Source organism: Marinomonas sp. 63XJN7_9_ISO-PGPR-S23-217 (assembly GCF_056173515.1).
This window is the reverse complement of the sequence record NZ_CM149678.1, coordinates 4,832,501-4,890,171: the sequence shown is the minus strand read 5'-3', so window position 1 is coordinate 4,890,171 and position 57,671 is coordinate 4,832,501. Positions and strand designations below refer to the sequence as shown.

50 protein-coding genes (2 of these 50 running past the window's edge) are annotated in these 57,671 nt (G+C 46.0%); 27 read left to right on the top strand and 23 right to left on the bottom strand.

The genetic code is table 11. The features are described from left to right. The 8 genes from thiL to greA form a co-directional block, all read left to right on the top strand. Nucleotides 1-648, top strand: partial view of a thiamine-phosphate kinase gene (gene thiL, locus AC0VYI_RS22690; protein WP_475445768.1) — the 3' portion only. It extends 303 nt beyond the left edge of the window; 648 of the gene's 951 nt are visible here — the last part of the coding sequence; its start codon lies off the left edge, out of view; the stop codon is at nt 646-648. Between the two features lie 62 nt (nt 649-710). Next, a complete protein-coding gene (locus tag AC0VYI_RS22685) occupies nt 711-1,193 on the top strand; it encodes a phosphatidylglycerophosphatase A family protein (protein WP_475445767.1) in 483 nt (160 codons plus the stop codon). Between the two features lie 127 nt (nt 1,194-1,320). Next, the gene (locus tag AC0VYI_RS22680; RefSeq protein WP_475445766.1) at nt 1,321-2,136 is read left to right on the top strand and encodes a hypothetical protein; all 816 of its coding nucleotides are present in this window, start codon (nt 1,321-1,323) and stop codon (nt 2,134-2,136) included. A 35-nt stretch (nt 2,137-2,171) separates the two neighbouring features. Beyond that, nucleotides 2,172-2,666, top strand: a complete 495-nt coding sequence (locus AC0VYI_RS22675) for a GNAT family N-acetyltransferase (protein WP_475445765.1) — start codon at nt 2,172-2,174, stop codon at nt 2,664-2,666. A 17-nt stretch (nt 2,667-2,683) separates the two neighbouring features. Further along, the gene (locus tag AC0VYI_RS22670) at nt 2,684-3,235 is read left to right on the top strand and encodes a DJ-1 family glyoxalase III (protein WP_199476336.1); all 552 of its coding nucleotides are present in this window, start codon (nt 2,684-2,686) and stop codon (nt 3,233-3,235) included. A gap of 264 nt (nt 3,236-3,499) precedes the next feature. After that, nucleotides 3,500-4,630 (top strand): glutamine-hydrolyzing carbamoyl-phosphate synthase small subunit, encoded by a 1,131-nt coding sequence (carA, locus tag AC0VYI_RS22665; RefSeq protein ID WP_475445763.1) that lies wholly within the window; start codon nt 3,500-3,502, stop codon nt 4,628-4,630. A 15-nt stretch (nt 4,631-4,645) separates the two neighbouring features. After that, the gene (gene carB, locus AC0VYI_RS22660) at nt 4,646-7,861 is read left to right on the top strand and encodes a carbamoyl-phosphate synthase large subunit (protein ID WP_475445761.1); all 3,216 of its coding nucleotides are present in this window, start codon (nt 4,646-4,648) and stop codon (nt 7,859-7,861) included. Then, nucleotides 7,861-8,337, top strand: a complete 477-nt coding sequence (gene greA / locus AC0VYI_RS22655) for a transcription elongation factor GreA (protein ID WP_199476339.1) — start codon at nt 7,861-7,863, stop codon at nt 8,335-8,337. Before carB ends, greA begins: the two co-directional genes overlap by 1 nt. 83 nt (nt 8,338-8,420) lie before the next feature. Here greA and AC0VYI_RS22650 read toward each other — a convergent pair whose 3' ends face one another. The 6 genes from AC0VYI_RS22650 to AC0VYI_RS22625 all read right to left on the bottom strand — a co-directional run bounded on the left by AC0VYI_RS22650 (nt 8,421) and on the right by AC0VYI_RS22625 (nt 15,716). Continuing rightward, complete coding sequence (locus tag AC0VYI_RS22650) at nt 8,421-10,028, bottom strand: GMC family oxidoreductase (RefSeq protein ID WP_475445760.1); 1,608 nt, start codon at nt 10,026-10,028, stop codon at nt 8,421-8,423. A 62-nt stretch (nt 10,029-10,090) separates the two neighbouring features. Beyond that, nucleotides 10,091-10,798 carry an ABC transporter ATP-binding protein gene (locus AC0VYI_RS22645; protein WP_475445758.1) on the bottom strand — a complete coding sequence of 236 codons (708 nt, stop codon included), beginning with the start codon at nt 10,796-10,798 and terminating at the stop codon, nt 10,091-10,093. Continuing rightward, nucleotides 10,798-12,498, bottom strand: coding sequence for a branched-chain amino acid ABC transporter ATP-binding protein/permease (locus AC0VYI_RS22640; protein WP_475445756.1), 1,701 nt, complete (start codon nt 12,496-12,498; stop codon nt 10,798-10,800). The genes AC0VYI_RS22645 and AC0VYI_RS22640 overlap by 1 nt, the downstream gene beginning before the upstream one ends. Continuing rightward, complete coding sequence (locus tag AC0VYI_RS22635) at nt 12,482-13,348, bottom strand: branched-chain amino acid ABC transporter permease (protein ID WP_199476343.1); 867 nt, start codon at nt 13,346-13,348, stop codon at nt 12,482-12,484. The genes AC0VYI_RS22640 and AC0VYI_RS22635 overlap by 17 nt, the downstream gene beginning before the upstream one ends. Before the next feature lie 38 nt (nt 13,349-13,386). Continuing rightward, nucleotides 13,387-14,553 carry an ABC transporter substrate-binding protein gene (locus AC0VYI_RS22630; RefSeq protein WP_199476344.1) on the bottom strand — a complete coding sequence of 389 codons (1,167 nt, stop codon included), beginning with the start codon at nt 14,551-14,553 and terminating at the stop codon, nt 13,387-13,389. Nucleotides 14,554-14,954: 401 nt separating this feature from the next. Beyond that, the gene (locus AC0VYI_RS22625; protein ID WP_475445753.1) at nt 14,955-15,716 is read right to left on the bottom strand and encodes an IclR family transcriptional regulator; all 762 of its coding nucleotides are present in this window, start codon (nt 15,714-15,716) and stop codon (nt 14,955-14,957) included. A 442-nt stretch (nt 15,717-16,158) separates the two neighbouring features. Between AC0VYI_RS22625 and AC0VYI_RS22620 the strand changes: the two genes are divergently transcribed. The 12 genes from AC0VYI_RS22620 (at nt 16,159) to AC0VYI_RS22565 (ending at nt 29,129) form a co-directional block, all read left to right on the top strand. After that, the gene (locus AC0VYI_RS22620; protein WP_475445751.1) at nt 16,159-17,571 is read left to right on the top strand and encodes an aldehyde dehydrogenase family protein; all 1,413 of its coding nucleotides are present in this window, start codon (nt 16,159-16,161) and stop codon (nt 17,569-17,571) included. A gap of 265 nt (nt 17,572-17,836) precedes the next feature. Continuing rightward, a complete protein-coding gene (locus tag AC0VYI_RS22615; protein ID WP_475445749.1) occupies nt 17,837-19,378 on the top strand; it encodes an acetolactate synthase large subunit in 1,542 nt (513 codons plus the stop codon). A gap of 8 nt (nt 19,379-19,386) precedes the next feature. Further along, nucleotides 19,387-20,880, top strand: a complete 1,494-nt coding sequence (locus AC0VYI_RS22610; RefSeq protein WP_475445747.1) for an aldehyde dehydrogenase family protein — start codon at nt 19,387-19,389, stop codon at nt 20,878-20,880. A 21-nt stretch (nt 20,881-20,901) separates the two neighbouring features. Then, complete coding sequence (locus AC0VYI_RS22605; protein WP_199476349.1) at nt 20,902-21,696, top strand: SDR family NAD(P)-dependent oxidoreductase; 795 nt, start codon at nt 20,902-20,904, stop codon at nt 21,694-21,696. An 8-nt stretch (nt 21,697-21,704) separates the two neighbouring features. Next, nucleotides 21,705-22,739 (top strand): WD40/YVTN/BNR-like repeat-containing protein, encoded by a 1,035-nt coding sequence (locus AC0VYI_RS22600; protein WP_199476350.1) that lies wholly within the window; start codon nt 21,705-21,707, stop codon nt 22,737-22,739. A gap of 31 nt (nt 22,740-22,770) precedes the next feature. Continuing rightward, the gene (locus AC0VYI_RS22595; protein ID WP_199476351.1) at nt 22,771-23,229 is read left to right on the top strand and encodes a VOC family protein; all 459 of its coding nucleotides are present in this window, start codon (nt 22,771-22,773) and stop codon (nt 23,227-23,229) included. 63 nt (nt 23,230-23,292) lie between these two features. Next, on the top strand, nt 23,293-23,895 hold the full coding sequence (locus AC0VYI_RS22590) for an amino acid synthesis family protein (protein WP_475445744.1): 603 nt from the start codon (nt 23,293-23,295) through the stop codon (nt 23,893-23,895). A 42-nt stretch (nt 23,896-23,937) separates the two neighbouring features. Then, nucleotides 23,938-24,780: an alpha/beta fold hydrolase gene (locus tag AC0VYI_RS22585; protein ID WP_199476353.1), complete on the top strand. Its 843-nt coding sequence runs from the start codon at nt 23,938-23,940 to the stop codon at nt 24,778-24,780. Between the two features lie 12 nt (nt 24,781-24,792). Continuing rightward, nucleotides 24,793-26,406 (top strand): bifunctional 3-(3-hydroxy-phenyl)propionate/3-hydroxycinnamic acid hydroxylase, encoded by a 1,614-nt coding sequence (locus tag AC0VYI_RS22580; RefSeq protein ID WP_475445742.1) that lies wholly within the window; start codon nt 24,793-24,795, stop codon nt 26,404-26,406. Between the two features lie 33 nt (nt 26,407-26,439). Further along, nucleotides 26,440-27,201: a 2-keto-4-pentenoate hydratase gene (locus AC0VYI_RS22575; RefSeq protein WP_475445740.1), complete on the top strand. Its 762-nt coding sequence runs from the start codon at nt 26,440-26,442 to the stop codon at nt 27,199-27,201. A 15-nt stretch (nt 27,202-27,216) separates the two neighbouring features. Beyond that, nucleotides 27,217-27,615, top strand: coding sequence for a carboxymuconolactone decarboxylase family protein (locus AC0VYI_RS22570; protein WP_475429824.1), 399 nt, complete (start codon nt 27,217-27,219; stop codon nt 27,613-27,615). 83 nt (nt 27,616-27,698) lie between these two features. Then, nucleotides 27,699-29,129 (top strand): aldehyde dehydrogenase family protein, encoded by a 1,431-nt coding sequence (locus tag AC0VYI_RS22565; protein ID WP_475445738.1) that lies wholly within the window; start codon nt 27,699-27,701, stop codon nt 29,127-29,129. 206 nt (nt 29,130-29,335) lie between these two features. Here the strand turns inward: AC0VYI_RS22565 and AC0VYI_RS22560 are convergent, their stop codons facing one another. From AC0VYI_RS22560 to dksA, 14 genes are all read right to left on the bottom strand, one after another. Continuing rightward, the gene (locus AC0VYI_RS22560) at nt 29,336-30,634 is read right to left on the bottom strand and encodes an alginate export family protein (RefSeq protein ID WP_475445736.1); all 1,299 of its coding nucleotides are present in this window, start codon (nt 30,632-30,634) and stop codon (nt 29,336-29,338) included. Nucleotides 30,635-30,863: 229 nt separating this feature from the next. Then, nucleotides 30,864-31,853, bottom strand: a complete 990-nt coding sequence (locus tag AC0VYI_RS22555; RefSeq protein ID WP_475445734.1) for an RnfABCDGE type electron transport complex subunit D — start codon at nt 31,851-31,853, stop codon at nt 30,864-30,866. Between the two features lie 43 nt (nt 31,854-31,896). Further along, on the bottom strand, nt 31,897-32,439 hold the full coding sequence (locus tag AC0VYI_RS22550) for an iron transporter (protein ID WP_199476360.1): 543 nt from the start codon (nt 32,437-32,439) through the stop codon (nt 31,897-31,899). Beyond that, the gene (locus AC0VYI_RS22545; RefSeq protein WP_199476361.1) at nt 32,423-33,262 is read right to left on the bottom strand and encodes an FTR1 family iron permease; all 840 of its coding nucleotides are present in this window, start codon (nt 33,260-33,262) and stop codon (nt 32,423-32,425) included. Before AC0VYI_RS22545 ends, AC0VYI_RS22550 begins: the two co-directional genes overlap by 17 nt. 12 nt (nt 33,263-33,274) lie before the next feature. Further along, the gene (locus AC0VYI_RS22540; protein WP_199476362.1) at nt 33,275-33,607 is read right to left on the bottom strand and encodes a cupredoxin domain-containing protein; all 333 of its coding nucleotides are present in this window, start codon (nt 33,605-33,607) and stop codon (nt 33,275-33,277) included. 294 nt (nt 33,608-33,901) lie between these two features. Beyond that, nucleotides 33,902-35,890, bottom strand: coding sequence for a methyl-accepting chemotaxis protein (locus tag AC0VYI_RS22535; protein WP_475445731.1), 1,989 nt, complete (start codon nt 35,888-35,890; stop codon nt 33,902-33,904). A gap of 372 nt (nt 35,891-36,262) precedes the next feature. Then, nucleotides 36,263-37,909, bottom strand: a complete 1,647-nt coding sequence (pgi, locus tag AC0VYI_RS22530) for a glucose-6-phosphate isomerase (protein ID WP_475445729.1) — start codon at nt 37,907-37,909, stop codon at nt 36,263-36,265. 27 nt (nt 37,910-37,936) lie between these two features. After that, on the bottom strand, nt 37,937-38,788 hold the full coding sequence (panC, locus tag AC0VYI_RS22525; protein ID WP_199478713.1) for a pantoate--beta-alanine ligase: 852 nt from the start codon (nt 38,786-38,788) through the stop codon (nt 37,937-37,939). Then, entirely contained in the window at nt 38,785-39,612 is an 828-nt protein-coding gene (gene panB / locus AC0VYI_RS22520; RefSeq protein ID WP_475445727.1) for a 3-methyl-2-oxobutanoate hydroxymethyltransferase, read from the bottom strand. The genes panC and panB overlap by 4 nt, the downstream gene beginning before the upstream one ends. A 3-nt stretch (nt 39,613-39,615) precedes the next feature. Further along, nucleotides 39,616-40,104, bottom strand: a complete 489-nt coding sequence (folK, locus tag AC0VYI_RS22515) for a 2-amino-4-hydroxy-6-hydroxymethyldihydropteridine diphosphokinase (RefSeq protein ID WP_475445725.1) — start codon at nt 40,102-40,104, stop codon at nt 39,616-39,618. An 18-nt stretch (nt 40,105-40,122) separates the two neighbouring features. Further along, nucleotides 40,123-41,562 (bottom strand): polynucleotide adenylyltransferase PcnB, encoded by a 1,440-nt coding sequence (gene pcnB / locus AC0VYI_RS22510; RefSeq protein ID WP_199478710.1) that lies wholly within the window; start codon nt 41,560-41,562, stop codon nt 40,123-40,125. Nucleotides 41,563-42,115: 553 nt separating this feature from the next. Beyond that, complete coding sequence (locus tag AC0VYI_RS22505) at nt 42,116-43,564, bottom strand: sigma-54-dependent transcriptional regulator (RefSeq protein ID WP_199478709.1); 1,449 nt, start codon at nt 43,562-43,564, stop codon at nt 42,116-42,118. Nucleotides 43,565-43,680: 116 nt separating this feature from the next. Then, nucleotides 43,681-44,559, bottom strand: a complete 879-nt coding sequence (gene gluQRS, locus AC0VYI_RS22500) for a tRNA glutamyl-Q(34) synthetase GluQRS (protein ID WP_475445722.1) — start codon at nt 44,557-44,559, stop codon at nt 43,681-43,683. 4 nt (nt 44,560-44,563) lie between these two features. Continuing rightward, the gene (gene dksA, locus AC0VYI_RS22495) at nt 44,564-44,998 is read right to left on the bottom strand and encodes an RNA polymerase-binding protein DksA (protein ID WP_199478707.1); all 435 of its coding nucleotides are present in this window, start codon (nt 44,996-44,998) and stop codon (nt 44,564-44,566) included. A 162-nt stretch (nt 44,999-45,160) separates the two neighbouring features. On the opposite strand from dksA, the gene AC0VYI_RS22490 reads away from it, so the two are divergent. Beyond that, the gene (locus AC0VYI_RS22490) at nt 45,161-46,327 is read left to right on the top strand and encodes an aminotransferase class I/II-fold pyridoxal phosphate-dependent enzyme (protein ID WP_475445721.1); all 1,167 of its coding nucleotides are present in this window, start codon (nt 45,161-45,163) and stop codon (nt 46,325-46,327) included. Nucleotides 46,328-46,390: 63 nt separating this feature from the next. Here the strand turns inward: AC0VYI_RS22490 and lptG are convergent, their stop codons facing one another. Together lptG and lptF are read right to left on the bottom strand one after the other, a co-directional pair. Further along, nucleotides 46,391-47,452 (bottom strand): LPS export ABC transporter permease LptG, encoded by a 1,062-nt coding sequence (lptG, locus tag AC0VYI_RS22485; RefSeq protein ID WP_475445720.1) that lies wholly within the window; start codon nt 47,450-47,452, stop codon nt 46,391-46,393. After that, nucleotides 47,449-48,588, bottom strand: coding sequence for an LPS export ABC transporter permease LptF (lptF, locus tag AC0VYI_RS22480; RefSeq protein WP_475445718.1), 1,140 nt, complete (start codon nt 48,586-48,588; stop codon nt 47,449-47,451). Before lptF ends, lptG begins: the two co-directional genes overlap by 4 nt. Nucleotides 48,589-48,706: 118 nt before the next feature. On the opposite strand from lptF, the gene AC0VYI_RS22475 reads away from it, so the two are divergent. From AC0VYI_RS22475 to AC0VYI_RS22460, 4 genes are all read left to right on the top strand, one after another. Continuing rightward, on the top strand, nt 48,707-50,170 hold the full coding sequence (locus AC0VYI_RS22475; RefSeq protein ID WP_475445717.1) for a leucyl aminopeptidase: 1,464 nt from the start codon (nt 48,707-48,709) through the stop codon (nt 50,168-50,170). A gap of 306 nt (nt 50,171-50,476) precedes the next feature. Next, the gene (locus AC0VYI_RS22470; RefSeq protein ID WP_475445715.1) at nt 50,477-50,989 is read left to right on the top strand and encodes a hypothetical protein; all 513 of its coding nucleotides are present in this window, start codon (nt 50,477-50,479) and stop codon (nt 50,987-50,989) included. Nucleotides 50,990-51,140: 151 nt separating this feature from the next. After that, nucleotides 51,141-53,924 (top strand): valine--tRNA ligase, encoded by a 2,784-nt coding sequence (locus tag AC0VYI_RS22465; RefSeq protein WP_475445713.1) that lies wholly within the window; start codon nt 51,141-51,143, stop codon nt 53,922-53,924. Between the two features lie 132 nt (nt 53,925-54,056). Beyond that, on the top strand, nt 54,057-54,317 hold the full coding sequence (locus AC0VYI_RS22460; RefSeq protein WP_325097344.1) for a cold-shock protein: 261 nt from the start codon (nt 54,057-54,059) through the stop codon (nt 54,315-54,317). Nucleotides 54,318-54,442: 125 nt separating this feature from the next. Here AC0VYI_RS22460 and AC0VYI_RS22455 read toward each other — a convergent pair whose 3' ends face one another. Continuing rightward, complete coding sequence (locus AC0VYI_RS22455) at nt 54,443-54,868, bottom strand: CBS domain-containing protein (RefSeq protein ID WP_199478700.1); 426 nt, start codon at nt 54,866-54,868, stop codon at nt 54,443-54,445. A gap of 110 nt (nt 54,869-54,978) precedes the next feature. Here AC0VYI_RS22455 and tadA point away from each other — a divergent pair, with 110 nt between their 5' ends. Beyond that, a complete protein-coding gene (tadA, locus tag AC0VYI_RS22450) occupies nt 54,979-55,467 on the top strand; it encodes a tRNA adenosine(34) deaminase TadA (RefSeq protein ID WP_475445711.1) in 489 nt (162 codons plus the stop codon). Between the two features lie 115 nt (nt 55,468-55,582). After that, on the top strand, nt 55,583-57,671 hold the 5' portion of the coding sequence (gene purL / locus AC0VYI_RS22445; RefSeq protein ID WP_475445709.1) for a phosphoribosylformylglycinamidine synthase. The gene runs 1,811 nt beyond the window's last position; the window shows 2,089 of its 3,900 coding nt (coding positions 1-2,089); it begins with the start codon at nt 55,583-55,585; its stop codon lies beyond the right edge, outside the window.

Sequence of the window (57,671 nt, the reverse complement as noted above, 5' to 3'; positions counted from 1 at the left end):
TTAGCTGGGTTAGCCCAAGGAATGGCGGAGTTGGCCGAACCGATAGGGCTGATTTTAGTGGGTGGAGATACCACTAAAGGGCCGTTAACCCTTACTTTACAAGTGCATGGGTATGTGGAGGCCGATCAAGTGCCATTGCGCGCTAATGCTAAAGTGGGTGATGATATTTATGTGACTGGCTTATTGGGGGACGCGGCGGCGGCAGTGCCAATCGTGACGGGGGAGCTGCTTGTGTCCAGTGAGCGATTTGATTATTTTTATGAGCGCTTTTGGCGACCTAAACCTCGCTTAATTGCTGGCATGGCGCTTAAACGTGTCGTGCATGCCATGATGGATATTTCCGATGGCTTAGCACAAGATATTCAGCATATTTTAACGGCTTCCAACGTGGGAGCTCAGTTAGAAGCAAACGCTTTGCCGATTTCGTCAGAGTTAGTGGCATGGCAACCTGAGTCGGCGTTATCATTAGCCTTAACGGGTGGTGATGATTATGAGCTGTGTTTTACCGCCCCATCAAGCGCTGCCCAAGACATTCAACTGATCATTCAAACGCTACATTTACCCTGTGTGAAAGTTGGGACTATTGTTGATTCTGGCTTTACTATTAACGGGTACGATGGCGACCTTCGTGGTTGGCAGCATTTTTAATAGGGTATTGGCGCGCGCCGTAGTCGTGCAACGATCTCGACGATAATTAACGGACATTATTCATGACACATCCTGTTCCTGCGTCGATTTGGCGCAATCCTATTCATTTTCTTGCCTTCGGCTTGGGGTCGGGGGCTGCGCCCAAAGCTCCTGGGACGTTTGGTACGGCGGCAGCCATTATTCCTTTCTTTTTTATCTGGCAGTATTTGTCGGATAGTCAATATTTGCTGATGTTGGTTGCGACTTCTTTGTTGGGTATTTTTCTGTGCCATAAAACGGCGAAAGACTTAGGGGTGCATGATCATTCTGGTATTGTATGGGATGAGTTTGTTGGCTTTTGGATTACCATGTGGTTAGCGCCAACGGGCTGGCAGTATATTACTGTGGGTTTTGTGTTATTTCGCTTATTTGATATTTTGAAACCTTGGCCGATTTCTTGGTTTGATAAAAATGTTCATGGTGGCTTTGGTATCATGATCGACGATATTCTCGCTGGGGTAGCGGCGTTTGCGGTGATGCAGTTATTGGGGCACTTTGTTTGGTAAATGCTCTTTGGTCGTCGGCTGTCAGGCAAAAGCATATAGATTGTCTTCATAAGTATATTGATTTGATGAGAGCATCCTTGTTTTTGAGGTGTGATCATTGTCTTTTTCGTAACAAATAAAGGGTGTTATGACGCAGGAATTGGATCATCAACAGGCTTTTCAGGTGCATTGCTTAGCCCAAATGGGGGTGATGACTTGGTTGCCAGATAACCAGGTGGCATCGGGAACGGTCTTTTATCCCGCTAATCCTTGGCCGATGGATCAAGCGTTTGAGCCAGTTGCTAAAACTCAAGTGATTGCGGATCAGATGCAAGGCTTTGGTGTGGTTGAAACAGCGCCGAAAGTGGTGGCGCCTGAAGCGAAAGAACAATCTGTTGCGAATTTGCGTGAGCAGCTTAATGCTGGCCCCGATATTATTGTCGAAGATCTGCAGCCAATCGAAGAATATGCCGTCGACATTGATCTCCCTGTAGAGGAAGAGGTGCCTGCCAAACGCAAGGTCATGCGTCTTGAACTGCGTGCGTTTGCCCTAGCTAATCAGTTGCTTATTTTGACAGAGGTGCCAACGGCGTTCACTCAGCAGGAAGACATTGAACGTTTAGCGCTGAAAATGGGGCAAGCACTTTTAAAACAGCCGATTGAAGAGTGGTCGAGCAGTGCCTTATCTTGGCCAGGTGGTCTTAGAAATCCATACTTTGTGTCGCGTCAAGATTGGTTGCTGGGTGCGTTAGAGAGCTTTGTGCAGCGGGTTAGTAAGTCCTTCCCTTCACCGCCTAAAATGGTATTGGCTGGGGCTAGCATTGGCGAGCTATTTGATGAGCTATCAAGCGAGAGTCCATTAAACGCCTTCCCAGCCGCACGAATTGTTAGCTTACCTGAGCTATTTCGTATTCCTGAGTTGCGCAAAGAAGCATGGCAAATCATGCAGACAGCCCTTTTCTAATGGGTTATCTGTGCAACACAATTTGGAGTGTGTAAATGACCCATCCAGTTAATTCGTCGTCGCATCGCATTCGTTCTGCCTCAATAAACGACCTAGAGGCGATTGTGTCCCTTGATATGGATTCTAATCCACATCCTTGGGGGGAGAATCTGATCAAAGACGCCTTGGCGACTCGCCAAAACTGGGTCATTGAAAGTTGTGATGAGCAGGGTAGTATAAACATTTCTGCTTGGCTGACGGCGTCTGTGTTATTTGAGCAATCTGAGCTTGAGCTCATTGTGGTTGGTCGGGCTTTTCGTCGACAAGGCTTAGCAAAAAAATTGATGACGCATTGGTTCGACGCTATCAAGCTGCAAAATATTGGCAGAGAACAGCCTGTCAGTGAGTGTTTACTTGAGGTGAGGGAGTCGAATTTAGGCGCGATTGCTCTATATAAGTCGCTCGGTTTTGAATTGATGGGACGGCGTAAGAACTACTATCAAAGCGAACAGGGTAATGAAGCGGCGCTGTTGTTTAATCTAACCATTTGATATCAAGGAGAAAGACCATGAGTAACGTATTAGTCCCCATTGCCAATGGCAGTGAAGATATTGAAGCCATTACTATTATTGATGTACTACGCCGTGGTGGTGTTGAGGTGACAGTAGCCAGTATAGAAGAGGCTAAGCAAGTAACAATGGCGTTTGGTAATAAGCTAGAAGCGGACGTGCTGTTAACCGAGGTGGCGGACAAACAATACGATGCTATTGTGCTACCTGGCGGAATGCCAGGGGCAGAGCATCTACGTGACTGTAAGCTTTTGATCGATATGTTGGAAAAACACGATATTCAGGACGCACTGCTCTGTGCAATCTGTGCCTCACCAGCATTGGTATTTGGTACCCATGGTTTTGTGGTCGATAAACAGGCTACTTGCTACCCTAGTTTTGAAAAAGGTCTGACGGGGGCGGAATATATTTCTGACCAGCCTGTGGTGATGGATGGCAATATTATTACCAGCCAAGGTCCAGCAACAGCCATGGCGTTTGCCCTTGGTGTATTGGCGAATCTTGAAGGCTACGAAGCCACGCAAAAAATTGCCGATGGGTTGTTGTGCTAGCCGTAGGGTATATATTTTGAGGTTATTCTTGACCAAAAAGTCAAGAAGAAAGTTGTCTTATTTATGAGTTTTTGCCCATTTTTGGCGCTATTGAGTGGACGCCATGGGCGTATCAGAGTAGAATTGGGCAGATTTTTTGAGCGCGAGTTCTATTGATGTTTGATCAATAGATGAACGGCAAAAACGCAATTTCTTAAAAGCGAGATGAGCCGCCGGTTTGTCTCGCTTTTTTGCAACCTGATAGGCTCTAAATGGGAGGTTCCTTTGGCAACATCAGCGATTCTGGCTCTGGAAGATGGCACGATTTTTAAAGGGGTGTCGATCGGAGCAGATGGCTCCTCAACCGCCGAAGTAGTATTTAACACTTCGATGACTGGTTATCAAGAAATTCTTACTGATCCTTCCTATGCTCGACAAATGGTCACTCTGACCTATCCCCACATTGGCAACACTGGCGTTAATTCTGAAGATGAAGAATCCAAACAAGTATGGTGTGAGGGGTTAATTATCCGTGATCTGCCATTATTGGCGAGCAGTTGGCGTAAAGAGGAAGATTTAGATGCTTACCTCAAACGCAAAGGGGTTGTCGGTATCGCCGACATCGATACACGTAAACTCACGCGTATTTTGCGAGAAAAAGGCGCGCAAGCTGGGTGTATCATGGCAGGTGAGCATCTTGACGAAGAGGCGGCGATTGCTGCTGCGCGAGCTTTCCCTGGGCTAAAAGGCATGGACCTTGCGAAAGAGGTGACCTCCGAAGAGTCTTACCAATGGACAGAGTCTACTTGGGATCTGGTAAAGGGACACACTACACCAGCGTCTTTTGACTTCCATGTTGTTGCTTATGATTTTGGCGTGAAGACAAATATTTTGCGTATGTTGGTAGAACGTGGCTGCCGTTTGACGGTTGTGCCAGCGAAAACGCCAGCAAGTGATGTGCTTGCGCTTAACCCAGATGGGATTTTCCTATCCAATGGTCCGGGCGACCCTGAGCCATGTGATTATGCGATCCAAGCCATCAAAGACATCTTGGAGACTGACATTCCTGTGTTTGGCATCTGCCTTGGTCACCAGCTGTTGGCCCTTGCGAGCGGTGCGAAAACCAAGAAAATGAAGTTTGGTCACCATGGGGCTAACCACCCAGTTCAAGACATTAAGAAAGGCACTGTGATGATTACCAGCCAAAACCACGGTTTTGCGGTGGACGAAGACACGCTGCCTGCGAATCTTGAAGCGACTCACAAATCCTTGTTCGACGGTTCTTTGCAAGGTATTGCGCGAACAGATAAAAAGGCGTTTAGCTTCCAAGGTCACCCAGAAGCGAGCCCAGGGCCACACGACGTTGCGCCACTGTTCGATCAGTTTATCGAAAACATCAAAGCCACCAAAGCCTGAGCAGGAACGAATACTATGCCAAAGCGTACTGACATAAAAAGCGTCTTAATTTTAGGTGCAGGCCCTATTGTCATCGGTCAAGCCTGTGAATTTGATTACTCCGGTGCTCAAGCGTGTAAAGCGCTTCGCGAAGAAGGCTTCCGCGTTATTCTGGTGAACTCTAACCCAGCGACCATCATGACCGACCCTGTCATGGCCGATGCCACTTACATTGAGCCGATTGAGTGGCAAACCGTTGAAAAAATCATTGAGAAAGAGCGCCCAGATGCGGTGCTTCCAACCATGGGCGGGCAAACTGCTTTGAACTGTGCGTTAGATCTTGAACGCCATGGAGTGCTAGCGAAATACAATTGTGAAATGATCGGTGCCACAGCGGATGCCATCGACAAAGCCGAAGATCGTCATCGTTTCGACGAAGCAATGAAAGCGATTGGCCTAGAATGCCCTCGTGCAGGCATTGCACACAACATGGAAGAAGCTCTGAAAGTGCAAGCGGAAGTGGGCTTCCCTTGTATTATCCGTCCTTCTTTCACCATGGGCGGAAGCGGTGGCGGTATTGCTTACAACATGGAAGAGTTCGACGAAATCTGTACCCGTGGTTTGGACCTATCCCCAACCAATGAACTGCTGATCGATGAATCTTTGATCGGTTGGAAAGAGTATGAGATGGAAGTGGTTCGTGATAAGAACGACAACTGTATCATCGTTTGTGCCATCGAAAACTTCGACGCCATGGGGGTACACACAGGTGACTCGATCACCGTTGCTCCAGCGCAAACTCTGACCGACAAAGAATACCAAATCATGCGTAATGCCTCGTTGGCCGTATTGCGTGAAATTGGTGTCGAAACCGGTGGTTCCAACGTTCAGTTTGGTATGGATCCGAAGACAGGCCGTTTGGTGGTCATCGAAATGAACCCTCGAGTGTCACGTTCTTCTGCATTGGCGTCCAAAGCAACGGGTTTCCCTATTGCAAAAATTGCGGCGAAATTGGCCATCGGCTACACCTTGGATGAATTGAAAAACGACATCACAGGTGGACAAACACCAGCCAGCTTCGAGCCTGCGATTGACTACGTTGTAACGAAAATTCCGCGTTTCACGTTCGAGAAATTCCCGCAAGCGAATGACCGTTTGACGACGCAAATGAAATCAGTAGGCGAAGTGATGGCGATTGGCCGTAACTTCCAAGAGTCACTGCAAAAAGCGTTACGTGGCCTAGAAACTGGCTCGGATGGGTTTAATCCCCAGCTGGATTTCAGCGAAGAAAACAGTAAAGAAAAACTGGCGTTTGAACTGCAATCACCTGGTTCTGAGCGTATTTGGTACGTTGGCGATGCGTTCCGTTCAGGTATGACGGTGGATGAAGTCTACCAAGTTACTGGCATCGACCCTTGGTTCTTGGTGCAAATCGAAGATTTGATCAAAGAAGAAGCAGCCTTGGCTGATAAAGGTCTGGTCGACATGACCTACGATGTGTTGCGTCGTCTAAAACGCAAAGGTTTCTCTGATGCACGTCTTGCAAGCTTGCTGAGTGTGACCGAAAAGTCCATGCGTGAGCGTCGTTATTTGATGAATGTGCACCCAGTCTACAAACGTGTGGACACTTGTGCGGCAGAATTTGCGACCAATACCGCGTACATGTACTCCACTTATGAAGACGAGTGTGAAGCAGCCCCGACTGATCGTGAAAAAGTGATTATTCTAGGGGGCGGTCCAAACCGTATCGGCCAAGGTATTGAGTTTGACTACTGCTGTGTTCACGCGGCGCTAGGATTACGTGAAGACGGTTACGAAACCATCATGGTGAACTGTAACCCAGAAACGGTATCGACGGATTATGATACTTCTGATCGTTTATACTTCGAGCCAGTCACCCTAGAAGATGTACTAGAAATTGTCCGCACGGAAAAACCCACTGGGGTGATTGTGCAGTTTGGTGGACAAACGCCACTGAAAATCGCCCGTGCATTACAAAATGAAGGGGTGCCGATCATCGGTACGACGCCTGAGTCGATTGACCGTGCCGAAGACCGTGAGCGTTTCCAAAGCATGATTCAGCGCCTAGGTTACAAGCAGCCTCATAATGCGACAGTGCGAAGTGTTGAGCAAGCAGCGGCAAAAGCCGCTGACATCGGTTACCCGCTTGTGGTTCGTCCATCTTATGTATTGGGCGGTCGTGCGATGGAAATCGTCTACAACGAAAAAGAACTGATGCGCTATATGACCAGCGCAGTAAAAGTTTCTAACGACAGTCCTGTGTTGCTGGATCACTTCTTGAATGCGGCGATTGAGATCGATATCGACTGTATCTGTGATGGTCATCAAGTGGTGATCGGCGGCATTATGCAGCACATTGAGCAAGCTGGCGTCCACTCTGGTGACTCAGCTTGTTCTTTGCCTCCATACTCACTGCCAAGTGATGTTCAAGACCAAATCCGCGAGATGATCAAGAAAATGGCCCTTGAGCTAGGTGTGGTGGGTTTGATGAACACACAGCTTGCGGTTCAAGATGGCGAAATTTATGTGATCGAAGTGAACCCTCGTGCCTCACGTACCGTACCTTTCGTGTCTAAGTGTATTGGTCGTTCTTTAGCACAAGTGGCGGCTTTGGTTATGGCCGGTAAAACGTTGGAAGAGCTTGGTTTTACTGAAGAAATCATTCCCGCCTACTACAGTGTGAAAGAAGCCGTTTTCCCATTCAATAAGTTCCAAGGTGTCGATCCGATTCTTGGACCTGAAATGAAGTCAACGGGTGAAGTGATGGGCGTGGGTGATACCTTCGCCGAAGCCTTCGGCAAAGCGGCATTAGGCGGTGGTACGGTGTTACCGACGTCTGGTCGTGCCTTTATCAGTGTCCGTGATATGGACAAAGATGGGGCCGTGGAGGTGGCGCGTCGTTTGCTTGAGCAGGGCTTTAATTTAGTGGCAACAGAAGGGACGGCAAAACACTTAACCGCCCATGGCGTGCCAGTGGATAGAGTCAACAAGGTTAACGAAGGCCGTCCGCATATTGTTGATATGCTGAAAAACGGTGAAATTGATTACATTATTAATACCACTGCAGGCACACAAGCTATTGCCGACTCTTCTGTGATTCGTCGTACAGCATTACAGCGCAAGGTTTGTTACACTACGACGTTGGCCGGCGCTGAAGCGACAAGTATGGCGATCAGCTTGAAAGGTGAAACCAAAGTTAGAAGATTGCAAGATTTGCACTTGGGGAAATAATGAAAAAAGTACCAATGACGGTGGAAGGAGAGGCTCGTCTCCGTCAAGAGCTTAACCACCTTAAATCCGTAGTTCGTCCTCGCGTGATTGCTGATATTGCAGAAGCACGTGAACATGGCGACTTAAAAGAAAACGCAGAATATCACGCGGCTCGTGAAGAACAGGGCTTTACTGAAGGGCGTATTAAAGAGATCGAAGGGAAATTAGCTGACTCGCAAGTGATTGATGTCAAAACGATGCCCGCCACAGGGAAGGTGGTGTTTGGCACGACGGTGACCTTGTTCAATGTGGATACCGAAGACACTGTTACCTATCAAATTGTGGGTGATGATGAGGCAGACGTGAAATTGAAGAAAATTTCTTATGCGTCTCCGATCGCAAAAGCCATTATTGGGAAAGAAGAAGGTGACGAAGTCACTGTCAAAATTCCAAGTGGTGAAGCGGTGTATGAGATCGAGAAAGTCGAATACATTTAATCTTCGCTATTCTCTAGAACATCAAAAAAGAAATCAAAAAACCACGGTGCGTAAAAGCCCCGTGGTTTTTTTGTTAAAAAAGCTTATGTCAGATCATTTAAGATGGATTGTGTGCCTTTCTCGCCGATCATGACGGCGACTGCATTAGTGTTGCCACTGGGAATTTGAGGACAGATGGAAAGGTCAATCACGCGTAAATGTTGAATACCATGGACCTTTAGATCTTGATCCGTGACACTGTTTGTCGGGTTGTTGCCCATGCAACAGGTACCTCCAGGGTGATAAACGGTTTTGATATCCCTGCGTATAAACTCCTCTATGGCCTGGGTATCTTCCGGTTTGATGTTTTCAGGTACGATGACCTCTTTGATCAGTGATTTTAAGGCTGGTGTTGCAAACATTTTTAGGCCTAATTGTACGGCCCTGATGTGAGCGTCCACATCTTCTCGATGATCCAGAAAGTTGGTGTCGATCTCAACCATATCGTTTGGATCGCTACTCTTTAGTCTGACCTCGCCGCGAGATTTTGGTTGTAAATAGCCCACTTTTATTGTGATGCCATGCTGTTCTGCAGCGGATTTTTCACCTGGGGTATTATCAAAATTATCCAATACAGGGAGAAAGTGCATCTGAATATCGGGCCGACCTTGTCCGCAGGTATCGACAACGCCAGCCCCTTCTAATACGTTAGACGTCAATAACCCTTTTTTTAAAATGAGCCACTCTAAAGCATGTTTCAGTGATTTTAGGCCTTTATCTTCTCCATATAGACTGTTGTTACCTTTTATGGAAGCGTTGATGGATAAGTGCAAATGGTCGTGAAAATTTTTGCCAACGGGGAGGTCGGCTTTTACCGGGATATTTAATGACTCAAGATGCTCTTTGGGACCAATGCCTGACAACATCAATATTTTAGGGTTGCCAAAGGTGCCAGAACTTAAGATAACCTCCTTTCGGCTGCGCACCTCAATGGGTTCGGCTCCGGCAATACTGACGACCACACCTTTCGCTTGGTTATCTTCGATAAGGATTTTATGCACCGTGGCTTGAGTGATAACCTCGATATTGGGATTATTTTTGACAGAGGCTAAATAAGTACGAGAGGTGCTACCACGGGTGCCATTGAAACTGGCGAGTTGGTATAGACCAATGCCTTCTTGGGTCGCACCGTTAAAATCAGTGATATATGGCAAGCCTAATTCTTGTCCGGCACGAACAAATGCCATGGTAAGCGGGTGACGATAACGATTATCGCTGATGCGGAACAAACCATCGTTTCCATGGTACTGATCGGCTAAGCTTTCATTATTTTCGGCTTTTTTATAAAACGGTAAGACCTTCTCATAGGACCATTGATCGCACCCCCATTGGTTTGCCCAGGCATCATAATCTTCTTTTTGCCCGCGCATATAGATCATGCCATTGACTGCACTGCCGCCGCCCAGCCCTTTTCCTTGAGCGATCAGCATTTCTCTATTATTAGCATTTTTTATAGGGAGTGTGATGTAAGGCCATGACGCGGTTTGAAAGATTTTTAAGGCCCCCGCAGGCATAACAAACAGCATACCATCGTTTTTTTCACCGGCTTCGAGTAGCAAGACTTTTCCTGCATTCGCATGGACGAGTTGAGCAGCGACAACACAGCCTGCTGAGCCCGCACCGACGACAATATAGTCATATTCGTTGAGCATGTTCTTTCCTCTCGTGGTTGGTTTGGTCTGCAAGTTCCGTTTGTTAGGTCTTTTCTGTTAGATCAATGCATCCCCATATAAGCGTTATGCAATCTGGTATGATCACCTCTTAACGCTTCACAGGTTTCATTTAGGACGCATTCACCGTGTACTAAAACAGCGGCTCGATCTCCCACTTCTAATGCCGCATTGGCAAATTGTTCCACTAGTAAAATAGCCATACCACTTTGTTTCAGCTCTTTTAAAATGGGTAAGAAGCGACTGACCACAATGGGGGCGAGTCCTAGAGATAGCTCATCAATTAACATGACATCGGGGGATTTAATGATGGAACGAGCTAACACTATCATTTGCTGTTCACCCCCTGATAACATTCCTGCAGCGGTGTTAAGACGCTTTGCTAATTCCGGGAAAAGCTCTAATGTGCGTGCCATACCCTGATCGGCTTGTTCTTTATTGTCACAGGCAGCGCGAATATTCTGTTCGACACTTAAGTGAGAAAATATCTGGCGGCCTTGCTCCACATAGCTCAAACCAGCCCGAACGCGTTCTAATCTTCCTAATTGGTCGATGGTGTTACCATGCAGATGAATGGAGCCTTGTTGAGTGGGAATAACATGGCTAATGGCATCTAATAATGTGCTTTTACCCGCTCCATTCGGGCCCAGAAGCACCGTGATCTCGCCGCATGGAATATTGAGAGAAAGGTCGCGGATGATTAACGCGCCACTGCGTTGAATATAAAGGTTTTGTAATTGGATCCCTTTCATTAGGCTGCTCCTAAGTAGGCTTCGACAACAGACGGATCATTTAACGTTTCCTCAACAGGCCCTGCGGCTAAGACTTCACCATATTCCAAGACAATCAAATCGCTACAGACGTGACGAATCAGGCTCATGTCGTGTTCTATCAATAGCACCGTGCAGCCAAATAACGCAGGGATTTGACGGATTAAGTTGCCAAGGTGTTCCGATTCCACCGAGCTCATTCCCGCAGCTGGTTCGTCTAATAGCAAGACTTTAGGCTTAGACATGAGGGCTCCAGCAATTTCCACTAAGCGTCGCGTCCCGACATCAATGTGCGCAATCAAGGTGTTTTGGTGGGGGCAGGCGAGTTGATTGAGCAGTGTGGGTAAACGGTGCTCTTGGAATTGTCTTCCAGAAGCAAGGTGGATGTATTGCTTGATGGTCAATTCTGGCACAGCACGACCTTGTTGGAAGGTACGGCGCAGCCCCATATTGGCGCGTTTAAACGCGGGTTGGGTGTCTAATTTGTCTTGTTCAAGAGTTATCTCACCGCTCATCGTCGGGCAAAAGCCACTAATTACATCAACAAGTGAAGATTTCCCTGCTCCATTAGGGCCAATGAGTCCGGTGACTTTGCCCGGAGCCAATGTAAAGCTGACATTATTTAAGGCTTTGACGGCACCGTAGGACAAGCTGACGTTTTTCAGTGACATTGAAGCATAGTGGAAAGATGGCATCCGCGTGGTTGTATCCACTTTTGGGTGTTTTGCTTCTGCTTTGTTGTTTTTCGTCTCTGGAGGAGCATTTTTTGCCGAGGGGACCTTGTTCTTGGCATTTTGGCTGAGGGCAAAAATCGCTCCACATGCAAACATCAGATCAGCAATATCCTTCCATTCCCCTAGTCCGACTAGGCTTAAGATCTGAGGGGTAAACCAAGTTAATACGCCTGCAAACAAGGCACCGGAAAGAAAACGCGATTTTGCTAAAATCGCCAGTGCAAAGATGATGAGTGACGCATAGGGCTCAAAGTTTTGTGAGGTAATGTTGCCCAGTTGCATCAAGAGTAATGAACCAGAAATCCCCGCAATAAAGGCGCCTGATACAAAAGCCATTACTTTACTGATTGAAACATTAATACCTAAGGAGGCGGCGGCTCGTTCGCTATAACGTACGGCAAACCAAGAAGCGCCGGTGGGTTGTTGCTCAATCCACACAATCCCTCGACTAATGACAAAGGTGATGGCAATCACAAAGAGCAAATAAGGCTTTTCATCGTACAGCCAGTCTGGCCGATCAAAGCTATAACCTTCCATCATGCCTGGAAGCTCTACCCGAGTCAGAACGATATAAATCGCCAAGGCAAATGATAGCGTGATGATGGCAAGGTTAATGCCCCTTACTCTAAGTGTTGGCACAATTAATAACAGACCAAGGATTGCTGCGCTTAAGCCACTTAATAGCAAAATCAATAAAATGGGCATGTTCGGAAAATGAAAACCAAGCCACATTGCGACCCAGGCCCCGACACCACTTAAACCCACCTGACAAAGAGAAATGATCCCTGCACGTTCTGTGGTGATCCCGATACTTAAGCAGGTAATGGCGGTCAGTAATACGGAAGTAAACAAAAACGTGTAGTAGGAGGATAACCAAATACTGGCGATTGCAAGTAAGAGTAAAGCGCAATCGCCCCCTAAAGCGTATTTTTTAAGCACGTTGACCATCCCATTTATCCTTACGTTTTGTCCAAAGAAGAATGACTAAGATCACTGGCAGGTAGATGGTTTGAGCATAGGCCGCCACCAACGAGTTAGACAGAATAAAGGCCTCTAATATGCCCAGCACCAAGCCACCAATGAGTGTCCAATAAAAATGATGAAACGCCCCAATTAGCGCAGTACACAGAGCGGGGATGATCAGCAAGCTTAAAGACGCATAATTGGCATTACGTGCTGACGAGGTAATAATGATGAGCATGGCCAAGGCCGACATGCCACCAGCAATGCTCCAGATGAGAATCGTCAATTTTTTTGAGGGAATACCAATTAACTCAGCCGTGGTTGGTTTAGCGGCAAAGGCTTGTAAGCGAATACCGATATGGGTTTTGTTGATAAATCGATCTAGACTAGCCGCCAATATGATCGACAGCAACAAGGAGGCAACCAGCCCACCATCTAAATTAACATTCCCCAGGGTGATACCAAGTTGCTCAAACAATGCGGGTGCTTGTCTGGGGCTGTCCCCAAACAAGCGTGTCCCTAGGGATAAAAAGCCCACCATCAGAGCAATCGCCACAGAAGAGCGTGTGCCAATATCACTGTCATTGAACCAGCGGGCCATAATCAGCCCGGAAAAAGCACCCACTAGGCTGCTAATAATGATCCCTATGATGGCGGCTAACCACAGTGGTGTTTTGATATCACTGAGCACTAAGAAACTGTAACTACCAAATAAGCCAATGGTGGTTTGAGCAAAATTGACCACGCCTCCCATGCGAGAAAGCAGAGTGATACAGAGTCCTAGAGAAGCATAGGCGGCACCAATAACGAGACCTGATGCAATCGTATCTAACATAAGCGGAGTCCTATTCTAAAAAGACATTATGGATAGCGTTATTTTGTATCAATACGAATAAAGTTCGGGGTGACGACATCCCAATGCCCTTTGTTGAGCTCTAAGAATTTTGTGGCGGATTTGGATAGGTGATCCGCTGTCTTAGCCATATCCAAAGGTGTCCCCATTAGCGGATTAGTGAGTGCTTTCGCTCCGGTGCTACTGCGTAATTGCGCAGTGATGCTTTGACGCGTAATGGGGCCTTTTATCTGTTTCATGGCTTGGACTAATAAGGTGGCAGAGATATACCCTCCCTGTGCAAAAGACGAGAGTGGCACATGGGCTTTGTTCATGAGATTTCGCCAGTCGTCTAAGGCATGGTTATTACTCATGAAGGGTTCGTATTCTGAGTTTGCATACACCTTACCAGGGTAGTCCTTCGCGGCTTTAGCAAAGCCTGATGTGTAGGCAGGTGTTAGGAAAACCGTGGTAATATTGGTGAGGTTCTGCATCTCCATCGCTTTTAACCAAGCAAGGTCCATCTGCTCAGCGCCAGAAAAGACAATGGCACTGCAGTTGGCCGAACGAGCATCCAATACATGGGGAGTCATATCGTCATTGGGGAGAACGGTCGTATCTAGCAGTTTGAGTTTTTTACCTGTCATTTTCTCATATTCTGCGACGGCCCATTTATTGCCTGCGGCATGAGAAGGGATACCCATTAAGAAAGCGCAAACATTTTTTTCTTTGAGGACTTCTGATGTGAAATACAATGCCGCGAGTGTTCCTCTGGCTGGACCAACGCTGACAGGGCCAAAGGCTTTTTTCTTATAACAACTAAACTCGCCCGCAACGCCTGGTAAAGATAAGATACCACGGCGATCATACAGTCTGGCATTAACGGCACAGTCTTGTAGACTGGCCGATCCTGCAAAGGCTAAAACCCCATCAGAATCAACTAGTTCACGAGCTGCTTGAGCCGTCACTCCCGCATCTCCTTTATCATCTTGCAGTAAGTATTCGATTTTTCGACCTTGAATACCGCCTTCTTTGTTGACGCGATCAAAGACCGCTTGAGCGGCGGCTGGCGCTTCCGGTAAGGTCATGGCGCCAGAAAGTGTGGCAAGTCCGCCGATTTTGATTGGTGAAGTATCTGCATAACTTGCTGTTGTGAGTGGGAGCAGGGTTAATACGAGTGATGTGGTAACTATGTTTTTAATTTTCATCTTGTTCCTCTTTCTCTGATATTGTCTTTTTTGGATATTTTTAAACCAATTTAACCAAAAATAATATAGTTATTTTCATAATATGAGATTAAGCATTATTTGTGCCATTCTTGATTTTATTGTTAAGTTGTGATTTTGATTGGTTTTTTTATGTCGCAAGAAAAAAGATCTGCAAAGGTGTCTTTACAGTCGTTGGTCTAAAAAGGGCAGAGCGCACGTTTATGATGCACAAGCAGTGCTCGTCGAGGGGGACAAAGAGGTGTTGTGTGGCTTTTTAGGGTGAGCCAATCTGGTTTCTATCGAGAGGAGGAGATCATTTCGACTATGAAGGAGGTGTTTGTCATAACATCAAAAGAAGAGTGGTTTACGGTGGACTCTGCTTTTGATGTGTGACTCGCTTTTTAGGTTTTATCGGTTACTTGCTCGTTGTCTAGGTGGGCGCCTTTTTCGATGCGGGCTGTGGCCTGTTGAAGACGCTCAACCACCGCTTCAAAACGAAATAATTCGAATGCACTGGTGGTGCCCACAAAGGCGATGCTGCCAATAATGTCATCGTTTTCGAGATTAAGGATGGGGGCGGCAATCCCTGTTAGACCAAGGTTAAGCTCATCATGAGTCACGCAAAAACCATCTTTACGGATTTTTTTGGTTTCCGAATTAAACTCTTTCCAAGTGAGGTTGTACTCGTCACTTGGCTCAATCTGTTCATCATAGATTTTTTTGAGACGATTAGGTTTTTGGAACGCCACTAGTACTTTAGATTGGGCCCCTTTAAAAATCGGCAAAGGGCGCCCTCGACCAAAAGTGAAACCATACTTTTTAATATCGGATTCGATATGGGTGTTGATGATATGACCATCGTAAAACACGCTCATGTAGACAGTGAGTCCGGTGTTTTTCGATAGGTCGGCCATTACTTCACGTCCATGGGAAATGAGTGGATCATGCTGACGCATCATCCAATCCAGTTCGATGATTCTAGGACCAAGGGTATAACTTGTATCAATACGGGTTAATAAACCGGCATCACACAGTTCTCGTACATAGCGATAGGCAGTTGCACGGGAAAGAGAGAGTTTTTTTGCAATGTCGTCCACATTGATGATGAGAGAGCCTGGCCCGAAAATATTGAGGACGTTTAACATTTTATTGAGACTGGACACATAAACCCCTTAGTTATCGATAAGTGTGTAGATTATAGGTTCGATAACGCTATTTAACCAAGTGTTTAAAGAAAACGGTTTAAATATCTTTTTTTTAATTTGTTTTTTTTACATAGTGAGACTTTGGTGTTTTCTTCCGTTGTTAGTATGACATTTAATTTACGACTAAAAAATGCTTCTATTCTCATTTTCTGGGCAATAGAGGCTGGCGCATGTCAACGAGGTTTGTTATCAGGTTTTTTCTTTATTTGAGAAAAAAATAAAAATATCGTTTACATAGGTTGTTTTATATGCAATAAATCTTACATTGTGTTTTTTGAGTGGTGTTTTGGCGAAATCGCTTAGGGTGATTTCAATACGCTAATGACACTGTTTGGTTAATCTATTGTCCATGCCATTCCTTAGTACAGAGCTAGGCATGACAATTAGGTGGAGGTAAGCAATGAGTCGTCATTTTAAATTTTTGATCAATGGGGAATGGGTAGAAGGGAATAACGCCCCTTTCAATGTTATCAACCCCGCCACACTGGATGTTGTGGCAACCTGTGCAAATGGGGATAAATCCCAATTAGAGGAAGCTGTCCAAGCAGCACAAGCCGCCTTTAAAAGCTGGTCGGTGTCCAGTCATGAAGAGCGTAAAAGCGCTTTAAACAAAGCGGGCGACGAATTAGAAGAGCGTGCTCGCGAAGTCGCTGAGTTAATTGTTGCTGAGCAAGGTAAACCGTTACCGCTTGCTATGGGTGAGGTAGAGGCGGGGGTCGCTTGGTTACGCTATGCCGCTTCCCAAGACATTCCTGTGGAAGTAGCGGAAGAGACCGACACTAAACGTATTGAGATACACCGTAAACCCCTTGGTGTGGTGGCTTCTATTACGCCTTGGAACTGGCCTTTAATGATTGCTATTTGGCACATCATTCCTGCTATAAGGGCAGGTAATACGGTGGTCAACAAGCCGTCTGGCTTAACTCCTCTAAGCACCATTAAACTGGTAGAAATTATCAATAACCATTTGCCAAAAGGGGTGATCAATATCATCACGGGTGAGCGTGGTATTGGTAGTGGTATTACCTCTCACCCGCAGATTAATAAAATTGTCTTCACCGGGTCCACAGAAACGGGCCAGTCGGTGATGCGCAATGCGGCTGATAATTTAAAGCGTCTGACCCTTGAGTTAGGCGGTAATGATGCGGCAATTGTATTAAAGGGCACGGATGTAGCGAAAGTCGCTCCCGATATTTTTGCGGCGGCGTTCTTAAACATGGGACAAACCTGTGGGGCGATCAAGCGTCTTTATGTGCACGAGTCTATCTATGATGATATGTGTGCTGCTCTGGTTGCCATCGCCAATGAGCAAGTAGTTGGTAATGGTATGGACGAAGGTGTGAACTTTGGTCCGGTGCAAAATAAAGATCAACTGCAAATTATTGTGGATTATGTGGAAGATGCCCGTAAAGGTGGGGCGACCATATTAACGGGCGGCCAGCCGCTTGAGGGAGCTGGTTATTTCTATCCGCCGACGCTGGTTGCTGATATTGCTAATGATGCTTTGCTGGTGAAAGAAGAGCAGTTTGGTCCAGCACTGCCTATCGTCAAGTTTTCCGATGTGAATGATGCGGTAGATATGGCCAATGGCGTAGATGTGGGGTTAGATGGCTCGGTTTGGGGACCTGATACGGCGGAGGCAACGGCTATCGCATCTCGTCTGGAGTGTGGTACGACCTTCGTCAATACACACGCTAAAATCCAACCGAATATTCCCATGGGCGGTTGTAAAATGTCGGGCTTTGGGGTGGAGTTTGGTGAAGAGGGATTGCTGGAGTTCACTTCGCTTCAGGTCGTGCATATTAATAAATAATTGTTTTTTCTTTAGATATATTTTTCTTAGAGATTTCCTTCCATTTTGACAGCGTGAGCGGTTTATCTGCTTACGCTGTTTTTTTTTGCTGTATGCATGCTTTTTCGTATTTTGAGAATAATGAAAGTAGACCGATAAAAATGGCAAAAAATATCATAAAAATCTTACATTTGGCTTTTTATATCAAATAAAACGTATTTTATTCATTGACAAGATGCGTTCTATTCGCATAATGTGAGAATAAGTTAAATAAAGAGGTTCTTCTATGAATGGTGCAGAAGCAATTGTTAAGGCGGCAGTCGACTCAGGTGTTGAGTACTGTTTCGCAAATCCAGGAACCACGGAAATGCCGTTTGTGGCGGCGATGGACAGTGAGCCAAAATTTCGTCCTGTTCTCAGTATGTTCGAAGGCGTGTGTACTGGCGCGGCGGATGGTTATGGCCGAGTATCAGGCCGTCCAGCCTTAACGCTCACCCATTTGGGCCCTGGTTTTGCCAATGGTATTGCCAACTTGCATAACGCACGTCGTGCCAACAGCCCGATTGTTAACTTGGTGGGGGATCATGCTTCTTGGCATGTGAATTATGATCCACCGTTAGCGAGCGATATTGAATCCCTAGCACGCCCGGTTTCTGCGTTTTTCCGTACCTCTAAATCCGTTGATCGTATGGTTGAAGATTTTGCTGCGGCCATGCGAGCGGCTTGGCAACCTTCTGGAGCAATTTCAACTCTTGTCTTGCCGATGGATTTGCAAGCCAAAGCATTAACGGGCGGCATGCCTAAGGTTTCTATTCAGCCTCCGAAGCGCCATTTTAAAGCGGATTATGTGGATGCCGTCGCATCGCGTATTAAAGCCGGCAAGCGTCTGGTCTTTATCGTGGGTGATAATGGTTTGGATGAAAAAGGTCTAACGGCTGCTGGCCGAATTGGTAAGCTACCAGGCATCAAAATGTTTGCTGAAACCTTTCCACGTATTTCTCACCGTGGTGGTGGTTTGCCAGACCTTGATCGTTTGCCTTACTTCCCTGAAAAAGCCATTGCTGAATTAGAGCAATACGATGAAGTGGTTTGTGCCGGAGTGGTTGAGCCGATTGCCTATTTTGGTTATGAAGGGATGCCTTCGCGTTTGGCAGAGACGGATCGTTTGATAACGCTGGCGGATGTGGGTGATGACGTGTCAGGCGCTATGGAAGCCCTCGCTGAATTGCTTAATGCTCCTGCTCATAAAGATTTAGAAGGCACCATTGAATTGCCAGCGGCAAATGAGGCTTTAACCCCACAATCTATCGGAAAAATAGTTTCCAGTGCCTTACCGGACAATTGCATTGTGTCGGTTGAAGGCGGCACCTGTGGTTACCCATTTTTCACCGAATCTGCCTTGGCGGCGCGTCATCGCGTGTTAACCAATACTGGTGGAGCTATTGGACAAGGTATTCCAGCGGGCTTCGGCGCGGCCTTGGCTGAACCGGGTAATACCGTTGTCTGTTTGCAATCGGATGGCAGCGCCCAGTACACCATTCAGGCCTTGTGGAGCATCGCGCGGGAGAATCTGCCGGTGGTGATTCTGATTGCCGCTAATCATAAATACAACATTCTCCAAAATGAATTACGTCGGTATGGCGTGACCGAATTTGGTGAAAACTCCTTAGCGTTGACGGAATTGGATAGACCAAGAGTGGATTGGCAAGCCTTGTCAAAAGCTTATGGGGTGGATTCCGTTTGTGTCACCAATAACGCAGAGCTAATGCGTGAATTTAAAGCGGCGTGTGATGCAAAAGCGCCACGCTTAATTGAAATGTCTTTGTGAGGTTGCTCATGACTACCATGGAACTGTTTCCAGAAGTACAAGGCTTTCTTGCCGAACAAAAACGTTTGTTTATTGGCGGCGAGTGGGTTGCGCCTGCTGCAGGTGAATATTTTAATGTTGAGAATCCAGCGACGACACACAATATAGCCAGTGTCGCCAAAGCCACTGCTGCGGATGTGGATCTCGCGGTTCAAGCGGCTCGCCAAGCGTTAGAGGGAGATTGGCAGCATGTGTCTCCGGCTCAGCGCACCAAATTGATGTTGCGGTTAGCGGATTTAATCGAAGAAGACGCAGAAAACCTCGGGCAAATTATCTCGCTAGAAAATGGCAAGCCCTATAGCAACGCGAAAAATGGCGAAGTGGTGGTCACGGCAAACGTTATTCGTTACTTTGCTGGCTGGCCTTCGAAAATTGAAGGCAGCACCATTCCTGTGTCGCCGCGTACAGGCGAACGCATGCTCAACTACACAGTGAAAGAACCTGTGGGTGTGTGCGCACTGATTGTGCCATGGAATTTTCCTCTTTCTATGTGTGCCTGGAAATTAGGTCCAGCGTTAGCAACGGGCTGTACCTCTATTTTGAAACCAGCGGAACAGACCCCTTTGTCTGCCTTACGTTTGGCGTATCTGATCGAAAAAGCCGGCATTCCCCGTGGTGTAGTGAACGTATTAACGGGCTTTGGTGAGGGGGCTGGTGCGCCATTAGCGGCTCACCCTGGTGTGGATAAGATTGCCTTTACTGGCTCGACTGGCGTGGGGCGTCTGATTGCCCAAAGTGCGGTCAGTAATATGAAAAAAGTTTCTCTCGAGTTGGGTGGCAAATCTCCCAATATCATCTTACCTGATGCTGACATTATCAAAGCGGCAAAGGGTGCAGCCGACGGTATTTTTTATAACCAAGGCCAAGTGTGTACTGCTGCCTCTCGTCTGTATGTCCATGAAAGCGTACTCGATCAAACGCTTGAAGAATTACGCAAGCACGCGGCGGCTCATGTGGTTGGGCCAGGTTTAGACGAACGAACCACTATGGGGCCTTTGGTGTCCTCTGCACAGTTCAATGTTGTCAAAGGTTACGTGGACAGTGCCGTGTCAGAAGGGGCTGAGCTGATTTGTGGTGGTGGTAAACCAAGTGAATTAGGTGATGGCTATTTTATGTCACCAACGGTCTTTTTGGATAAACAAGAGCAAGCTCGTGTGGCGCGAGAAGAAATTTTTGGTCCTGTGGTCACGGTCATGAGCTGGTCGGATGTGGATGAATTGGTGCATCGCGCCAATGATACGCCCTTTGGTTTGGCGGCTGGTCTTTGGACCAATGATCTGACTCAGGCGCACACCATTGCCAGTCGCATTAAAGCTGGCTCTGTATGGATTAACTGCTGGAATGTGGTGGATCCTGCGTCGCCATTTGGTGGTTATAAGCAATCAGGCTGGGGACGTGAAATGGGCAAAAATGTCATTGATGCCTATACCGAAACGAAGAGCGTTTTTGTCAATTTAGGTTAATAGAAAGTAGAGGATTCGATTATGGATTTAGAGATCAAAGATAAAGTCGCCATTGTAACTGGTGGCGGTATGGGCATCGGCAAAGATGTTGCCAGATTTTTAGCGGAAGAAGGCTGTGATGTGGTGATTTGCTCGCGCACTATGTCTGTACTGGAAAAAACCGCAGCGGAAATTTCCGCAGCAACCGGCCGCCGCGTTCTACCTGTTACGTGTGACACCACGGATATGGATTCTGTCGAAAATATGGTGGCGGTGGCGGCCAAAGAATTTGGCCGTGTAGATATTTTGGTCAACGGTGCAGCAGCGCCTTCCGGTGTGGTTCGTAACTCCATTGAGTTTGCCAATGATCACGAATTGCTGGGCGATTTAGACACCAAAGTCATTGGCTATTTCCGTTGCGCCAAAGCCGTCACACCTTATATGAAGAAACAAGGCTTCGGTCGCATTATCAATATTGGTGGCTTAACTGGTCGTAGCAGTAAAGTGATGTCTGGTATGCGTAACCTTGCCATCGTTCATATGACGAAAAACTTGTCGGATCAACTGGGACCCCACGGTATCACTTGCAACATCATTCATCCTGGTGTGGTGGATACCCCTCATATTCAAGAGTTGTATGAGCGCGAAGGTAAGATCCAAAACAAAACCCCACAAGAAGTGGAACAGGGCTACATTGATGTAACGCCAATTCGCCGTACCTTAGCACCCGTTGAGATTGCCTATTTGATTGCTTTTTTAGCGTCACCCAAAGCGGCCGCCGTGACAGGCGAATCGATTGGTATTGATGGTGGACTAACTCGCGGCATTTTCCTATAGGAGGTAGTATGAGTGGCACAATTTTAGTATCAACCGTTGGCCAAGGCGTGGTGAAAAGTGCCGATAATGGTCAAACATGGCACCGTCTTGCATTAGGTCAGGACATCGAATTTGACGCAATTACCCGCTCTCTGGATGTGGATCCGACGAATCCAAGTACTTTATACATCGGTACGGACACTGGCCTGTGTGTTAGTAAAGACGCGGGTTCTAAATGGACGCGTATCGATTCCCCTTTTAATGGCGAAACCGTATGGAAAGTGGCGGTCGATCCGAAAAATCCAAAACGTATTTTTGTGGGCACTGGCGCGCCGTCTCGTGCGGTGCTATGGCGCACTAAGGACGCTGGGGAAACATGGGATCGTGCTCCTGTGGAGATTCCAGAGTTTTGTGCTGGTGTGAGTAAACCACGATTATTGGCGTTTGCCTTTGATCCTACAGACTCGAATAAAGTCTGGTTCGGTCTAGAAGAAGGTGGCTTGTTTAAGAGTGAAAATGGAGGCGATTCCTGGGAACGTATTGATGATCGTTTGCTATGGGATTTCAATTCCGATATTCATACTATTCAAGTGCTTCCCAATCAGGGTAAAAAGGTAGTGGTTGCAGTGTGTGTGAATGCTGTGTATCGCAGCTTTGACGATGGTGAAACATGGGAAGGTATTATCGCCAAAGAAGCCTTTGGTTTGTACTACGCTCGTGCGACCGCCGTACCAATGGGCACAGAAAGCACGATTTATTTAAGTGTGTCAGATGGTACGCCTGGGACGACCAGCCAAATTTATGTATCCCATGATGCTGCTGCAACATGGCAGCTGCTGCCCTTTCCCTTACAGCCTAACTCATGTGTTTGGGGGATTCATGTAAACCCTGCCAATCCGGATCAAGTGGTGGCTGGCACCAAGTACGGACATTTATTTACCAGTGAGAAAGCAGGGCTATCTTGGAAAAAAGAATGGCGTGAGTTCAGTGAAATTTCCGATGTGCTTTGGACGCCAGCAGAAGCCGTTATTAAGGCCGCTCATACCTCTGTAATCAAAAAATAGTGGTGTGAACACATAAAAATAGGTGATGAACATGAAGGTGAAAATCAATCGTACTCATATCTCTTTATTTGTATCCGATCCCAATGCTTCCGCTGATTGGTATGCGGATGTGTTATCGATGGAAAAAAACGCTCGTAATGGAGACGAGTGGGTAATGATGAGCTTTGGTGATAAACACCATGATATTGCTTTGATTAAAGCGCCAGAAGGGGCGAGCAAAGGCATCATTGGTCTTCAGCATTACGGTATGGAGATTGATGGCGACTTGACCACCTTACGCCGCCTATATGGCATGTTATTGACGAAAAAGGTTCCGATTGTCAAAACCACAGATCATGAAGTGGGTATAGGGCTGTATTTTGAAGACCCAGATGGCAATCGCTTAGAGTTTTTCCTAGAAACAGAACACGATGATGAGCTTGGTAAGTCCCGATTTAAGCATGCTCATGCACCGAGTCGTCCGATCACACTCGAACCCATTTTTGATTGATGACTTTTGATCAATGTGCTGTTTAGCAATGTACAGCTTATCAATGTACTAAGGATTCAAACCATGAAAGAAGCAAATTTTAGCTCATACCATATTCGTAAATGGTTTTACCATTACGAAGAAACACTGGCCAATGAAACCGGTAAATTGGCCGATGGCGAGCCTGTAAAAAAATACGTTATTGCGGCCGCTGTTCATAACCCTCTGGCGAATACCTATTCTGAAGATTTATCAGTGCTGGTGGAAAACTCTCCTGAATTAGGAAAAGAGTTTGGTCGCCGCATTAATGAGATTGCCGGTGATAATGAGATCGTTAGTTACGGTAAAGCGGTATTTGTCGGTGCCTTTGGCGAATACGAACACGGTAATGCCTTTTTGACCAACCCCGCGGCCGACCCTGTTCGTGTTGCCGTTGGTGGCGGGAAATCTTGGGTGCCTTCAACCGGTAAAGTGGGTGCGCCAGGTGCGACCATTGATGTGCCGTTAGCTCACAAAGACGCTCTCTATGTGCGTTCTCATTATGACTCTATTGCCGTGTCTTTTAATGATGCGCCTCGTAATGATGAGATTTTGATCATTTGGTCTTTTGCGACTCGTGGTCGCTTGCATGCACGTTTAGGTGGCTTACAAGCAAAAGATGTCAAAGGAGAAAATGGCCTCGTTTAGAGGTCATTTTTTATAGAGGCCATTTTTATAGAGGTCATAGCCATGACAATGTCGAGTCGCAGCCATTTTTTCACCAACGATGGGCTTAACCTACATTACCTCGAATGGGGCAGTGGCAAGGTGCCAGTGGTGATGCTGCATGGGTTACGAGGTTTTGCGCAAACATGGCAAGACCTGGTGGATGCAATGGGCGATGGGTTTACCTTTTTCGCTTTGGATCAAAGGGGGCGCGGTGACAGCGATTGGGGGCCAACCAAGGATTATAACGCCGACACTTATATTCAGGACTTAGCAGGGTTTGTTGATCATTTAGGATTAGAGCGTTTTGTTTTGATTGGTCATTCTCTAGGTGGTCAAAACGCGGCTGAGTTTGCGCGCCTATATCCAGAGCGTGTGATGGCGATGGTAATAGAAGATATTGGTCCAGGTTCCTCCAAGCAAGGCGAAGGGGCAGAGCGTATTCGTCGAGAAATGCGCAACACACCGTTAAGTTTCGATTCTTGGCAAGCGGCTAAAGAATTTTGGACCCACTCTCGCCCGAATTTAACCGAGCAGGCCTTACAGGCACGTTTGACCTACTCGTTCCGGGAAGTGGACGGAAAAGTGACGTGGAAGCACGATCAGCAGGGCATCGCGGAGGCACGTTTAACCATTGAGCCGATGGATCTATGGCCCGCATTTCGTGCCATTTCTTGCCCTACGTTATTGATCAAAGGCGGTGATTCGGACTTTTTACCGAGTCAAACCGTGGCAGAGATTGTAGCGTCTAATGCCTTTGTGCAGGCCATTCAAATTGATCATGCCAGTCACTATGTTCACGATGATCAACCCGAAAAATTTAATGAGGCGGTTGTCCGTTTCATGCAAACGGTTCTTACAGATTAGAGGTCTTTACTGATGAAAACACAAAAAGCAGATGTCGTAATTGTTGGCGGTGGGCCAAATGGTGTCACCTTAGCCAATTATATGGGCTTATATAATATCAATACGGTGTTGATTGAAGCCTCAGAAGAGATTCTTCCCTACCCGAGAGCAGTGGGGATGGATGATGAAGCTTTGCGTGTTTTACAAGGTGTTGGGCTGGCTGATACGGCGATTAAAGATATGATCAGTAATGTGCCCCTGCGCTACTACAACTCTCGTGGTGTGTGCTTTGCTGAAGTAAAACCCAAAGCTGCCCAGTATGGTTGGCCGATGCGTAATATGTTTATGCAGCAGCTATTGGAAGTCACCTTGCGTGATGGATTGAAGCGCTTTGACTCGGTGGATTTGCGCTTAGGTCATGCCATGACCCGTATCCAAGACGAAAACGATAAAGTGGTGTTGCACGTCACGGACCCATCAGGTGAAGAATACTGTCTGGAAGCGGGTTATGTTATCGCTGCGGATGGTGGTCGTTCAGAGGTTCGTAAACAATTAAATGTGGGCTTTACTGGTCTAACTCATCCCGCCAAATGGGTGGTGGTGGATGCGGCTAACGACACACTGGATGCGCCTTTTACTGCTTTGCATGGTGATCCTGTTAGACCCTTTGTGTGCATCTATTTACCTTACCAGTATCGCCGTTGGGAATTCATGTTGTTCCCCCATGAGAAAGAAGAAGACATTTGCCAAGAAGAGGTTATTCGCGGCCTGATTCGTCGTCACATTGGCGATAAGGTGGATAACTTAGACATTGTTCGTATCCGCGCTTATACCCATAACTCCCGTGTTGCCGATAATTTTGTAAAAGGCCGTGTCCTATTGTGTGGTGATGCTGCCCATATCACGCCTCCTTGGGCTGGTCAGGGCCTTAACTCGGGTATTCGAGATGTGGTGAACATTGGTTGGAAAGTCGCGGCAGTGGTGAAAGGCTTGGCTTCTCCCAATATTTTGCAAACCTACGATGATGAACGTCGTGGACATGCGACCGATTTGGTTGGTTTGGCCGACAATATGGGCGCGGTCTTGGGCATGACAAATCCTATTATGGCGGGCATTCGTGACTGGATATTCAAAGCAACGGATTCAGTGGACAGTTTGCGTGAGCATTTGGTCGAGTTCAAATTCAAACCCAAAGCACACATTGTTAAAGGCATCGTGTATCACGAAAGTGAGGAAGTCTACGAAGACAGTCTAGTGGGGAAACTCTTTATTCAGCCGAATATTGAAACGGCGGAAGGCAACAAAGAGAAGTTGGACACGATATTAGGGGATTGGTTTTCCATCGTCGGTTATCGCACGAATCCGACGGACTTTATGTCAGAGGAAAATAAAGCCTTCTGGAACAAGATGCAGACCCAATATGTGCAAGTCAATCCCTCGCGCAGCGGATTAAGTCATGATGAACGTTTGACGGCGTCGGGCTGTACGAGCGTTGAGGATCTAGAAAACACCTTGGCCGATTGGTTTAGTCAAGCACGAGATAAAATCGTGATCATTCGTCCAGACCGTTTTGTAGCGGCCTTAACCTCTCCAAGACGTCTCAATGAAGTGTTAGATGCCTTACGTGGTCAGCTTACAGGCAAATAATCGCGACCTGTTAACTCGAAGTAGGAGAGTCTTGTGTTAGAAGAGCAAGTTGCCAAGGTGTTGATGGAAGCGCGCCGTGAATGCACTGCTATCCCTTTGATAGACGCGCTTTCCATGGAGAATGTTGCTTTTGGTTATCAGGTGCAAAAAGCCGTGATTGACCTAAACCAACAAGCGGGAAATAAGTTAATAGGTTGGAAAGTTGCGTTTTCCAGCCAGCCAGCACTAGACCGTTTTGCCTTAAAGGAGCCGATTTATGCGCCCCTATTTGTCGACAATATTCTGTCTGGTGAGTTAACTCGAAAGCAAGTGATTGCCCCTAAAATTGAATCTGAAATGGTCTTTGTTTTGGGCAAAAGCCTCACTGGAAGTTATGTCTCGGATGATGAGATACTGGCTGCCATTGCGTGGATGGCACCCGCGATTGAGGTCGCCGATTGTCGTCTCCAAGGTTGGAAGTTTGATATTAGCCATTTTGTGTCTGACAATGCCGCAGCGGGTTTTTATCAAGTCGGTCAACTGGTTCCGTTTGATACCAATACGCTTGAAAAGTCCGGTTATTCCTGTCTGCTGGAAACCGACATCACAAGTGACGTCGGCTCTGCGGAGAATGTCTTGGGTGGGCCGCTTGTTTCTGTGGTACGCATGATACGAGGTATATTGGCTATTTTTGGCGAAGTAAAAACTGGACAGCAGTTTTTGAGTGGTTCTTTGACCAAGCCTGTTGATATGATTCCGGGACAGACCTATCGTCTCCAGTTACTTGATCAGACGGTAGCACTTCAATATAAGTAACCTATAGGTAACGATATGACGGATAAATTTGATAAAGGCCTTGCTACCCGTAAAGCGGTGTTAGGGGAAGACTACGTTAATAACTCGATCAATAATGCCACTCATTTTACACGTCCACTTCAGCAGTTGGTCACGGAATATTGCTGGGGCGATGTTTGGCAACGGGAAGGTTTAGCCAAGCGCGAGCGGAGCTTAATTAATTTGGCGATGATCTCCGCTCTGAATCGTCCCCATGAATTGGCCTTGCATGTGCGCGGCGCCGTGAATAATGGCGTCACCGTCGCAGAAATTCGTGAAATTTTATTGCAGGTAGCGATTTACTGTGGTGTGCCCGCGTCGATTGATGCTTTTCGGACGGCAGGAACCGTATTAAAAGAAATGGGATTGGATTTGGATGCACCAGATCTAGCCTAAGCCTCGTCTAATAATATGACTTTCTTCTTTATCGTTAAAACCATAAAGCAGAAAGTCATTAAAAATATAAAAAGAGAAAGACCATGCTGAAACCCAGTTACCCGTTTTATTTGGCAAATGAAGCTGTGTATGCCAACACGGATTTGTCGGTTCACAATAAGTATTCCTACGAAGTAGCGACGAAAGTGGCGATGGCCAGTACGGCCGATATTGATCAAGCCATTGCTGCCGCAGATGGGGCAAAAGACGCTATGAAAGCCATGCCTGCGTACCAACGCCAAGCCATTTTGCAGCATTGTATTGCACGCTTTAAAGAACGCTTTGAAGAGTTAGCTTATGCGCTTTGTATTGAAGCCGGTAAGCCGATTAAAGACTCTCGCGGAGAAGTAACACGATTGATCGACACCTTCCAAATTGCGGCGGAAGAAGCCACCCGTATTTATGGTGAAGTGATGCCGATGGATATTTCTGCTCGTGCAGCGGATTACCAAGGAATGTGGAAGCGCGTTCCCATTGGCCCATGCTCGTTTATTTCTCCATTTAATTTTCCCTTGAATTTGGCGGCTCATAAAATTGCACCAGCCATTGCTGCAGGTTGTCCTTTTGTGCTCAAACCAGCCAGTTTAACGCCCGTTAGTGCCTTGATTGTCGGCGAGATCTTGGCAGAAACCGACTTGCCAAAAGGGGCCTTTTCGATTCTTCCCTGTCATCGTGAAGGGGCGGATTTATTTACCACGGACGAACGTTTAAAACTGCTGAGTTTTACTGGTTCGCCCGATGTGGGTTGGGCGTTGAAAGCGAAAGCGGGCAAAAAGCCCGTTGTGCTGGAATTAGGGGGCAATGCGGCTTGTATTGTCGATGAAGGTACAGACCTTGATGATGCGGTGCAACGTATTGTATTTGGTGCTTATTATCAATCGGGTCAAAGTTGTATCAGTGTACAGCGTATTATCGTGCATGAGTCTCTTTATGACGATCTAAAACAACGCTTAACCTCTGCTGTTAAAGCGTTGGTATCGGGTGATCCATTGGATGAAAAGACCTTTATTGGTCCGATGATTAGCGAAAAAGAAGCGCAGCGTTTACATACTTGGATCGAAGAAGCCGTTGCTGGTGGAGCGAACGTTCTGGCCGGCGGTCAGCGCACTGGAGCAATGTTGGATGCGACCTTGATGGAAAACGTTGATCCTGCTATGTCGGTGTCTTGCCAAGAAGTGTTTGGTCCCGTGGCGATATTGTCGTCGTTCCGTGATTTTGACGTGGCATTAGCTGAGGTAAACAATTCCGTGTTTGGTTTGCAAGCCGGTATCTTTACCAAAGACATCTATAAAGCCTATAAAGCGTGGGATGTACTTGATGTGGGTGGTGTCGTGATTGGCGATGTGCCTTCATGGCGAGTGGATCATATGCCCTATGGTGGTGTAAAGGACAGTGGTTTGGGTCGTGAAGGGATTCGCTTTGCGATAGAAGACATGACGGAAATGAAGCTGATGGTTTTACGCACTCCCAAGTAATGTACATGACGAAATAAGAAGCAAAAGACAAGGCGCTAAGGGCGCCTTTTCTTTTGCACTTTTTTTAGGTGCATAGGCTCAAGCACAGTGGATATAGAACATTGGTCTTTTGGGATCAGCTAGAAGAGCAGGAAGGGGAAACAATGACCTGAAGGGAAAGCAGACCATTGTTTCCATTGCGCTTGCAGATAGGGTGTTATGCCGGCTTAAAACGGCATGATGGCGATGACTTGAGAATACACATTGGTATTATCATTGCCTTGAACGCTGCTGCTGGATTTTGGTTTGTAGAAACCAACTACAGGCGAAATGATCAGATGATCGTTGACTGCCCATTGCATCCATAGATCGACCTCTTTTGCATTGTTCGTTCCCGTATCATTTTTGGTTTTCGTAAAGTCAAAATACAAGGCACCGACACTGACTTTGTCTGTTGGGGTTGCTGAGAGTTGAATGGATTGAATATCGGAATCGATAGAGGCTCCTGATGGGCCAGCATAGTTAGCGGCTACCTCTCCCTGGAACCAGGTGCCATAACCACGGCTGAATCCATAGAAAAGAGGGTCATAGCCTTCTCCGTATCGAGTAAAGCGATAGTGAAGGCTTGGAGACCAGGCAATTTGATCAAAGGTCCAGCCAACTTCGGCATACCATGCTTTCGCGTTTTTGGAGTTATCCCCTTGTATTTGTTTGACGTATTGTGCCGATAAGAATAATGGCTTTATGCCAGCGTCTCCTTGATAGCGTACGCTCATGGTTTTTTGCCCATCGCGTTTGTTTAAGCCAAAGAAGTTTGCTTCTTTTTGATTAACACTTAACCCTCTATTGAATAAAAAGCCGACCACGCCATATTTATTGTGGTTTTCGATATTGATCCCCGCCATCTCTGTGCTGGCCTGTGCTGCATTGTTTGATTGGAGCCAGTAAATATCAGAGCGCCAGCCTTTATCGCCACCTAAGCGCAGGATCGCGGTATTATGAAAGGATTTTCGCGCCGCAAGCCAGTAGGCGCCTCCACGGTTAGGGTGTACTCCAGCAGCTTGACCATCTAGGCCTTTGCCCATGTTTAGAGCATCATTATTGATGATGAAGCCATTACCGACGACAAATCCTTGTCTACCTGTTGAGAATTCAATATTTTTTGTACGATAGCCGATGAATAAATCTTCGATATTGGTTTTACGTTCACTGCCAGTTGTCAGGCCAGCAGCATCGCCATCTCCCCAGGTACCACTGGAGATAGCATTAATGGTACTGAAAAACGTACCGTTGGCGGCTTTTTGATCACCAGAAAGCCCAAATTTGATAAAACCCTCTTGCCAAGAGGGAGACTTATGAGGGTTACCATATGTCTCTTGACTATGAAATACCCCTACATCGGCTTCGCCATTGAAAGATAAATGCTGGTTGTCTTTATCTATCAGGGTATAGGCATGGCTTAGTAATGGCGCTCCTAGCAGAGCGGTACAGATGCCTAACTTACTTATCTTAAAAAGTGGTCTCATGTTTTTGCTCTCATTTTTTGGTTTTTTCAGAAACATGTAATGCACGGATAAGAACATAGTAAAAAATGACCATCAATTCAATTTATTATCACATTATGATAATAAAAAATTCAAAATGTGCCATTTTTTGTTATTTTTTCTTTTAAATATCAATTTTTTGGCGTGGGTAAAACTTATGAACTCGTTATAGATTTGTTCTAAGTTGGTCGATTAACTAATGGAGGTCGCTCTATGGCAGAGGGTGGCGGATATGGCTTACGTTGCGTTTCCATATTTCGGTACACAGGTATTTAGCTACTAGCGCCAAAGCGAAGAGAACCTGGCTTGAAATGAGAGCGAGCAACATACCTTCAGGAAATGGGAGAAAAGCTCGATAGGCAATACATAAAAAGCCAATACACATGACGTATAGGCAGCGCTGAAGTTGACTCAATCTTGATGTGAAGAGATCCGTTGTCATGAAGATTAGCCCAAAGATAAAGCCTCCCATGAGCATATACGATAGGTAACTATGAAGAGGTAGGCCGATCTCCTGATGGAAGAGCGTATAGCTAATAGCACTGGCGGCTAAACCAATGAGGATGGGGAGCATTTTTATTAGCCTGAAAGAGCGTAGCAGTAGACAAGAAAGACATAGTCCTAGCTTAGAGGTTTCACCAATGCTGCCTTGCCACTGTCCTAAAAAGAGTTGGGTGAGTGATAAGGACGAATGGGGTATAAGATCAAAGTGGTGACTCAGGGAGAGTTTCAATAATGGAGTCGCAGAGGAGATAGCGTCAATATCTGGATGGTATTGGCTGTAATGAATCATTGGCAAGTGGATGATGAATAGAACGAGCCTTGAAGCAATGGCACCATTTAAATAAAACACATAATGTTGATGTTTAATCTTCGCGGTAGAAATAAGATTGCCAATCAAAAAACAGGCAAAAACATCCAAGTAGGCGACATGATAAGGCACTATGCAGAGAAAAATAATGCCACTAAAAAGGATGTCTTGAGAGGATTTTATGGACAGTTTGTTCGTGATTTTTTCAATGCCAAAGTGATAGATCAGATAAAACAGTCCGCCAGCTAGGGCGATAGCGGCGCATTTACCAACAAGAGAGATGAGCAAATGATCATCTTGGCCCGTTGGCTGGTAAGTGAGCATTTGATTGATGGTGCCTAAAACCATCACAGGTGTAACCGCAATGATAAATTTTGTTATGATTTTCATAAGGGAAAGAAAGCGCAACAGGTGTTGCGCTATGTATGGCCTGTTATGCTTGTGGGTATTTGAATTTAAAGGTTAACTCAAACGGTTTGAACCAGGCAGGTACTCCGGTTGCTTTATCGATATGACGTAAAAATCCTTTCTCATCCGGTGCTGTATATTTCAAATGAACCACATAGGTTCCTTTGCCTGCTAATTTCACCGAGTGGGCATAATGAGGGCCATCTGCTGCGGTCATTGGAAGCATTTGGCCAAACTTCATAAAGTGGGTGTCACCAACTTTCGTGACTACGTAATCCACACTTACATAAGGAATCCATGCACCGTTCGGAAAGCCCCATTTATTGTCTTGAGTGGCATGCACATCTGATTCTAGGTGGACAACATCTTTACCCATCACCATGGATGTTGGGGAGGGCTGTGTCTTGATGTTCAATAAATAAGACGAAGCAATCTCCATCCCATCTTTATGAACTGGGCCTCCGACAGGGTATTCACGTGCACTGGCGTATTGGCTGATGAGGGCCGCACCACAGCAAATAGCCGTTAAAGACAAGGCTTTTTTAATATTATTACTCGTGACTTGCATGTTGTTTTTCCTTAGTTGCGTAATAGGTGTGTTTAAGCCGATATGTTGTGAAAGAAATCACCAATAAAACGGCACACCAAGTTACTAGTTGAATCCCCATAGGGGTTGCCGTATAGCCAATAACGGAATGGGCGAGTACACCAGCCCAACTGTTACTGGATAATAAAAATGAGCTGTTCCAAACTTGCGAACCCCACTGTGGGAGGAAGCCAATATTGGCAAGAATGCCAACCGCTTGGCTGGACAAGCCCGCAGCGATGATGGATAAAATAAGGTTGCTAGATGAGAAAATATGGCGCAGAGGGATCATAACGATGCCTCGGTATAAAGTATAAGTCACTAGGATGCCCAATAAGACACCGGACAGGCCGCCAATGAGCATACTATTCTCCGTTAAACTGGAAGATAAGAAGAGGCTATACAGGAATAAAACCACTTCTGACCCTTCTCGTAACACGGCGATGGCGATAACAATGGTGATGGCGAAGCCGCCTTTACCATCAAGTAATAGGCTTTTGACATGCTGTCGGTTTTTTTCTGCCATCTCTCTGCCTTTGACCGACATCCAAACCGTTTGCCAAGCCAACATCATTGTCGCGGTCAATAAAATAACGGCGGTAAAGATCTCTTGCCCATAACCAGACAGGGATGATTCGACTAAACTGGTGAATTTCGCCAGCATAATGGCACCGATCAGACCAAGAACGATGCCGCTTATCACTTGAGCGCGAATGGCTAGCCCTTTGCAAGCCGCGCTGACGATCGAAATAATCAACCCTGCTTCTAGCACTTCTCTAAAGACGATCAATAAAACAGCAATCATAGTGAAGAATCCTTATGGCTTTTTGGCGATTAGCGTGCCTGTCACATGGTCGCTATAGTCATTGAAGAAGGTATATTTCCCCGCTTCTAATGGGCCAGTAAAAACTGAAATTTGGCCATTTGGCACAGCGATCTTTTCGAACTTCATGTCATAGCTTTCTAACTCTGCGACCTGTTGTGTTTTATTAACGAGCTTTATTTGAATGCGTTTATTAGCTGGGACGGTAAGTTGTTTAGGGGAAAAGCCTGCTGGGGTCAGTGTTAGCTGAAGTACCAAACGTTCCGCATAAGCGGGGAGACAAGCACTCGAAAACAGTATGGCTAAAAGCAAATTACGTAATGGCATGGGCAGTTTCTCTTTAGACGGCAGTAAAAGAACAAAGATGTAAAAAATATTGATAATTGTTATCATTATTATATTTTTGTTTTATTCTTATCCTGTCGAAGCCCTACGTCAATTTGTCAAAGATAGCTTCCTGCTTTTATCGGTAATATTTACGTTAGCTATCCATAGTTCAAAAAATATGCAGATAGTTGCTAAAAGAATCTGCCGTCAAGGCATTTGTTCGAATATGAGGAAAAATAAATGAGAGGATAGGCAGAAGTGGGATCTCCCCTCAAGAAGAGGGGAGTGGTAAACCTACGCTCTGGCTAGTATAAAACGCCCCATGGTTTGTTTCATGGCCGCGCTTTGACTACTGAGCTCTTCTGCAGCAGCAGCGCCTTCCACAGAGCCAGATGCATTTAACTCCACCACATCACCAACAGATACCATCGATTGGGTCACTTCATTCACCGCAAGAGCTTGCTCCCCACTTGCGGAGGCGATTTTTGCCACGATGGATGAGGTTTCAGTGATACCATCAAACACGGCTTGTAAGGACTTGTCTGTGTTTTCAGCGATGGTCACGCCATTTTCTGTTTTACTTGATGACAGTTGTATTAATTTGGCGGTTTCTGCGGCGGCACTGGTGCTTCTAGAGGCTAAACCTCGAACCTCATCAGCCACAACGGCAAAGCCTCGTCCTTGCTCGCCAGCTCTAGCCGCTTCAATGGCAGCGTTTAGGGCCAGTAAGTTGGTTTGTTCCGCGATTTCATCAATCGTTTTAATAAAGCCCGCAATGCTTTCTCCAGCCTCGCTAATCTCTTTCATTGCCATGACCATCTCTTTCATATGAGCTTGTCCTTGTGTCACCGCTTGCTGAGCTTGTTCTGCCAGTATATTCGCTTTTTTCGCATATTCTGCATTCTCACTGGTTTGTACGGAGAGTTGTTCCAACGCGGCTGAAATGGTTTGTAGATTATCTTTTTGTTTGTTGGCGCCTTCTGCAAGAGAATGGCTAAAGGTAGAAACTTGTGAACTGCCAACCGCGATTTGATCGCCAGCGTTTTGGATTTCCATCAGAATAGCGTTGAGGTTCTTCACCATATCTTGCAGTGCTTTTCCAAGACTGTCTTTGTCTGAGGCCAGTTGGACGTTAGAGGATAAGTCTCCGTCGGCAATTTTTTGCGCTAAGACGGCTTTTTCTTTTAGGCTTTTGACCATGTTACGGATGGCCGCGTATAAACTTGCTTCTTTCTCATTGTTATTTTGTAACTCTACTTCTAAGTCTCCCTCAGCGACACTTCTAACGACTCGTGTGACTAAGGCTGGGTCGCCTCCTAGCTGGGTAGTGGTTGCCCGAGTAATGAAAAAGGCCACCGTGATACCCAATATAATCGCCACCGCCACGATGACTTCGATAAAATAGACAGACAGAGTATTGCTTTCTACTAAGTGGGGACCAAGTTTATCCTGAGCATTTTTAATGGATAATTTAAGATCTTCTGTGGCTTTCGTCACAATAGCACCAACGGGATTTAACTTGTCGCTAATGATGGTGTTACGATCCTGAATGACGTTTACGACGCGATTAAAGGCATCTTTGTAAATTGTTATATCTTGAATTATCTTATTGAGTTGTGTTTTGTCGCTGGAATTATTTAGTTTTTCACTGAGGCTTTTTAGTTTTTTATTAAGATCCGAAAACTCTTTGTTGACTCTGTCTACCGAGCTTTGCTGATTCGATTCTAAAAATTTTATTACATATAAACGTGCAAGCAGTAAACTTCTTATTGATAATGCAGTATCGTATGCGGCTTCGGTATCGCCTGCATTTTTGACAGACAGCAGTAGGGCTGATAGTCTTTTTTCAATCTCAGGACCTTTACTATTTAATATGTTATCAACAAGCTCGTTTCTTTGTTTTTTTAGCGTGACAACTTTGTCAAATCCACTGATGTAGACACCTAGAGAGTCTTTTAGGTGCTGGATCGTTTTTAGATCTTGTGCAGTATTTATGCCGTTAATGGCTTCATCTATGGAGTGTTGAGTGTTCTTAAAATACGTATCAAACGCTTCTTTCGCTTGCGAGTTACCCGTTAAAATAAAATCTTTTTCTTTGTTTCGGGTCGTGAGCATATTTTCCTGAATCTCGCCTACTGCGTTAGAGGCTCTCGCTAGTGAACGATATTCATTAAAACCACTTGAAGCATTATTTAGAGAAAAATAGGCGGTCCCACCGACCAATGCTAATAAGACAATGACAAGTAAAAAGCCTAGATAAAGCCTTTGAGAGAAGTTGAACATGATCATACCTTCTTATTAATTGTTGTCATATACTATCTTCGGCTAAAAATAGAAAGTTGATAGAATCAATAAGAAATGAATTGTTTTTATTTGTCATATCTTGTAAGTGTTTGATGTTTTTTTTGTTTGTTAGTAATGATGCGTTGATTAAATAATTTTTTGTGTTCTTATGTGTGAAAAATAAAAAAACACCTGAGAAAATGGTGTTTTTCGTTGAGCTATTAGAAACAGATAGGGCTCTAATTTATGGAGTTAATCCTAATAAACTAGCTAAATACCCCCTCCCTTATTCTCTCCTCAAAAAAGGGAGGGAATAAACAAAAACACCAGCCGAAGCTGGTGTTTTCAAACGCATCTATCATAACTCAAACGCTATCGTTGAGCCTTTTTAAAGGCATCAATCAGTGATTGAGTGGACCCATCCAGTGCACTGTTGTCGCTATCGCTAACAAGGCGTTTGTAGATGTCGGTTCCTAGTACTTTACCCAGTTCAACGCCCCATTGATCGAATGAGTTAATGCCCCAGATAGTGCCTTGTACAAATGTACGGTGCTCGTATAGGGCGATTAAGGCACCCACTGTGGCAGGTGTCATTTTGTCTGTCAGTAGGGTGTTGCTAGGGCGGTTGCCTGGTATGACTTTATGGGGCGCAACGGCATCTACCTGTTCAGGGGGCACCCCTGCGTCACGCAGCTCTTGCTTGGCTTGCTCAAGGCTCTTGCCGACCATCAACGCTTGTGATTGACTTAAGCAGTTGGCAAACAGGTGAGTGTGATGCTCGCCAATGGGGTTGTGGCTGGTCAAGGGGGCGATAAAGTCCACAGGCACAAGGCGTGTCCCTTGATGTAATAGCTGGTGGTAAGCGTGTTGGCCATTGGTACCTGCGCCACCCCAAATGATAGGGCCTGTGTCGGTTGTTACGCCATCGCCATTTAATAGGGTCGATTTACCATTGCTTTCCATATCGAGCTGCTGGATATGCGCAGGCATGGCGCGTAGGTAATGATCGTAAGGAATCAAAGCATGAGTTTGGGCGTTGTGGAAATTGATATACCACACGCCAAGTGCGCCCATGATAACGGGAAGGTTTTCCTCAAACGGTGCGGTGCGGAAATGTTCGTCCATTTGATGCGCGCCATCAAGCAGTTCGTAGAAGTTGTCCATACCGACAGCAATGGCAACGGGCAAACCGATAGCGGACCAGAGTGAGTAACGACCACCTACCCAGTCCCACATTGGGAAGATATTTTCTTCGGCCATACCGAAATCAACGGCTTTTTTCACATTAGAACTGACCGCGGCAAAGTGCTTACTGACGTTATTTTGTGAGCCGCCATTGCCAAGAAACCAATCGCGCGCTGCGTTGGCGTTAGACAAAGTTTCTAAGGTGCCGAAGGTTTTTGATGAAATGACAAAAACCGTCGTCTCAGGATTGAGTTGCTTCAGTTTGCCACTGATGTCTGAGCCATCGATGTTGGCAACGAAATGAACCTTAATGTTGTCTTTTTTGTAGGGAGTTAACGCTTCCGCTACGACTTTTGGACCAAGGTATGAACCGCCGATACCGATAGACACAACATCTGTGATGCGCTTACCTGTATAGCCTTTCCATTCGCCACTGTGCAGTTGCTTAACAAAGGTTTCCATTTGCTTAAGGGTCGCGCGAACCTCAGCGAGTACATCGACACCGTCTACCATGAGGCTTTTTTGCGCCTGGCTGGCACGAAGAGCGACGTGTAAAACTGAACGATCTTCAGTACTGTTGAGGTGTTCGCCACTGAACATTTTTTTGATAGCGCTTTCTAGACCCGCTTCTTTTGCTAAGTCTATGAGCAGCGCTAATGTTTTATCGCTGGCGCGGTTTTTGGCGTAGTCCAATGTCCAGCCAGCGGCGTGAGTCGTGTAGTTTGTGGCTCTTTGTGGGTCGTTGGCAAACAGGGATGCTATATCAACAGAGGCCATTTCTTTCTGGTGCTCTGTTAATGCTTTCCAAGCGGTTAATTCTGTGGGTGAACGCATTACAATCTCCCTTGGTCTCAAAGTGAATTAGGCCAGCTCTATACGCAAGTTATCAATCAGGCGTGCTTTGCCTAGGTATGCCGCAGTCAAAATGACCAGGCGCTTCTCTTCTTCTGACGGTGTTTGTAAAGTATCTTGTGCGCGGATTTCAAAATAATCACGACGGAAACCAGCTGCTTCAAGCTTCTGTTGAGCTTGTTCGCAGATGTCCTCGTGACTCGCACGGTTTTCTATTAGCGCATCTTTTGCCCACAATAGGGTTTGGTATATTGTGGGGGCAATGCGTCTTTCTTCTTCTGTTAGATAGCCGTTACGCGAACTCATGGCAAGGCCATCTTCATTGCGAGCGGTATCGACGCCAATAATGCGCACGTTAGAGCTTAGGTCGCGCACCATGTCCTCAATGACTTTTAATTGTTGAAAGTCTTTGTTACCAAATATGGCACAGTCTGGCTGAACAATATTAAACAATTTTGTTACAACTGTGGAAACACCAACAAAATGTCCTGGACGAGACGCACCACAAAGAATATCGGAAATGCCGACAACTTCAATTTGAGTTTGGCTGCGTTTGCCATCTGGGTACATTTCTAATGCATCCGGTGCAAACAGGTAGTGGCAGCCGTTGGCTTCAAGAACGCGTTTGTCTTCTTCTAAGGTTTTTGGGTAGCGTTCTAAATCGCTTTGATCTGAAAACTGCATGGGATTAACAAAGATGGAAGAGACGATGATGTCTCCTTCTTGTTTTGCTTTGCGAATCAGTGACATGTGACCGTCATGCAGGTTGCCCATAGTTGGGACAAATGCGATACTTTTGTCTTTCAAGCGTTCTATTTTGAGTGCAGCGCGAAGCTCGGCAACCGTATGGAATGTTTTCATGATTTAAATCCGTGCTCAGGTCCTGGAAAAGTAACGTCTTTGACTTCTTGTACGAAGGCTTCAAAGGCTTGTGTCACATTGCGACCGTCAATTAAAAAGTTTTTTACGAATTTTGGTGTATGGCCTAGATTGACGCCAAGCATATCGTGCATGACTAAGACTTGACCATCAGTATGGTGTCCAGCTCCAATGCCAATAGTAGGTACTGGGACGGCTTCAGTTAGCGTCTTACCCAGCTCAGTTGGAATGCATTCATAAACAAATAAGTCAGCTCCCGCTTCCACTAAAATCAAAGAATCCGCCAATAAAAGGTCTGCGGCTTCTTGGCCTTTGCCTTGCACTCGGTAACCACCAAACTTATGTACGGACTGAGGAGTGAGGCCTAAATGAGCGCAGACAGGAATACCTCGTTGGCTCAACAGTTGTATGGTTTCTGCTAACCAGCTGCCGCCTTCTAATTTGACCATATGCGCGCCCGCTTGCATTAGCTTGGCGGCGTTATCCAAGGCTTGTTTAGGGTCGCTGTAACTCATAAAAGGCATGTCGGTAATAATGAGCGCATTAGTGTTACCGCGCTTAACTGCTGCTGTGTGATAGCACATGTCTTCGATGGTGACGGGTAAGGTGCTGTCTTGACCTTGTACAACCATGCCTAGGGAATCCCCTATCAAGATGGTTTCTACGCCAGCAGCGTTCATCACATTAGTAAATGAGGCGTCATAGCATGTTAGGCAGGTGATTTTCTCTTTATCCGCTTTCATTTTTTTAAGCGTTGATAAGGTAACAGGCTTAGTAAGCTTTCTTTGAGAGTTATCTGAGTACATAGTCTATTCTTCTTCATCAATAGACACCAGATCGCTGGTATCAAGTTGGTGTACATGCTCCTTAACGGTGTGTCCGTTGGCAAGGCGCAATTCTGGGGCAAGATCCATCAGAGGGCGGATGACAAACCCTCTTTCTAGCATATAAGGGTGGGGAACCGTAAGGCGTGGGAGTTGAATATGTTCGTCGCCAAATAATAGTAAATCAAGATCCAGTGTTCTCGGCCCCCAGTGGCGCTCTCGAATTCTATGGTGTGCCTGTTCTATGCTTTGCAACACATCTAATAGGGCAATAGGTGAGAGTGCAGTATGGCACGAGGCAACGGCATTCACATAATCTGGTTGATCTTGAGGGCCAACTGGTTTGCTGGAGTACAGAGAGGAAACCCGAACCTGCTGCAGATCAGGGTGTGTTTGTAAAGCCAATATGGCGCTTTTTATTTGTGCCACAGGGGTTTCAAGGTTGCTACCCAGTCCAATATAAACAAGTGTCACAAAGGCTACCTCTTATTCTTATTCGTTTGATGCTTCTCGACGTGGCGCGTTGCTTTTTCTGCGACGGCGAGGACGGCGTTTTTTGGCCGCTTCTTTATCGTTAGCGCGAGCATCGATGCTTCTAACCAAGTCTCTTTGCTCTTGCTCGTTAGCAAATTGGAAGGCTTCCCACCAAGCGCCAAGTCCCCCCAGATTAGTGCCACTTAACTCACGGATTAGCAAGAAATCAAAGGCGGCACGAAAACGTGGGTGTTCAAGTAGGATAAAGGCACGTTTACCATAGCGCTTAGGTAAGCGGAATTGCATGTCCCAAATTTCCCGCATGGGCGTAGAGAAACGTCTTGGGATGGCAGTAGAAGCCACTTGATTGTCTAAGACCATATTGGCCGCTTGGTGAAGTGCCGGTGTGGCTGGCATGCCTTGCGTTTGAAATTCTTCATGGCGTAGCGCTACGCTTGGCCACAGCATAATCGCGTATAAAAAGTAAGGGGCGGTGGTTTTGCCGCTTTGGATGCGTTTATCGGTATTTTCTAAGCCTTGCAGAATGAAGGCCATTGGGTCGATATCATCGCGCTTCCAACCACTTTGCAATAGTGCTTCCGTATCAGGAAATAGGTACTTAAATAGACCGTATTGTCTGAGCAAATGGAAGGTTTTGACCCCATTACCACTGCCGAGTAGTTTTAAAACTTCTTCAAACAGGCGAGCGGGGGGGATATGGTCTAGCAAATGCGCCATTTCTTTTATGGGGGCGGCGGTCTCTTCTTCTATTTCAAAGTCTAATTTTCCGGCAAAGCGGATCGCCCGTAGCATACGCACGGGATCTTCTTGATAGCGTTGACGGGGATCACCGATGATTCGGATGTGTTTGTTCTCAATGTCAGCTAGGCCACCACAGTAATCATGAATACTGAAATCTTTGACATTGTAATACAAGGCGTTAAAGGTAAAGTCGCGGCGCTCTGCATCTTCTTCAATGCTGCCATAGACATTGTCACGTAGAACAATGCCATGAGCTGAGCGGGCTGAATCTTTGCCCTTAAGGGAGTCTTGCGGTTTATCTTTTTGAAAAGTGTCATCGTCTTGAGCGCTGTTAGCTCTAAAGGTCGAGACTTCAATGATCTCGCGGCCAAAGGTTACATGAACCAGTCGAAACCGTCGTCCGATCAAACGAGAGTTTGAGAATAAAGCGTTGACCTCTTCCGGTGTGGCGTTGGTGACCACATCAAAATCTTTTGGGATAACGCCGATTAGGTGGTCGCGGATACAACCGCCGACGAGGTAAGCGTCAAATCCCGCTTTGTTCAAGCGATATAAGACTTTCACGGCGTTGGGACTTAAGTTCTGACGAGACAGACTATGGTCACTGCGCGAAATGATAATAGGGTAAGTCTGTTCCTTTTTAGGGGCAAACAGTGAAGAGGCTTTACGTACCAGAGATTTTAATCCTGTAAGCATTAGACAACAAATTTTTAAGTTAACAAAAACCGTATTCTACACGTGTGAGGCGAAAGTTACACGGATAATAGAGTATCTGGATTAAGCGAATATGACGTAGATAGAACAGAAAGGCGAGTAATATATCGGGTAACCCCCGAAAAACAAAATAATCGCTTTGGATACATGAAGATACTAGTTCCGAAAACAAAGTGGGTGCTGCTTCAGCAGTTCTACTCAGGTTTTATTTTTATTATTGCAATGTTTTCATTGCCCGAAGGCTTATATATCTAAAAAAATCAATTATCCAAAGCGATTTTCCATCCATAGCCTCAAATTTTTATTTTTATTTTGAGAGGCTATGGTATTCCTATTTGTTATTTTTATTATTAAGAACATACGACGACTGATTAACTTATTTTTATTCTTCGTCAATCTTCTTATCGTTGTGATCTATATAGAGCATGAGTTGTGCCAAAAAATATAATGCATTGAATTTATTAAGTTTTATGTTTTTTCTGTACGCTTTATTTGCAAAATTCCTATTTTTTACTGTGTATTTTAGTATCAAGTGTTACTTATTTTCTGTTACTTGTCTTGGTATGCCAAGCTTTTGTCGTCTTTCCCACAGGCTTTTTCTGGATATGCCCAAAGAATGTGCAAGTTGGGTCTCTGTCATTTTATGTTGGTGCGAGAGGACGAAATGCTTAAAGTAATCGTCAAGTGTCGTACCTGTTGATGGTGTCATTGATGAGTGCGCTTCCTCCCGAGCTGTTTCAATTTGCTGTGCGTGGCTGGCGGCTTGGCTGGTATGCCGAGATGAAATCTTCAAGTTAGCCGCTTCGATTTTATTGGCAGGGCTTAAGATAACGGCCCGTTCAATGGCATTTTCGAGTTCTCGAACATTGCCTGGCCAATGGTGTGCACGAATCGCTTTATCAAAGTTTTTGTTATAGGCCAGTAAAGGACGATTGTGCTTTTTACAGGCTTTTTCCAATAGGTTTTTGGCGATCATAGAGATGTCATCCCCCCGTTCTCTGAGTGGTGGGATGATTAGCTCCATGACGTACAGGCGGTAGTATAAATCCTCACGGAATTGCCTGCGTCTTACCATGTCCATTAAATCTCTGTGCGTTGCGGTGATCAATCGGATGTCTACTTTGGTCGCCTGTACAGCACCTACGCGACGGATCTCTCCTTCCTGTAGCACACGCAATAGCCTAGCTTGGGCTTCAAGGGGAAGCTCACCAATTTCGTCTAAAAAGAGGGTGCCATGATCAGCGGCGTAAATCAGGCCGTCTCGGGCACTGGAAGCCCCGGTAAAGGCGCCTTTTTCATGACCAAAGAGCTCAGATTCGATAAGGTTTTCTGGTATGGCAGCACAGTTTACGCTGATCAGTGGTTTGTTGTTGCGTTTGCTTAAATCATGGAGGGCTTTGGCAACCAGCTCTTTACCAGTACCCGATTCGCCACGAATTAATACGGTTACATCCGTGCTGGCCACTTTGCGTATGTCGCTAAAAAGCTCTTCCATTGGTGGGCAGCGTCCGATAATGGTGCTGTCCTCGTAGCCCAATCGCATGGATTGTTCTTCTTGTTCTGAGCGAGCAAAAAGCAGAGGTGCTTCTTTGTTCGGTTTACTGTCTCTGTTAGTTTCGCTTGCGATGTCGTCTTGGCTCGGAGTATTTTCCAGTGCGTCAATAACGTGTTTTAGTAAGGTTTCAGAATCCGTCGGAAGGGGTAAGTAATACTTGGCCCCTAATGACATGGTTTGTACCGCAACATTAAGGCCAGGTTTTGTGTCTAATACTATCCTTGGTGGGGTGTTTTCCAATTGCTGTGGCGCTGCCTTGATAAGACAGTCGTTATCCACAAGTAGAAGATCAAAGTCTTTCAGTTCATAAAATTTGTGAGCCTGTTCAAAAGAGTGGCTTAGGTTGACTTGAAACCCATAGCGAGACAACCATTTGTCTGCTTCTTTTAGCGGCGAATGATCAGGACTTATTATCATTATGTGATGCATTATGTCACCTCTTGTAACCAGTGCAACGATTATACACACTCGTTGTCCCTTGAATAGCAAAAAATAAACCTATGAGGATGATAGGACGGTTGGGGTTGTAAGACGATGGGTGAAGGTTAGAGGAAATGGGTGTCGTTGGCTTGTAAGGTCATGATGCGTTGTTTGCTGAGCGTTTTGGGTGACCATTGAGGAATAGCTTGTGCTAGCGTTTCTTGAATGCTTGTGGTGTGATCGGTTTGGATGCCGAGGTAATACATAACGCGCTTTAACGTCGCCAAGTCACCATTTGGAATGGCTTTGGCGTGGTTTTGCTTGCTGATTTTTTCTTGCTGCTCATTAACAATTAAGGGAATGTGACAAAGTTTAGGAGGCGGCCAGCCAAATAGGTCGAACAGGTATAATTGCTGTGCCGTGGTATCGATTAAGTCTGCACCACGTACCAAATGTGTGATGCCTTGTAAGTGATCGTCAATCACCACGGCAAGTTGATACGAAAAGTAGCCATCTTTGCGTTTTAATATGGGGTGGTTGCCCGTTAAATCTTGTTCGAATAGTAAGATGCCTTGTATGGCATCATGACAACGGTACACATCATTTTGTGTTTTTAATCGCCAGGAATGTGGCTTATTGATCGTGCTTTGGCAAATGTCAGGGTGTCTGCCTTGGTGCTCAATAAGGGATTGGCGAGTGCAGTTACAAGGGAAAACGCGATCTTGTTGCTTAAGTTGGTCTAAATAATGTTCGTAGAGAGCAGAGTGGGGGAGTTGAAAGCGTACAGGTTCATCAGAGATTAGCTGATAACTTTTTAGGGTGGCAAGCATCTGCTCCGCATATTCGGGTTTGCAGCGTACACCATCCACATCTTCAATGCGGATGAGCCAAGTACCATTGTGCTGTCGTGCGTCCAAGTAACTGGCGACAGCGCATAACAAAGAGCCAAAGTGAAGCGGGCCGGTTGGCGATGGTGCAAAACGGCCTCGGTAACGCGACGACATTGGCTTAGCCGCCGATTTGTTTCTCTTTGATTTCGGCCAATGTCTTACAATCGATGCATAAGGTGGCGGTTGGGCGAGCCTCTAGTCGGCGAATGCCGATTTCAATGCCACACTCATCGCAGAATCCATAATCATCTTCGTTAATGCGTTCAATGGTCTGAGAGATCTTTTTAACCAATTTACGTTCACGATCACGAGCGCGCAATTCCAAGCTAAACTCTTCTTCTTGGCTTGCTCTATCATTCGGATCCGCATAGTTAACCGCTTCCTCTTTGAGGTGATGTACAGTACGGTCAACCTCTTCCATTAGGCCTTGTTTCCAATTGAGCAGTATGCTTTTAAAATGCGCCAACTGGTTCTCGTTCATGTATTCTTCACCTTCCTCAGCAACGTAAGGGGTGAATTCTTTCATTAAAGATTCCGGGTTCGTATTTGGCATACGCATAGCCTCATTTCGCAGGTGACCTTGTATGGTAACCTGTAAACTAAAAAGATTAGGTGGTTTATTTTTCGGGCGGAAACTTACCAGATAATTTTACTATTCACCACATTTTTTGCTCAAAATTTCATGAAAATATGTAACGGAATTAGGAATACGTCAATGAAGCAAGCTCAATTAGCGCGTCGAGTCAGTAAAATCGCACCTTTTCAGGTTATGGCTGTTCTGGATAAGGCCAAGCAACTTCAAGCGAATGGTCACGATGTGATTCATCTTGAGGTGGGGGAGCCAGACTTTGTTGCCCCGAGTGAAGTGAGCGAAGCGGGAGTGCGAGCCATTCAGCAGGCGCAAACGGGCTATACTTCGGCAACAGGGTTGCCAGAGTTGAAACAGGCGATCAGCCGTTATTATTCTTCTCGTTACAAGGTATCTGTGGCTCCTGAACGTATTATCGTCACGCCCGGTGCATCAGGGGCTTTGCTACTCATGGCGTCTCTGATGGTAAATGAGGGAGATGAAGTGATCATGCCAGACCCTTGCTATCCCTGTAATCGACACTTTTTGTTGCAGGCTGGAGCACGAGCACAATTGATAGAAACCTCACCTGATGACGAGTTTAAGATTGATCTGGATGAGCTAGCGCAACATTGGTCATCGACGACCGCTGGTTTGTGGTTGGCTTCACCTGCTAATCCAACGGGTGCGGTATTGAGTCGTGCCTATGTCGAGAAAGCTTGGCAGACAGTGAAGGCGCTGGGTGGACACCTGTTGGTCGATGAGATTTACCAGGGGCTTGTTTATGATGGAGATGATTTCACCGCTTTATCGGTGGACGATAACCTTTTTGTTATCAATAGCTTCTCTAAGTATTTTGCCATGACAGGGTGGCGATTAGGTTGGATAGTGGTGCCAGAGTGGGCGGTTGAAGGGGCGACAAAGTTAGCGCAAAATCTTTTTATCTGTGCCCCCGCCATGTCGCAATACGCTGCTTTGCACGCTTTTGATGAGAAAGTGTTGGCGGAATGCGAAGCACGTCGAGAGCGATTAAATCAGCGTCGCCTGACGTTATTAAAAGGTCTGGAGCGCATTGGCCTGCCGGTTGTTACACCAGCTCAAGGCGCATTTTATGTGTTTGTTGATGTGTCTTCAGTCACGTCAGACGCGATGACTTGGTGTTTAGAGCTTTTAGAGCAAGAGTATGTGGCATTAACACCAGGAGCCGATTTTGGTATAGCAAATGCGCACCAGTATGTGCGTTTTGCTTATACTTGCGAGAAAGAAAGATTAGTAGAAGCCATCGCTAGGATTGAACGTTTCATGCAATCCTAGCGATTTGACTGGGGCTGGTCGTGGGGGATTTAACTCTTTTTCATTGGCCTTTGTCTCGCTTTATTAGCCTTTGCGTCGCATTAAATAGAGCGCAGCCAAAGTGCAAAGTACAATTGGAATACTGACACCGATGACAGGAGGGAAGTGGGCGGCCACGCTCATTTGCCCAAAGAGGTTTAAGCCATTCTGGAACGCTAATCCGATCATCACCCCTGAGAAAATGCGCCCTCCCATAGTGGATGAGCGTAACGGACCGAATACGCTGGATAAGGCAACCAACACTAAAGCAAGTGAACCTAATGGTCGCAGTGCTTTTTGCCAGAACTCCAAAGCGTATTGAGAGGCGTCTTGGTGTTGCGCTTCCAAGTAGTTTTTATAGTTTGATAGCTGCGAGAGCGACAACGAGTCAGGATCCTGTGAGGCTAAGAACAAATGTTCAGGTTTAATACTGACGCTCCAGTCCATGGTTTTAAAGGACTTGGCTTCTGTATGATCGGGGAAAAACAGCGTTTCGCGGACATTATGTAAAGTCCATTGATTACCCGATTTGTGAGTTGCGGTATCGGCTCGGATGACCCGTTTCAAAGTTTCATTTTCGGGGGTGTAGACAATAATGCCGTACAGTTTTCCAGTATTGTCGGCCGCGTTAATGTAGACGAATTTTTTATCGGCTTTAAGCCATACCCCGCCAGTTAGCGCGAAGTTGGTGTCTTGTTGGTCGCGGATTTGTTCGATTAAATTGGCTTTTTGTTCGGCAACGGGCGCGACGTATTCAGAAATGGCTAAACCGATCAATGACACCAGCAAGATGGGCTGGCAAGCTGCCAACCCTATACGCCAGATAGGCAAGCCAGCCGCGCGCATGACGGTTAGTTCTGATGTTGAGGCCAGGGTGCCGAGTCCCATTAGTGTGCCGATCAAAGAGGCGATAGGTATGTATTGTGCAAGTTTCCCCGGTAGGCGAAAAAACAGTACTTGCAGTAGGGAAGAAATGGGGTAATGGTCATCAACCTGTTTAATCTTGTCGATAAACGTTAAAGCGTAATCCAGTCCAAGCAGTACAAATATGACGATTAAAAACGCCCATAAAACGCTAGTAGCAATGTATCTATCTATCTTATTCATGAAGTTGGCTCATTTGTGCCTGAGTTGCTTTGATTGGATCCCGGTAGTCTGGCTTTGCGGCGAAAAAATACTTGGTTGTATTGAAGAAAGAGGCCTGCGGCAATGAGTGCAAATATGCCATGTATCCACCATAATCCATAATCGATGGGGATAGTGCCTTTTTCAAGAGCTGTACGCCCCCAAATGAGAAGGGCGATGTAGAAAATCATTAGAATGATGGCAGGCATCATTTTGAAAAAACGCCCTTGTCGTGGGTTCACTTGACTAAGTGAGAGTCCGATGATGGCGAGAATGGGGATCATGATGACGAGTGATATTCGCCATTGAAGCTCAGCGACGTCTTTGGGAACGTTACTTTTTAATAAGTATAAAGTGCTGCGCGTTGTTGGGTCGGTAATGGCTTCAGGAGCGTTTTGCTTTAGGCGCATGGCATAGGTGTCAAATTTGGTAACACGGTAGTTGGCGGTGCCGGGGATGCCTTCATATCGAGTGCCATTTTTAAAGACTAGGTAGTCCAACCCTTTATTACTTTTCATTTTTATTTCTTCGGCGTAGTCGGCCATCAAAATAGTGGGGACGTTGATGTTATTTTTACGCGTTAAACTGGATAAAAAGATTTGATTCATCCAGCCTTCTTTTTTGGTAAAACTGTCAATGTAGGTAGTGCGTTGTCCGTAGCCTTGAAAGCGTCCAGGTTGGAGAAAGTCAAAAGCGGATAGTTGGTCTTGTTCTTGAGAGGCTTTTTCCGAATTGTATTCACTGGTTGGCGCTAGCCAAAAGTTCAGTGTCGCGCTCATTAAGCCAACAATCAGGGCGATGCCAAGAGTATATGACGCCAGTTTGAGTTTGCTTATTCCGCAGGAAAACAACACCGACATTTCATTTTCTATGTATAAGCGACCAAATGCCAATAGCAGAGAAAGGAAAAAGGCCAAAGGCAGGATCATTTGTATAAAGCTAGGTGTGTGGTAGCCAAGAATGATAAATAAGAATTTGAAGGTCATCTTACCATCTGTCGTACGGCTTAAATAGTTGACGAATTGGCCGCTCAGGATGACGATAAGCAAAATGAAAGTCACGCCAGCAGTTGACATCAACACTTCTTTCGCCAAGTATCTAAATAATCTCAAAGTCACCTCAGTTGGATAGTGCTTTCTTTGTGCAGAGTTGAATACAAATTAAAGACCCCCATTATCTCGTGCTAAGAAGAAGATTATCCAGTTTTTTTTGCAAAGTTATTTTAAGGAATCTTTCATGAATACGGTTTTATTCGATCGCTTGTCTAATGTTCAAGCAGATTTGGTTGTCGCCTTTGTTCCAAGCGAAGGAGAATTGCCAGAATCAAGCGCTTGGGTTGATGCGAATTCTGACGGTCAACTCACCTCACTACGTGAAAGCGGTGTTTTTAAAGGCAGCCTAGCGCAGACGTTATTATTGCCAAGCCTATCCGCCGACTTTGCCCAGGCCGTTTTGTTAGTGGGCGTGGGCAAAAGCGCGTCATTAAGTGATATGCAAGCACGCAAAGTTGTGGCGGCTATTGCGTCACAAATCAAGTCTTTGCCTTATGCGACAGTCGCAGTGGCAAACGCTGCATTAGGGTTTAAAGGTCGCTCTGCAGGAGAAACTATTGCGTTGGTCGCGCAATGGTTAAACGAAGGCTTTTATAACTTCCTTGGCTTTAAACAAGATGATGCTGAGAAAACGTCAAAGGTGGAGACCTTGATGATCGAAGGCAGCGATGAAGCGTCTCTTGCCATTGGGGTAGCAACGGCAGCCGGGTCTGCCTTTACTCGTCAATTGGGCAATCTGCCAGGCAATGTTTGTACACCAAATTACCTTGCGTCAAAAGCGCAAATGTTGGGTGAAGAGTACGGTGTTGAGGTTGAGCTACTAGACGAAACCAAAATGGATGAGCTAGGCATGCATTGTATGCTGTCTGTCGGTCGTGGTAGTGACCAGCCTAGCTATTTGATTGTTATGCATTATCGTGGTGGTACAGAAGACGAAGCACCTCACGTATTGTTAGGTAAAGGAATTACCTTCGATACAGGTGGTATTTCTTTGAAACCTGGTCCTAAAATGGACGAGATGAAGTACGACATGTGTGGTGCGGCCAGTGTTTTCGGTACCATGAAGGCAATTTGTGAGTTGAAGCCTAAACTGAATTTTACGGCGGTTATTGCGGCGGCTGAAAATATGCCAAGTGCACGCGCGACTAAGCCTGGCGACATCGTCAAAACCATGTCGGGTAAAACGGTTGAAATCTTGAATACCGATGCCGAAGGACGCTTGGTGTTGTGTGATGCGTTGACTTACATTGAACGCTTTAAACCGCAGTCGGTAGTGGATATTGCGACGTTGACTGGTGCGTGTGTCGTAGCGTTAGGTGGTGTGAATTCTGGAATGTATGCAAACAATGAGGCGGTTGCTTCTGAATTGAAAGCTGCCAGCCAAATTGCCGCCGACAAAATCTGGCAAATGCCACTGGACGAAGAATATCAGCAACAGCTTGATAGTAACTTCGCCGACATCGCCAATATTGGTGGCCCTGAAGCGGGCTCAGTAACGGCCGCGTGTTTCTTGTCTCGCTTTACCGAATCTTACCCTTGGGCACACTTGGATATCGCTGGTACGGCATGGACTGGTGGGGCTGCAAAAGGGGCAAGCGGTCGTCCTGTAGCCTTACTGACACGCTATTTATTGGCGAAAGCACAGTAGTCGAAACACGGCAACCGAAAGCTTCAATAAAGAAACCTTTCGATTTAGTCTTTGTTTGTCGCGCAGGTTAAGAAAAAAGCAGTCTCGATAAGTCGTTACTGCTTTTTTTATGAAAAGAATGAAGGAGATAGATAGCTCATAGGAAGAGAAACACTGAGAAGTCCGTTTACTGTGTCAATATAGGGTAGACATTTATTTTCGGGAATGCGAAAGTTAACTGATGTGTTAGGCCGTTTTGTCGACCTGTTGGTTTGTTTTTATCCTCCTTTTAACTTAACGAACTCCTGTAGTTTTGGTTGATGTTTTATGTCTGAATTAGCCGCTCATTATGAAGAAACCACATTAGAACCGGATGAAAATACCTTGATCAATGCGCTGCGTAATCAAGATGACATTCCGATTTTGATGGATGTTGTGACGGACAAAGAAGATATTGACGTCAGTGACAACGAGTTTGCTCATCCCGCTGCGACGTCCTCAGAACCAATGGGATTAGCGGAACTGGTTGCTGAGGACCTTAGAGAAGATCAAAATACGAGACAAGAGGAGGCGATAAGCCAAACGAATGACCAAGAGGATCATTCGGATATTCCCGTATTAACGACCCCAGAGGCAGCTCCTGCAGGCTTTACGCCAGCACAACAACCCCCATTGCAAAACGAGTCAATGTACCAGAGGTCGCAGCAAGCGGCGGGCGAGCAATCTGAATTGCAAGAGGCAATTTCTATTGCGTTGGCTGAAGTGTTGCAAAGACGCTTGCCTGAGTTAGTAGAAGAGGTGTTGCACTTAGTGAATGAGCAAATGTCGAACAGAAAATAAAGGCCTAGCCGGACACTCTTGTTCCGAATGCGAGGTTGCTAACCTCAAACAGCTTGTTATTCAAATGAGTCAGGTTATTCTTTATCTGACCATGACACGTTATAATCCACCAATTACATTTACCGCTACATAAGAGCTTTAAGACATCATAATGGAAAAAACCTACCAACCACAAAGTATCGAACAGCCTATTTATCAACGTTGGGAAGAAGAGGGATATTTCTCGCCTCAAGGTTCCGGCGTGCCTTTTTCTATCATGATTCCGCCACCTAATGTCACTGGTAGCCTGCACATGGGTCATGCGTTTCAGCATTCTTTGATGGATGCCATGATTCGCCGTGAGCGTATGAAAGGTAAACGTACCTTGTGGCAACCAGGTAGTGACCATGCAGGTATTGCTACGCAGATGGTGGTCGAACGTCAATTGGCGGCACAAAATATCACTCGCCATGATCTGGGGCGTGAAAAATTCTTAGAAAAAGTGTGGGAGTGGAAAGGTCAGTCTGGCGGTACCATTTCTGACCAGATGCGTGTCTTAGGGGATTCGGTAGCGTGGGACAAAGAGCGTTTCACCATGGACCCTGGCATGTCGGCGGCGGTTCAAGAAGTGTTTGTACGTTTGTTTGACGAAGGCATTATTTACCGTGGTCAACGCTTGGTTAACTGGGACCCCGTTCTACACACGGCCATTTCCGATTTAGAAGTCATCTCTGAAGAAGAAAACGGCTTTATGTGGTACTTCCGTTATCCGCTTGCGGATGGGGTGAAAACCACTGATGGTAAAGACCATATTGTCGTGGCAACAACTCGACCAGAAACCATGTTTGGTGATGCGGCCGTCGCGGTGGCGCCCGATGATGAGCGTTTTACTGATTTGGTGGGCAAATTTGTTGAGTTACCCTTGGTTGGGCGTCGTATTCCAATTGTGGCGGATGAATACGTTGATAAAGAATTCGGTACTGGCTGTGTAAAAATCACACCTGCCCATGACTTTAATGACTATGAAGTGGGCAAACGTCATGATATGCCATTGATCAATATTTTTACTGACGATGCGAAAATAAATGATATCGCCCCAGAGAAATACCGGGGGATGGATCGTTTTGATGCGCGTAAAGCAGTAGTAGAAGATTTTGATGAGCTAGGTTTACTTGAAAAGGTAGTCGATCACAAGTTGAAAGTGCCACGCGGTGAGCGTGGTAACACAGTGATCGAACCTTACTTGACGCAACAATGGTATGTGGCGGTTGAGACTCTTGCTAAACCCGCCATTGAAGCGGTTGAAAACGGCGACATTCAATTTGTCCCCAAACAGTGGGAAAACACCTATTTTTCTTGGATGCGAGATCTACAAGACTGGTGCATCTCTCGTCAGCTTTGGTGGGGGCATCAAATTCCGGCTTGGTACGATGCTGAAGGCAAACATTATGTCGGCATGAGTGAAGACGATGTACGTGCTAAATATGGTTTAGCGGCGGATCTTGAGCTGACTCGAGACGAAGACGTATTAGACACTTGGTTCTCTTCCGCACTTTGGACCTTCGCGACACAAGGTTGGCCGGAAGAAACACAAGATTTTAAAGACTTCAGTGAATCCGATGTGTTGGTAACAGGCTTTGATATCATTTTCTTCTGGGTGGCCAGAATGATCATGATGACCTTGAAGTTCACCAACAAGGTACCATTCAAAACCGTTTACATTACTGGTCTGATCCGTGATGAGCGCGGCGACAAGATGTCCAAATCGAAAGGCAACGTCATTGATCCATTGGATTTGATCGGCGGTATTGATATCGAGTCTTTGGTGAAAAAGCGCACCTACGGTATGATGCAGCCGCGTCTTGCTGAGAAAGTTGAAAAGAACACCCGCGAAACCTACCCAGAGGGCATTCAGGCGTATGGTACCGACGCTTTGCGCTTTACCCTTTGCTCGCTTGCTTCTGGTGGCCGTGATATTAAATTCGACCTCAACCGTTTAGAAGGTTATCGAAACTTCTGTAACAAAATTTGGAACGCAACCCGTTACGTTCTGATGAACACAGAAGACCAAGACTGTGGCCAAAATGGTGCAGAAGTGGAATTGTCTGTAGCCGATAAGTGGATTATCTCTCGTCTACAGCACGCTGAAGAAGCGGTAAATCGTGCCTTTGATACACACCGTTATGACTTGGCAGCACAAGCTCTATACGAATTCATGTGGCATGAGTACTGTGACTGGTACTTGGAGCTGTCTAAACCGGTACTTTGGGATGAAAATGCAACGCCAGCTCAGCTAACAGGGACTCGTCGTACCTTGGTTCGCGTATTAGAAGCCTTCTTGCGTTTAGCACACCCTATGATGCCATTCCTAACGGAAGAAATCTGGCAACGTGTTGCGCCGCTAGCGGGAGTGGAAGGTGAGACCATTATGTTGGCGTCCTACCCAGAAGCTGAAGAAGCTAAGAAAGACGCTCAATCCGAAGCCGATGTGGAATGGCTGAAAGGGGTGATTGAAGGCGTGCGTAATATTCGTGGTGAAATGAATATCGCCCCATCTAAACCGCTAGATGTTTTATTCCGCAATGGTTCTGAGCAAGACAAGGCCCGCCTTGAAGCGAACTTGGCCTTCTTGCAAAAATTGGCAAAACTGGAAACCATCACTTGGCTAAACGCTGGCGATGAAGCACCTATGTCCGCAACGGCTTTAGTCGGGGACATGGAAGTGTTAGTGCCAATGGCTGGATTGATCGATAAAGATGCCGAAATCGCGCGTTTGCAAAAAGAGATTGATAAAGCGACTAAGGATCTTGAGCGCATTGAAGGCAAACTATCTAACGAGAGCTTTGTGGCTAAAGCGCCAGAGGCTGTGGTAGCGAAAGAGCGTGCTAAATGTGACGATCTGAAGCTGGTGGTCAGCAAATTAGAAGAGCAAAAAGCCAGTATAGAGTCTTTATAATTGGCTGAATGCGCGAAAACAAGGCACCTTTGGGTGCCTTTTTCTATGAATCTTGAATTGCAATAGTGTAGGGCTTAAATAGAATGAGAGTCGTCTCAAAAAAATAAAAATAAGTAGTAGAGGTAATTCGGTGTGGAAAGAGTGATTGGGAAAGTTAAGTGGTTTAATGACTCCAAGGGCATTGGTTTTATCAAACGAGTAGGTGAGAGCGATGTGTTTGTGCACTATAAGTCTATTCAGACAGAGGGCCATAAAACCTTACGCAAAGGTCAAGAGGTTAGCTTCACTTTAGAGACAACGGAATTTGGGATTCAGGCGATGAATGTCCAGATAGAGAGTACGCCAGCAACGTCTAAAAAATCCCAGAGTGAAGCGGCTCAAGCCAATGGTTAACATTCTTTGCACGACCTAATGCGGTATAAAAGTAGACTCAACATGCTATATGATGCGTAAATATTGATTCTTGCCTGCTTTTTATTTCGCTGGTTTTTGTCTGTAGTGTCGTGCAAAGCTTTCTGTTATTGGTCTTGTTTGGTGAGTAGACGATGGGCCAATCTAACAAAGTCAACTGGCGTTAAAATACCCACCAATTTATTGTCTTCGATGACAGGGAGGCAGCCATATTTGTTTTCGATAAAAAACTCGGCCGCCACATCGAGGTCCGTGGTTGGGGTGATGGTTAAAATATCGGTATTCATGGCTTTTGCAACGGGCGTTTGCTCTTCTTTGTGACTGAGCTGTTGCGTCCCGAATTGGCTGACCAGATAAAACGCATGGCGTAGGTACTCTCGTTGCGTTAATAGGCCGATGCATTCTCCTAGATCATTCGTAATGGGTAGATTGCGAATGTTTTTATTGTGCATTAATGATTTGGCGGTGGCCAAAGAGTCGTCCTCTTTTAGTGTGACAAGTTGAGTTGTCATCAAATCCGCGACTTTCATCATATTGTCGATCTCCCTATTTTCCTGTTTAAAGTATCAATTAGTTTGGTGTAAGCCTCGTCGAAAGGCAATTCGTTTGCCATGAATAAGATCAATGTTAAGGCGATTATATAATGAACGATGAAATATGGATGCAACAGGCACTGTTATTGGCCGAAAAAGCGGCGTTTGAAAATGAAATTCCAGTTGGAGCCATTGTTGTGTTGGATGGGGAAATCATCGGTGAAGGCTATAATTCTCCCATTTCTCAATGCGATCCTACCGCACATGCGGAAATTCAAGCGATCCGAGATGCTTGTCAACGGATGAATAATTATCGCCTTCCTGGTGCAACTTTGTATGTCACCTTAGAGCCTTGCCCCATGTGTGCTGGTGCTATCGTGCATTCAAGAGTGGCGCGAGTGGTGTACGCCGCCACTGAACCCAAAAGTGGCATAGTGGAAAGCCAAGGGCGGTTTTTTGATGCGCCTTTCTTGAATCATCGAGTAGACGTTTGCTCTGAAGTGTTGGCGGAAGCGGCATCGCTGCAATTGACTCAGTTTTTTCAGTACCGCCGGGAGCAAAAAAAGAAACTGAAACAGCAAGCCAAACGCGATTTATAGGGATTTCTACCTCATTTACTGTAGAAATGTCATACTATGCTAGCCTCTATTTGCCTCCTTGCTTTAAAATACCCGCACCATTTCCCCAAAACTACCAAGTGAGGCAACATACAACATGCTAACCCTGCATGGTTCCGCGGCGCTATCGGCGTTTCGCAAAGCAAAGTTATTAGCCAATATGCAAGCGTCTGTGCCATCTGTTATTGATGTCGACGCGCAGTTTCTCCATTTCGTGGAGCTGGCTGATGACCAAACGCTTTCCGTTGAGCAGCAAACTGTCCTGCAACGTGCTCTAGCCTACGGTCCTAAATCCTCCCAAGTCAGTTCATCTGAGCAAAGTGTTCTAGTGGTTCCGCGTTTAGGCACCATTTCACCTTGGTCATCCAAAGCAACCGATATCCTTCATAACTGTGGCCTTACCGTAGTCTCTCGTGTTGAGCGCGGTGTGGAATACTTTATCCACAGTGCTGTGCCATTAACGACAGAAGAGTTGGATCTATTGTCTGCTATGTTGCATGACCGCATGACAGAAAGTGTGTTGTCTGCATTGAGTGATGCGGCCGACTTATTTTCTCATGCTGAACCCGCACCGATGACAAGTGTGGACGTGTTAGGCGGTGGCCGTGCTGCGTTGGTTGAGGCAAACCAAACGCTTGGGCTGGCACTGGCTGAAGACGAAATTGATTACCTAGTTGACTCTTTCATTGAATTGGGTCGTAACCCAATTGACGTAGAATTGATGATGTTTGCCCAAGCAAACTCTGAGCACTGTCGTCATAAAATCTTTAATGCGTCTTGGACCATTGATGGCGAGGAGCAAGAACGCTCTTTGTTCAAAATGATTAAGAACACCCACGAACATAACCCAGATGGCACTTTGTCGGCTTACAAGGACAACGCCGCTGTGATGGAAGGTCACTTTGGTGGTCGTTTCTTCCCGTCTCCAGAGACTCGTGAATACAATTTTAGCCAAGAAAACATCGACATTTTGATGAAGGTGGAAACCCACAACCACCCAACGGCGATTGCTCCATTTTCTGGTGCAGCAACCGGATCAGGTGGTGAGATTCGTGATGAAGGGGCTACCGGTGTTGGCGCAAAACCAAAGGCAGGTTTGAGCGGCTACACGGTATCCGACCTGAAAATTCCAGGTTATGAACAACCTTGGGAAAGCCAATATGGCAAGCCTTCCCGCATTGTGACGCCATTAGACATTATGATCGAAGGGCCGATTGGTGGTGCGGCGTTTAACAACGAGTTTGGTCGTCCTAATCTTCTGGGTTATTTCCGTACTTACGAACAAGAAATCCAAGGTGCTTCGCAAAAAGAAGTGCGTGGTTATCATAAGCCAATCATGTTGGCGGGTGGTATCGGTAATATTCGTCGTGAGCACGTTGAAAAACAAGAGATCAAAGTCGGTGCTAAATTAATTGTTCTTGGCGGTCCTGCGATGTTGATCGGCCTTGGCGGAGGCGCGGCGTCTTCTATGGCATCGGCTGATGGAAACGAAGACTTGGACTTTGCCTCTGTTCAACGTGGTAACCCAGAAATGGAACGTCGTTGTCAGGAAGTCATTGACCGTTGCTGGCAGCTGGGTGACAAGAACCCAATCAGTTTTATTCACGATGTGGGAGCGGGTGGTTTATCTAATGCTTTGCCTGAATTGGTAAAAGATGGCGAGCGTGGCGGTAACTTTGATCTGCGTAAAGTCCTAAACGATGAGCCTGGTATGTCCCCGTTGGAAATTTGGTGTAACGAATCTCAAGAACGTTATGTTCTTGCAGTGTCACCGGATCGCATCGAAGAGTTCACTGCGATCTGTGAGCGTGAACGTTGCCCATTTGCCATTGTTGGTGATGCAAAAGAAGAGAAACATTTAGAAGTTGCCGATCCGCATTTCGACAACAAGCCAGTGGATTTGCCAATGTCTGTGTTGTTCGGCAAACCACCAAAAATGCATCGTGAAGCGAAGAAAGCCGTGATTTCTGGTGATGACTTCACTGCAGAAAACGTGGATTTAGCGGAGGCCGCAAAACGTGTTCTGAGTTTGCCTACGGTCGCAAGCAAAAACTTCTTGATCACCATCGGTGACCGTTCTATTACTGGTATGGTGGCTCGTGATCAAATGGTAGGTCCTTGGCAGGTGCCAGTCGCAGATGTTGCGGTAACCACGTCTTCACTTGAAAGCTACACGGGTGAGGCCA

Coding starts and splice junctions, on each gene's coding strand:
- AC0VYI_RS22685 (WP_475445767.1), top strand. CDS start 711: ATGACACATCCTGTTCCTGCGTCGATTTGGCGCAATCCTATTCATTTT.
- AC0VYI_RS22680 (WP_475445766.1), top strand. CDS start 1,321: ATGACGCAGGAATTGGATCATCAACAGGCTTTTCAGGTGCATTGCTTA.
- AC0VYI_RS22675 (WP_475445765.1), top strand. CDS start 2,172: ATGACCCATCCAGTTAATTCGTCGTCGCATCGCATTCGTTCTGCCTCA.
- AC0VYI_RS22670 (WP_199476336.1), top strand. CDS start 2,684: ATGAGTAACGTATTAGTCCCCATTGCCAATGGCAGTGAAGATATTGAA.
- carB (WP_475445761.1), top strand. CDS start 4,646: ATGCCAAAGCGTACTGACATAAAAAGCGTCTTAATTTTAGGTGCAGGC.
- greA (WP_199476339.1), top strand. CDS start 7,861: ATGAAAAAAGTACCAATGACGGTGGAAGGAGAGGCTCGTCTCCGTCAA.
- AC0VYI_RS22650 (WP_475445760.1), bottom strand. CDS start 10,028: ATGCTCAACGAATATGACTATATTGTCGTCGGTGCGGGCTCAGCAGGC.
- AC0VYI_RS22645 (WP_475445758.1), bottom strand. CDS start 10,798: ATGAAAGGGATCCAATTACAAAACCTTTATATTCAACGCAGTGGCGCG.
- AC0VYI_RS22640 (WP_475445756.1), bottom strand. CDS start 12,498: ATGGTCAACGTGCTTAAAAAATACGCTTTAGGGGGCGATTGCGCTTTA.
- AC0VYI_RS22635 (WP_199476343.1), bottom strand. CDS start 13,348: ATGTTAGATACGATTGCATCAGGTCTCGTTATTGGTGCCGCCTATGCT.
- AC0VYI_RS22630 (WP_199476344.1), bottom strand. CDS start 14,553: ATGAAAATTAAAAACATAGTTACCACATCACTCGTATTAACCCTGCTC.
- AC0VYI_RS22620 (WP_475445751.1), top strand. CDS start 16,159: ATGAGTCGTCATTTTAAATTTTTGATCAATGGGGAATGGGTAGAAGGG.
- AC0VYI_RS22615 (WP_475445749.1), top strand. CDS start 17,837: ATGAATGGTGCAGAAGCAATTGTTAAGGCGGCAGTCGACTCAGGTGTT.
- AC0VYI_RS22610 (WP_475445747.1), top strand. CDS start 19,387: ATGACTACCATGGAACTGTTTCCAGAAGTACAAGGCTTTCTTGCCGAA.
- AC0VYI_RS22605 (WP_199476349.1), top strand. CDS start 20,902: ATGGATTTAGAGATCAAAGATAAAGTCGCCATTGTAACTGGTGGCGGT.
- AC0VYI_RS22600 (WP_199476350.1), top strand. CDS start 21,705: ATGAGTGGCACAATTTTAGTATCAACCGTTGGCCAAGGCGTGGTGAAA.
- AC0VYI_RS22595 (WP_199476351.1), top strand. CDS start 22,771: ATGAAGGTGAAAATCAATCGTACTCATATCTCTTTATTTGTATCCGAT.
- AC0VYI_RS22590 (WP_475445744.1), top strand. CDS start 23,293: ATGAAAGAAGCAAATTTTAGCTCATACCATATTCGTAAATGGTTTTAC.
- AC0VYI_RS22585 (WP_199476353.1), top strand. CDS start 23,938: ATGACAATGTCGAGTCGCAGCCATTTTTTCACCAACGATGGGCTTAAC.
- AC0VYI_RS22580 (WP_475445742.1), top strand. CDS start 24,793: ATGAAAACACAAAAAGCAGATGTCGTAATTGTTGGCGGTGGGCCAAAT.
- AC0VYI_RS22570 (WP_475429824.1), top strand. CDS start 27,217: ATGACGGATAAATTTGATAAAGGCCTTGCTACCCGTAAAGCGGTGTTA.
- AC0VYI_RS22565 (WP_475445738.1), top strand. CDS start 27,699: ATGCTGAAACCCAGTTACCCGTTTTATTTGGCAAATGAAGCTGTGTAT.
- AC0VYI_RS22560 (WP_475445736.1), bottom strand. CDS start 30,634: ATGAGACCACTTTTTAAGATAAGTAAGTTAGGCATCTGTACCGCTCTG.
- AC0VYI_RS22555 (WP_475445734.1), bottom strand. CDS start 31,853: ATGAAAATCATAACAAAATTTATCATTGCGGTTACACCTGTGATGGTT.
- AC0VYI_RS22550 (WP_199476360.1), bottom strand. CDS start 32,439: ATGCAAGTCACGAGTAATAATATTAAAAAAGCCTTGTCTTTAACGGCT.
- AC0VYI_RS22545 (WP_199476361.1), bottom strand. CDS start 33,262: ATGATTGCTGTTTTATTGATCGTCTTTAGAGAAGTGCTAGAAGCAGGG.
- AC0VYI_RS22540 (WP_199476362.1), bottom strand. CDS start 33,607: ATGCCATTACGTAATTTGCTTTTAGCCATACTGTTTTCGAGTGCTTGT.
- AC0VYI_RS22535 (WP_475445731.1), bottom strand. CDS start 35,890: ATGTTCAACTTCTCTCAAAGGCTTTATCTAGGCTTTTTACTTGTCATT.
- pgi (WP_475445729.1), bottom strand. CDS start 37,909: ATGCGTTCACCCACAGAATTAACCGCTTGGAAAGCATTAACAGAGCAC.
- panC (WP_199478713.1), bottom strand. CDS start 38,788: ATGAAAACATTCCATACGGTTGCCGAGCTTCGCGCTGCACTCAAAATA.
- panB (WP_475445727.1), bottom strand. CDS start 39,612: ATGTACTCAGATAACTCTCAAAGAAAGCTTACTAAGCCTGTTACCTTA.
- pcnB (WP_199478710.1), bottom strand. CDS start 41,562: ATGCTTACAGGATTAAAATCTCTGGTACGTAAAGCCTCTTCACTGTTT.
- AC0VYI_RS22505 (WP_199478709.1), bottom strand. CDS start 43,564: ATGCATCACATAATGATAATAAGTCCTGATCATTCGCCGCTAAAAGAA.
- gluQRS (WP_475445722.1), bottom strand. CDS start 44,559: ATGTCGTCGCGTTACCGAGGCCGTTTTGCACCATCGCCAACCGGCCCG.
- dksA (WP_199478707.1), bottom strand. CDS start 44,998: ATGCCAAATACGAACCCGGAATCTTTAATGAAAGAATTCACCCCTTAC.
- AC0VYI_RS22490 (WP_475445721.1), top strand. CDS start 45,161: ATGAAGCAAGCTCAATTAGCGCGTCGAGTCAGTAAAATCGCACCTTTT.
- lptG (WP_475445720.1), bottom strand. CDS start 47,452: ATGAATAAGATAGATAGATACATTGCTACTAGCGTTTTATGGGCGTTT.
- AC0VYI_RS22475 (WP_475445717.1), top strand. CDS start 48,707: ATGAATACGGTTTTATTCGATCGCTTGTCTAATGTTCAAGCAGATTTG.
- AC0VYI_RS22470 (WP_475445715.1), top strand. CDS start 50,477: ATGTCTGAATTAGCCGCTCATTATGAAGAAACCACATTAGAACCGGAT.
- AC0VYI_RS22465 (WP_475445713.1), top strand. CDS start 51,141: ATGGAAAAAACCTACCAACCACAAAGTATCGAACAGCCTATTTATCAA.
- AC0VYI_RS22455 (WP_199478700.1), bottom strand. CDS start 54,868: ATGATGAAAGTCGCGGATTTGATGACAACTCAACTTGTCACACTAAAA.
- tadA (WP_475445711.1), top strand. CDS start 54,979: ATGAACGATGAAATATGGATGCAACAGGCACTGTTATTGGCCGAAAAA.